Source organism: Anaerolinea thermolimosa, assembly GCF_001050195.2.
In the GTDB taxonomy this organism is placed as follows: domain Bacteria; phylum Chloroflexota; class Anaerolineae; order Anaerolineales; family Anaerolineaceae; genus Anaerolinea; species Anaerolinea thermolimosa.
This window is the reverse complement of sequence record NZ_DF967968.1, coordinates 1-51,614: the sequence shown is the minus strand read 5'-3', so window position 1 is coordinate 51,614 and position 51,614 is coordinate 1. Positions and strand designations below refer to the sequence as shown.

Here is a 51,614-nt window from a genome sequence, read left to right as displayed (position 1 = left end):
TTGTTTGTCCATTCCCTTTCTCGTCCCTCCCATGGGGACATTTTAACTTTGCACAAAGGGGACTTTACTACTTTGCACTAACATTTGCAGGGTTTTCCTTGACATTCGGAGGCGAGTTCGCGTATACTCTGTGAAGAAAAGAACATACCTTCGGGGCAGGGTGAAATTCCCGATCGGTGGTGACAACCCACGAGCAGCCGCCTCAGGCGGGGCATGACCCGGTGTAATTCCGGGGTCGACGGTACAGTCCGGATGAAAGAAGGTATTCTCTGTCAGGATGATTCTACCTGACAGCAGCCCGCCCCGAAACGAAATCGTTTCGGGAGTTTTATTTCAATGCGAGGCTGGTATTCGATATGCCCCGAAGGATGCTCCTTTCGGGGATTTTTTATGAAAGAACTGGCTTTGATTGACACGCTTCCAAAAGGTACGCCGCGTTTCATCCGGCGCAGTCGGCGTTGGTTTGTGCCGATGTCTTTGCTGCTTGGGCTGGCGGGCTGGCACTTCCTGGCCGCCAGTGGATGGTGGGCGCCTTTTATCCTTCCCGGTCCACTGCAGGTAGCGGGGCGCTTCTGGCAGGCACTGATCGATGGCACACTCATCCGTCACACCGCCGCCACCCTGCTGGAAGTCTCGCTTGGCCTGCTGGCCGGCAGTCTGACGGCCACCGTGCTCGGTTACCTCATCGCCCGTTCTCCGGCGCTGGAACGTTTGCTGGCCCCCTACCTGGTGGCCAGCCAGGCGGTGCCGGTGGTGGCCATTGCCCCTCTGCTGGTGATCTGGTTTGGGCCGGGGCTGTTTTCCAAGGTGCTGATCTGCGCGCTGATCGTCTTTTTCCCGGTTCTGGTCAATACCGTGGTTGGTCTGCGGGCGGTGCCGCAAAACCTGCGCGATTTAATGCGCTCATTCCATGCCACGCGCTGGCAAACCCTGCGCTATCTTGAAATTCCCGCCGCCTTGCCTGTCTTCCTGGGCGGGTTGCGCATCGGGGCCACCCTCTCGGTGATCGGCGCGGTGGTGGGCGAGTTCATCGGGGCCGATCGCGGGCTGGGGTTTCTCATCAACGTAGCCCGCGGGCAGTATGACACGGCCCTGGTTTTCGCGGTGGTGCTTACGCTGGTGGGCATGGCGCTGGGGCTTTATGGGCTGGTTTTACTCCTGGAACGGCGCCTGCTGGCCTGGCAATCTCATCCTGAATAGAAAGGTATTTACCGATGCGTCGCTTCTCCCTTCTCTCTTTCCTGCTCATCACGCTTTTTTTGCTGACGGCCTGCGCTCCCAAAGCAACCCCTGGGCTGGTTTCGGTGCGCCTGCCGGTGGGGTACATTCCCAATGTACAATTTGCCCCCCTCTATGTGGCGATCGAGAAAGGCTACTACCGGGCTGAAGGGCTGGATGTTTCCATCGATTACAGCATGGAAAACGACAATGTAGCTTTGCTGGGGGCCAACCAGCTTCAGTTTGCCATGGTCTCGGGAGAGCAGGTGCTGCTGGGGAGAGCGAAAGGCCTGCCCGTGGTGTATGTGATGGCCTGGTATCAGCAATACCCGGTGGGCATCGCCGCGCCGGTGGAGCAGAACATTCAAAAACCGGCGGATCTCAAAGGCAAGCGCATTGGCATCCCCGGCCTCTACGGGGCCAGCTACATCGGGGCGCGGGCGCTCCTGGCCGCCGGTGGGCTGACCGAGCAGGATGTCACCTTCGACGCCATTGGCTTCAACCAGGTAGAAGGGATCACCTCCGGGCGGGAACAGGCCGCGGTGGTGTATGTGGCCAACGAACCCATTCAGCTGGAGGCGCTGGGGCACCCGGTGACTGTGCTGCGGGTTTCCGATTACCTGGAGCTGGTATCGAACGGGCTGGTGACCAATGAACAGACCATTCAACAAAACCCCGACCTGGTGCGCCGTATGGTGCGCGCCACGTGGAAAGGGGTTCAAGAGGCCGCGGCCAACCCCGATGAAGCCTATGCGATCAGCAAGAAATATGTGGAGAACCTCGCTCAGGCCGATGAGAAAGTGCAGAAGAAAGTCCTGGCTACCTCGATTGAGCTGTGGGGAGTCGAAAAGGGCGGGCGTACCAGCCCCCAGGCCTGGGAAAATATGCAGAAAGTTCTCCTGGAGATGGGCCTTCTGGAACAACCCCTGGATCTGAGCAAGGCGTATACCCATGATTACTTACCCTGAAAAGCAGACCCGCTCCGAAAGGGAAGTGCCTGACGTGGCCGATGCTCTGCTGGAGGTGCGGAATCTTTCCATGGTTTATCCCAACGGGAACGGCGGGGTGGAGGCTCTGCGCGATGTGAGCTTTACCCTGGCGCCGCGCGAGTTTGTATGCCTGCTGGGGCCCTCTGGGAGCGGCAAGAGCACCCTGCTTCGCATTCTGGCGGGGCTTCTGCGCCCCACTGCGGGTGAGGTGCGCTTCTGTAGCCCGTCGGAAGAGGCCGAACCTTTCAGGATCAGTCTGGTGTTTCAGGATGCCAATCTGATGCCCTGGCGAACAGTGATCGAAAACATTGCCCTCCCCCTGCTTCTGAAGGGAGTTTCCCGCGAGCAAGCCCTGAACCTGGCGCAGAAGTGGGTGTTTCTGGTGGGGCTGGAGGGTTTTGAAAAGGCCTGGCCGCGCGACCTTTCTGGCGGCATGGCGCAACGGGTGGCCATTGCCCGTGCGCTCATTCAGGAACCGGATTTACTCCTTCTGGATGAACCATTTGGCGCCCTCGATGCCCTGACGCGTGAAAAAATGGCCGCCGAGTTGCTCCGCCTCTGGCAGCAGCAGCGTACCACTGTGCTGATGGTAACACATTCCATCAGCGAAGCCCTGTTGCTCTCCGATCGTGTGCTGGTCTTTTCGGCGCGTCCCGGGCGGGTGGTGCTCGACCAGCCGGTGAACCTGCCCCGCCCGCGTGAAGAAGGGGTGCGCTACACGCCCACCTTTGGAGAGCTGGCGCGCACCATCCGTCAGGCCATTGGCGAGTAGCTAGAGCAGCTGGATGATGTGTTCGATGTGATCCAGCTCATGCCAGATAGCCCGGCGCAGTAATTTCCGCGGGCTCCAGAATTCACCTTCTACCCCTACGACCTTCCGCAAGCCTGCCAGCTGCGGCAGCACGGCTTGCAATTGCTGGCGGGTAGCGGCCAGGCACTCAAAGGCATCGGCGGGTAAGGCCTCGCGGCTCGTGGCCAGCCCCAGACGGTCAAGGTACCACCACTCGGCAGACGCGATGTGCTGGAGGATGCCGCGGATGCTCCAGCGTTGCCCCGGGTAGAGGGCATCGAGTTTTTCGGGTGGAAGCTCACCGGTGATCAGCAGAAGGTCAGAGCGGCTCCAGGTTAACAGCTCCTGCCCAAAGGCCACTTCTTCGGGGCTGAGGGGGCGCCAGTCGTCGCGGAACCAGGCGTTTACCTCGTACCCGTCGGCGGCCGGTTCATACTGGTCGTTGATGGAATATACGTTCCAGGTTTCTACCAGTCGCAGGTCAAAATCTTCGATGTTCAGCCGTTGCTCTCCGGCGTGCTGATTAACCCAGTGCTGGTAACGCAACAGGGCGCGGGGCAGGTTGAGCATGGCTTCACTCTCATCTCTGCCGTAGGCAAATGCCCCCGGGAAGTCCAGCGCCCAGGCCTGCGTACGGTGCTGAGCGGGGTCAACTTCCAGACCGATGCGAATCAACATATTTTCTCCTTTCCATCCCGCGAGCCAGCGGGGCAGTTTTCCTGGCCTCATTCTGGTAAATTTTCGCTAAAATTCCTGTAGTTCATCGCTCTCTCCCGTGGGCATTCCGACCCGGAATGACCTGATGCCTGACCAGGAGGTCTTGAATGTCTTTCCCGGTTTCTCATCGATGGCGGCTGGTTTGCGGCCTGTTGCTCTTTGCGCTGGCTTCGATGGGCTGTCGGCTGGGCCTGCCGCTGGTGCGGGCCCTTGCGCACCGGACCGAGGTGCCCCCCGTGCAGCTGGAGGTGGAAGTGTTCGCCGACCGCCCCTGGACCGATACAGGGGTCTCTGTGCGCCCGGGCGATCATCTCAGCATCGAATATGAGTCGGGCCTCTGGTCGCCCTGGCCGCAGGGTGCTTACGACGCCCTGGGCTTCGGGGGTGACCCGCGGTGCGATTGTAATGTGCTCGCCGGGGCCTCGCATGCGGCGTTAATCGGCAGGATTGACCGTGGCCGGCCCTTCCTGGTCGGGAATGACTTCGCTCAGCCTGTCGGGCAGGCTGGCAGGTTGTACCTGGGCATCAACGATACCCGATTGGAAGACAATGCGGGCAGCCTTACCGTGCGGATTCGGATCACCCGTTAATTTCCCGGCAGGTGCTCCTCACCAGGGCCATTCGTTGCCCAGGTAGTCGCGCATGACCAGCTGGTCTTCGTCGTAAGGAGAAGGCCCGGTGATGCCACTGAGAAAATACTTCAGCGCATAACGGGCGGCCTCTTCGGGCTCTAGGTCGGCTTCCATGTTCTTGGTGCCCGACATGTATGTGCGCATCCAGCCGGGATGATAGACGCGGAAGGAGTAACCATCGCGGCGCAGATCGTTGAAGAGGATTTTGACCGCCATGTTGAGCGCGGCTTTTGACATGCAGTAGCCAAACCAGCTGGTGCGCTGGCAACGGTGGATGCTCCCGGCTTCTGACGAAACATAACACAGGCGTTTGATCTCACTGCGGTCGGTGAGAGGCATAAAGGCGTGGGTCACACGGAGCGGCCCCAGCGCGTTGATGTTGTACATGGCCTGCATTCCGGCAAAATCCTGGGTCTGGCGGATGGGTATGTCGTTGGTCGGGGTGATGATCCCCGCGTTGTTAATCAACAGGTCAACCCGCGCGGTGTGTTGGGCGGTAGCGCGGGCCGCCGCCAGGGTTGATTCTTCTGAACCAACATCGAGAGGGATGATGAAGAGCTGATCTGGAAATTGTTCAGCCAGGTGCGGCAGGTCGGGCCAGTCGGGCAGGTACTGGCCAGCGAAGACTCGCCAGCCACTCTCGAGCAGACCAGCGCACAGAGCCAGCCCAAGGCCGCGGTCGGCGCCGGTGACGAAAGCAACCAGGGGTTCGGGCATGGTGAAATTCTCCTCCAGAAAGACTCAGATAAAGCGCGGCATTACCTCACGGGCGAAGAGCAGAGCCCCCGCCGGATCGGGAAAGTCGGCAAAGCGGAAGATAAAGTGCCTGACTCCCAGTTCCACAAAGGGATGGATTTTTGCCGCCACCTCATCCGGGGTGCCAAAAATGGCGGTTTCATCGAACAGGGGGTGGGCGCGGGCAATCTCCTCGGCTTTTTCGTGCGTCTCGGCCACGGCCACACAGTCGTGGGCCCATGTTTTGACGATATCTTCGTACGGGCGTGAAACCGCGTTGCAATGCTCGCGGAGGGTGTTCAGCAGAGAGGCGTAATTTTCCAGGGTTCCGCCGGGGAAGTTCCACCAGTCGGCATATTTGGCCACCACGCGCAGGGTCAGGCGCCGACCACCCCCACCGATCATGATCGGGATCATGGGATCGGGACGGGGGTTGCAATAAGCCGCCTCAATATGGTAATACGTACCGTGGAAAGAGGGAGACTCCTGTGTCCACATGGCACGAATGACGCGCACGGCCTCTTCCAGCTGGGCAATACGGACACTGGTGGCGGGGAAGTCGTAGCCATAGGCACGGTATTCGTTTTCTTTCCATCCAGCCCCGATGCCCAGGATGAAGCGCCCGCCGGAAAGAGTCTGCAGGGTGGCCGCGCTTTTGGCCAGCAATGCCGGTGAACGATAGGACTGCGAAAGGACGATACTGCCCAGTTTAATCTTGCGGTAGCGTCCCAGCAGGTAGGAAATCGTCGTCCAGGCCTCAAAAACGTCCAGCCGCTGGTTGAGGGTGCTTAACCAGGGGAAAAAGTGGTCAGCGACCCAGGCAGAATCGAAGTGCTCTTCGATGGCGTCCAGGTAGGCGAACCACTGATCGCGTAACTCACGTCCTGAACTGCCGGGGAGAGGCCAATCGGGGGTGCGCCAGCCAAACTGAATTCTAGGGGTCATCGCTTCCTCCGTTCGATCATGATCTCTCTAATTATAGTGAAATTTATAATTTTTTATTCCCGGGGTGTTTGCAGGGATTCAGAGCGGACGTTAAAATCCATGGCGCTTGCATTCTGGAAGGTGCAGGCACGGTCTCTGCCCTGCTGTTTGGCGCGGTAGAGGGCTGAATCGGCGCATTCGATCAGGCGGTCGAGCGTCTCGGCCTGAGAGGTGAAAAGCTCGGCGATCCCTGAGCTGATGGTAACCGGCGCCAGGCCGGGGGGGTTAAAATCGGCTTCCTGCGCGAGACCCATGCGCAGGCGGTCTGCGATGGCATACGCCTCATTTTCATTCGTGTTGGGGAGCAGGAGGATGAATTCTTCGCCGCCGTAGCGTGCCAGAATATCATAGGGGCGCAGGTGCTTATGGCAGTGCCGGGCCAGCGCCTGCAGGGCGCGGTCTCCGGCGGCATGCCCCAGCGTGTCGTTGACCGTTTTAAAATGATCAATGTCCAGGAGGATGATCGAAAGCGGGTGTCTCGTTCGTCGGGTGCGTTCAAACTCGGTTTCAGCCAGGGTGAAGAAATGCCGTCGGTTATAAACCCCGGTGAGGTAATCGGTGAGGGCCATCTCTTTCAGTCGGTCTTCGGCCTGTTTTTGCTCGGTAATGTCGTGAAGCACGATCAGCTTCCCCTGCATGGTTTGTGCGTTATCCTGCAGGGCAATGAAGCGCACTTCAACCCAGCGGCTTTCGCCAGCGGGTGTTAGTTCGAGTTCCTGAACCGAAGAAAAGGCCTGGGGGGCGTTCAGCAATGCGGCAAGCGGCCATTGAATGGCCGAAAGGGGCATTCCCAGGGAGGGAAGGAAGCGGAGCCCAAGCATTTTCTGAGCAGCCAGGTTCATATCGATGATGCGTTCTTCTCCATCCACAACGAGAACACCATCGGCCATGGATTCGACCAGGGTGGCATAAGCCACGGGAATGAGGTCAAAGAGGCCAAAGCGGAACAGCGCCCAACCCACGATGAGGTTGCTGATCCCAAAGGTGAGCGGGGTGATGTCGTGCAGGCGCAGAGGAACAAGATCGAGCCAGGTGATCACAGTGGTAATCCAGGGGATCAAAACACCCACCAGCACGGTGGCGATTTGCAAACGGAAGATGCGCGGGGCGGTGACGTAGTTCACCACAATGCGGTATGTCCCGGCAATGAGCAGGGGATAGCCGATCAGCGGGTAAAGGAAGAAGAGCGGCCCGTTGGTAAAGACCAGTACCGGCAGAGGCTCTGAAGGAACCAGGTGCGGCTGAACCCGGAAAAGGTGATGGAGGGAATCGCTCCAGATCAGCCCCAGAAGCGCCAGCGCGACCAGCATGAGGACACGCCAGCCGGGCAACATTCTGGTTTCGCGGCGCGTATAACACTGACTGAAAAAGAAAAAGGCCAGGGGAGAAGTAACTGCCCCCAGAAACTGAACGTTGTTCCAGAACAGCTGCATGGTGAGCGTGGAGCTGAACCGCTGGAAGATGTATCCGAGCGTCCAGATGGTCTCAGCCAGCGCCAGCCAGCCGAAAGCCTGCCCGCCGGTCACTCCCCGGCGGCGAAACGCCAGTATAGCGATCCACACCGAGGCGAGCGCTGAAAGCAGGTAAGGGAGCGTAAAACGAAAGACGGCTAAATCCATCAGCATGGCCGGATGATCCCGACTATTCCCAAGTATACGCCAGAAAAGGGGCAGATGCCTTACCAAATGTGTAAACTCAGGTTATGCCCTGTGAGGTACAGAAAACCCTGGGAACAGGCCTGAAGGTGTTTTCGTTTTTCCTCCGTGTTGCTGGTACAATTTCAAGGAGGAACAGGTGCCGGGATGATTGAACTGGTTGGCCTCAGAAAAGTTTGCCTGATGGTACACGATCTGGCCGAAGAGCTGGGTTTTTACCGTGATATCCTGGGCCTGAAGGTTGCAGACACGGCAGAAGAGACACCCTGTGCTGAGCTGGAAGCCGGGGCTTTCAGGCTGAGGCTGGAAAGAGGTTCAGCAGCGCCGTTGACTGGCGCGCGCGCCCGCCTGGTGTTTGCCGTGCGAGAAATTGAAACCGCCCGCCAGGAGTTGCTCTCGCGCGGGGTGCCGTTAGGGCCGCTGGTGACGGGTGAGGGTGGGCAGCGCTACTGTGAGGGGAGCGACCCTGAGGGCAACCCCTTCACCCTGGAAGAAGCCGGTTTCCCGGTCACAACCACATACTCTACCGGAAGCAATGTGCCGCGCCCCACCGGCCGCCGGGTGTGGGCCGTTTGAACCCTGCGGGTTTGCCCTGGAAGGGATGGAAGGAACATTATGGATTACGACCCCAATTTTAAATCGGGTTTTGTGGCGGTCATTGGCCGCCCGAATGTGGGTAAATCAACGCTGTTGAATGTTTTCCTGGCGCAAAAGATCGCGGCAGTGTCGCCTCGTCCGCAGACCACCCGCCGCCGCCAGCTTGGCATTCTTACCCTCCCCCAGGCACAGATCATCTTTGTGGATACGCCGGGGATTCATCACCCCGTGCACCGCCTGGGTGAATACATGAATCAGGTGGCGCTGGATGCTCTCCATGATGCGGATGTCATCCTCTGGCTGGTGGATGGCAGCGCCAGGCCCAATGCCGAAGACCAGCTGGCCGCGGACTACCTGAAGGAGGCCGGGAAAGACGAGCCTCTCAAAGTGGTACTGGCGCTCAATAAAATAGATCTGGTGCCCGAAGAACTGCGCTCAGTGCGTCTGCAAGAGTATCTTTCATTGTATCCACAGGCCTTTGCGTTGATGATCTCGGCATCCACGGGGTTGGCAACCGATGCCCTGCTTGAGGCAATCCTCGAAAGGCTGCCCCCCGGCCCGCGTTACTACGACGAGGAGCAGGTTACCGACCTGCAGGAACGGGAGATCGCCGCCGACCTGATCCGTGAGGCGGTGCTGAGGCATCTCAAGGATGAGGTTCCCCATGCTGTGGCGGTGCGGATCGACGAATTTAAAGACCGCAATGAAGAGACCTCCTACATTGCGGCTACCCTGCTGGTGGAGCGCGAATCGCAAAAACCAATTCTCATCGGTAAGGGCGGTGAAATGCTCAAACGCATCGGCACCACGGCCCGCAAGGAGATCGAGGCGATGACCGGGCGCACCATTTTCCTCGACCTGCATGTGAAGGTGATGGAAAACTGGCGGCAGAACCCGGCCATGCTCCGGCAGTTGGGCTACGTGCTCACAAAATAACCGTTCATGTTTTATAAACGGCCAGTGCGTCGGCCAGCATGGGCCGGAAGGTTTCTGGCTGGCAGCGGCCCAGGCATACCTGCGGAGTGGCATGCCAGATGGCGCAGTGTTGCAGGGCGAGGGCCACTGCAGCCGCCAGCTCTTCTCCGGGTTGGATGCCTTCTTCCAGAAAGAACCCCTTAATTTCAAAGACACCTTCCCTGCGGTGAGCCTTGGCATCTGCCCGCCCCACCAGCGCCCCTCGATGGAGCACGGGCAACACGAAGTAGCCGTAGGTGCGTCTGGCAGGTGGCAGGTAGCATTCCAGAGAAAAATCGAATCCGAAAAGCTCCCGGGTGCGTTTGCGGTCCCAGATGAGAGAGTCAAAAGGGGAAAGCAGGGTGGTATGGGTGGCTGGCAGTTGACCCTCAGCCGCGGCCAGTGCCTGTTCCAGGCGCGAAGGATGGATGAGCGCGGGTTCTTCCCACCCTTCCACCGGCACCTCGAGCAGGCGCCCCTCCGCCAGTAGCCAGCGAATGGCCGCCGCGACCTCTTTTCCGGGCAGGCGGAAATAATCGGCCACCCAGGTACGGCGGGCCAGGCCCAGTGCCAGCACGGTGCGCTCCACCAGGGCACGGCAGGCTTCCTCCAGGGTGGGGGTTTGATCATCATGCCATTCGGGTAGTAACCGCTCGCGCAGGTCGTAAACGCGCTGGAATTTTTCCCTCCGGGCAACCATGACCACCCCCGCCGAGAACCAGTATTCCAGGGCGTTTTTCTCCAGCTTCCAGTTCCACCAGCCGCCGGGGTTTTTCTTGCCTTCGAAATCGGCCGACCGCACGGCTCCGTGGGTGCGGATGTGCTCCAGCACGTCATCCGCCGCCTGGCGGTTGGCTTCGTACCACGCGGGGCGGTAATAAGAACGCCTCCCATCGAGCATGAAGCGGCGGTGAAGGGGGTAATCTTCCATGGGAAGGAAACAGGCGGCGTGCGCCCAGTATTCAAAAATTCTCCCCTCAGCCAGGAGTTCATCCAGCCAGGTGGGTGAGTAGGCACCCAGCCGGCTGAAGAGGGCCAGGTACGGACTGCGCGCCACCACATGGATGGTGTCGATCTGCAGCGCGCCGAGGCCGCGGACGACCCGCAGTACATCGTCTCGATGGGCGGGGCGGGCGGGCGGCAGGCGCAGGCCCTGGGCTTCCAGCACCAGAGAGCGGGCGGCGGAGAGAGAAAGGATCGGGTGATTCAGGGGGAGCCTCCAGAACTAGAAAAAATGTTCTCAAATTGTACCACAAAGGTATTGACAAACAGGAAAACTCCGGTATAATCTGAATTGAACATTTGTTCTATTTCGTAAGGAAGACCTTATGACCGAACTCTTTTCCACCCCCCATGCTCCCCACCCGCTGGCTTCTCTCTCGGCCTTTGCGGAAAGGAGACTGCGCATCCCGCGCCTGTTCCAGGCGACAGCCGCCCGCAAGCCAGTGGCGCTCAGCCCGGAGCTGGAGGCTCTGTTAAAACAGCTGGTGGGGCTTCCCCGGGAGACTGCCCTTTTGGGGGTCTGTGAAGATGGCCTGCCCGTGCTGCTCGATCTCAACGACCCTGCCCCGGGCTCTCTGCTGGTGTGTGCGGATAATTACGACCTGCGTATGGGAGTATTGCGCACCCTGCTTCAATCGGCCATGGTGCTCAATTCGCCGCGTCATGTGCAGTTTCTTGTTCTCAGTGCACGCCCGCAGGAATGGCAGGACTGGCTTCCTGAAAGCGAAAACCGTCATTGCCTGGGTGTGGAGGACATTCTGGAAGAGAGCGGCGCCCGCTGGCTGCTTAAGCTCGCCACCTGGGCCGATCAGCGCCGCAGTCTGGGCAGGGATGGGCCATCGGTACTGGTTGTGATTGATGATCTGAGTGCGGCGGCCCGGCTGGAATACGAGGCGCGCGTTAATTTCGACTGGCTGGTCAGAGAAGGCCCGGCAGTGAAGATCTGGCCGGTGGCTTCTGCGGTGGCAGAATCGCTTCCCGGGCTGGGGCGCTGGGCACGCCTGTTCCAGAGTGCCATCCTGGGCACGGCGCTCGACGGTGAGGTGTACCGGAAGTGTTTTCAACTCGGTGAAGAGGAACTGGCGCTCTTCACGGATGCGGAGCGGATGGCCGTCCGCATTCAGGATCAATGGTTAAAATTCCGTCCCCTGGCCTGAGCCTGGTACGGAGCTTGCAATTCTCCGCTCTTGCAGCGGTAACACGGAGGTTTTCATGCGCACTGGAATGCTGTGGTTCGATAATGATCCCCGAACTGACCTGCCCACCAAAGTCATGCGGGCGGCGGCTTATTACCAGAAAAAATACGGGACAGCCCCCAACCTGTGTTTTGTTCACCCGAGCATGATTCAGGATGAGGTGAAACCCGCCAATGGGATCGAGTTACGCCCCAGCCGTCAGGTGCTTCCCAATCACCTCTGGCTGGGAGTCAATGAATTGCCAACGACAACGTAAGATTGTGCCTCCTTCGTTGTGGTGCGGCGGGCGGCGTGTGTCCATGCGTCGCCCGCCAGGGTTTTAAATCCATGAAGGTAGAATCACCATTCGATGATCTGATAACCACAGGTGTTGATTACCCGCGTATCGCCCACCTGGTTCATGCGCGGAATATCCTGCCGGTAGATGTGCACATGACCGTGCAGATGGTAAGTCGGTTTAAAGGTCTGGATCAGCCAGACAAAGGCCTTGATCCCGCGATGGGGCAGATCGTCGGCGTCGTTGATTTTCCATGGGGGAGCATGACTGACGAAAATATCCAGGTAACGCCCGTAGCGGATGCGATTCATGATCAGTCGAGGGATCAGTCCGCGCACCATCCACCACATTTCCTCCTGGGTGTATTGCCGTGGGCCGTTGTTATAGTTAAGCGATCCTTCGATGCCGGCCAGGATCAAACCCGTTGACGGGTCGCGTATCACCCGGCGGTGAAGGTTAATCCCGCCCCAGGGGTGATCTCGCGCTCCGCCTTCGCCGTATTCCACCGGCGGGGCATGATTCCCGTTGACGTAGTAAAGCGGCTTGTTCAGCATGCTGAGAATGTATTCCAGGTAGTAATAGGCCATGTCACCGCAGCCAATGACCAGGTCCACATCTTTAAACCGCTCGGCAATGGAGGCGGTGTAAAGGTTAGGAAGCTCGTGGTCGCTGAGGGCCAGGATTTTCATTGTATTCCATCACCCTCCTCACCAATGGCTACTGCCATGGCCACGGCGTGCTCTCTGCCATGGCTGATACTCACCGTCCAGGTTTGTAACCCCAGGTGACGGGCCACTTCTTGCGCCCGTCCGTGGAGGACGAGGCGGGGTTCACCGGCCAGCCCCCGCTGAATTTCGATCTCACGCCAGCGCACATAGCCAATACCCGTCCCCAGGGCTTTCGAGACCGCCTCTTTGGCGGCAAAGCGTCCTGCCAGGCTGGCCGAAGACCCACCCGCCAGCTCGATCTCGCGCTCGGTGAACACGCGGCGAATAAAGCGTTCGCGGATGGCCGGGTTGACCTCATCCAGCCGCCGAATTTCCACAATATCCACACCACTGCGCAGAATCATGCCGATTCCATTCTAGTAAAAAATGGGACGGGTGAAAAGATTTTTCGCTTCCATGGCCTGAGGTTTGGCAAGGGTTTCACTCCAGCGCTGGCCCCGCGCTGACGATGGCGAAGTGCTCGGGTTGCAGATAGCGCCGGGCCACTTCCAGGATTTGCTCCGGGGTGACGCTCTTCACCATGCCCGGGTATTTGCGGTAGTAGTCCAGCCCCAGCTGAAAGCGCTCCAGTTTGAGCAGGGCATGAGCTACCCCGGCGTTGGATTCGAGGGTGAGGGGGAGCCTGCCGATGTAACTGGCCTGGCTGTCGGCCAGTTCTTCCGGGGTGACCGGTTCAGCAATGAAGCGCCGCACTTCTTTAAGAATCAGATCGATGGCGCGTTCCAGGTGTTCGGGGTGCACTCCGGCAGAAATTTCCCACGAGCCACCGGCAATCCAGCCGTTCAGACTGGCACTGGCGTCGTAGGCCAGGCCTTCCTGCTCGCGCACCACCTCGCCGATGCGTCCCATCATGCCGAATTGCCCCAGAATGTCGTTTCCCAGCGAGGCGGCGAGGTAATCGGGAGAGGTGCGCCCTGGCCCGAGGCAGCCCATGATCAGGTCGGTCTGCACCTTGCCCGGCAGGAAGATGTGGCGGCGCACGGGGTTCTCCAGCGGGCGCAGTTCGGGCAGGGGCGGAGGGGTTGCCTGGGCAGGATGCTTCCAGTCGCCCAGGGCATTGACTACCATGTCCAGCGCCTCTTTCTCTTCAACGGCGCCGACCACCACGATCACCATTCCGTTTGGGCCATAACAGCGGCGGTGAAAGTCTTCGATCTCATCCCGGGTAATGTTCGCCACGCTTTCCTGAGTGCCATCGGTGGGGCGGCCATAGGGGTGACCGGGGAAGATGATTTCCTCAAAGGCCATTTCGGCGCGGTCGGCGGTGTCCTGGTCGCGGATGGCCAGCCCGGTGAGGAGCTGGGCGCGCAGGCGTTCGATCTCCTCTGCCGGGAAGACCGGTGAACGCAGGGTTTCGGCGAGCAGAGAGAGCAACAGGGGCAGGTCTTCGGCCAGAGCCCGCCCGCCAAAACCCACGTGATGCACACTGGCCGCGTATCCCAGCGAAGCCCCCGCCGATTCGAGGGTGTCGTAAATGGCCTGAAAGTCGTGTTGCCAGGTGCCGCGCATCAGCGAAAGCGCCGTAAAGTGCGCCAGCCCCAGCCGGTCGAGTGGGTCGAAAAGGCTGCCTGCGGTAAGGTAACCGCTCACCACCACCGAAAGGCTCTCGGGGTTGTGGCGCGCCAGCACCGTGATGCCATTGGGGAGGGTTTCGCGCAGGGTGTCATCCGGGCCGGGAACCAGCCTGAAGTAGTTGGAATCGTTCATGGTTCTTTCCCCCCTCCATCGGAGCGATCTGGCAGGTAGACCCCCACCACACGGTTTTGCGCCAGGAAGGCCGTCTGGGCCACCCGCATGATCTCGTCCGGGGTCACACGGCTGAGATTTTCCAGATAACCGGTGAACCAGTCGTACGAGGCAAACATTTCTGCATATCCCAGCCAGAAGGCCTGGTTGGTGATGTTTTCGCTCCCGTAGGCAAAGAGGGCACGGGCCTGTTTAATGGCGCGGGCAATTTCGTCACTGCTGACCCATTCTTCCTGAAGACGCCGGATTTGTGCGTCGTAGGCGGCAAGGGTTTCCTGTGGGGTTCGCTGGGGATGGACGGTGATGATGGTATCATAAAGGAAGGGATCGAGCGTGGCCTGAAGGCTTCCCCCAACCGAGACGGCCAGCTCGCGGTCCACCAGGGCGCGGTAAAGGCGGCTGGTCTTATTGGAGATGCCCCCACCTCCAAACATGTTCAGGCTGGAGGGGCCGGTGAGGAGGCTGTCGATAATAGTGAAGGTGGCAAAATCGGGGTGGGCGGCAGCGGGCGAACGGTAAGAAATCTGAATATAGGTGGTCTGGCCGGGGCCGGTCACTTCAAGCTGTTGCTCGCCCTGCGGGGGCGGTTCCACACATGCCGCGGCTACCCGTTCGGGCAGGGGCACCGCTGAGAGCGGCGCGTACAATTCCTGCAGGCGTTGGAGCATGGCTTCGGCCTCAAAGTCGCCCGCCATAGCGATGAGTGCATTGTTGGGGTTGTAGTAGGTGCGGTAGTGCCGGTAAAGATCGTCGCGCGTCATGCGCCGAAGGTCTTCTTTATCGCCGATGATTTCATGGCGATACGGGTGCACCCGAAAAGAGGCCGTCTGCACAGCCTCGCCCAGGCGGAAGAGGGGTTCATTTTCGTGGCCTTCGCGTTCGGCCAGAATGACTGTCCGCTCCGATTCCACCTCTTCCGGGTCGAAGAGACTGTTGACCATGCGGTCGGCCTCCAGTTCCAATGCCAGAGAGATTTTATCGGCGGGGAGAGTCTCGAAATAAGTCGTCCAGTCGAGGTAGGTGAAGGCGTTCCACATGCCGCCTTCCCGGGAGATGGCGCGGTCGAGGACGGTGGCGGGGTAGCGTGGGGTGCCCTTAAACTGCATGTGCTCCACCCAGTGAGAGACGCCCGTCAGACCGGCTGGCTCATCCCGTGACCCCACCCGATACCAGATCCAGTGGCTGATCAAAGGGGCGGTATGAATTTCTTTGAGGTGGACAGTAAGCCCGTTAGAAAGTTGTACTTTCAGGGTGGGATCGCTCATGGGGTGTCATCCGGAGTGTATCGAAATGCCCAGGCGCAAAGCACCGAGGGGTGAGGGCCACATAACGCCTCTCCCCAGGTATCGGGGAGTTCTTTCATCAAGCGGTAGTAGGGGCGCACCACTTCCTGTAACCCAACGAAAGGCTGGTGCAATTCGGTCTGGTTGAGAGGAATATCCACCTCCACGTTGAGTTGCACCGGGATCATTTGATCGACCGGCACGATGAGATCGAGTGCCACCGGCAGGCGGGTTCCGGCGGGTAAAACGATTGTTGCCGGGGCATTTTCGATGGAAAGCCCGCCGGTGGTGAGGCGAGCCACCCGTGCATTGGCCAGGGTGGTATCTTCGGTGAGCACCACCACCGTGTGGGTGTTGAGAGGCAGGTCGAATTGAGCCTTCACCTGGGTGCTGACGGGGATGGTGGTCTTGATGTGAGCCTGATCCATCCAGATAAAATTCTGGTACAGCCCGCCCAGCACCTGTTGTTCCACCACCTTTTTAATGGCAAAGAGTTGCCGCCCAAGTGAAAGCAACACAGCCAGCAGGATGAGGTTCACCGCCAGAGAAATCACGCTTGCGGTTGTCCAGAAGGCAGGGGCAAACTTCCAGCCGCGGCGGGGAGAAATCCGGCGCAGTCGCAGGGGCTCACCGCGCCCCGGCGGGCGCGGAGGGGAGGGGTTTCCCATGGCATGAGTCGCGGGAGGGAGAGGTTCTTCCATGGGGTATTTATAGCATGACTTTATAAAAAAGGAAAAACATAAAAAAGGGTATAATAACCACATTATGTGCCATTTTGCACGATCATCACGCGGAGGTTAACATGGAAGCCAATCAGCCATCAACCCTGCCAGCTGCACCTCAACCTCAGGCCGAGACACCCGTTGTTCCATCTTCTTCTGCGGTTGCCCCCCAGCCCGTGGTTGCCGTCATCGGAGCCGGCCCGGCGGGGCTTTTTGCGGCGCGCGAGCTGGCGCTCCATGGGGTTCATGTGTTCGTGTTCAATCGCGATATCAAGCCCGGCGGGTTGGCCGAATACGGCATTTACCCCGGAAAGACGCGCATGAAAGAGGGGTTGCGTGCCCAGTTCCGACAAATCCTCGATACCCCGGGGGTGGAATATTACGGCAACCTGGTGATCGGGGAACATGGCGACCTCACCCTCGACGATCTCCGGGGGATGGGCTTTCAGGCCTTACTGGTAGCAGTGGGAGCGCAGGCTACCAAGTGGGCGGGTATCCCTGGCGAGGATTTAAAGGGGGTCTACCACGCTAAGGACATTGTGTATCATTACAACCGCCTTCCCCCTTACGTGGATATGGAGTTTGCCATCGGGCGGCGGGTTGCTGTGGTGGGGGTGGGCAATGTGATGATCGATATTGCCCACTGGTTGCTGGAAGAAAAGAAAGTGGATGAAGTGATTGCCATTGCCCGGCGCGGCCCCGGAGAAGTGAAGTTCGACCGGAAGGAGCTGGAGTCGATCATCGGTTACCTCGATGTGGCTGCCGTGCAGATGGAACTTCAACGCGTGACCCCGCAGATGGTTCAGCTGGGGCAAGATCCGAACACCATGCATGAGATGATTGCCTCGCTGTTAGAAAAAAAGCCCCCGGCTGCGGGTTCTCCCGCCTTCCGCATTCAATTTTTAGCCTCTCCCGTGCGCGTTCTGGGCGATGCCCAGGGGCGGGTGTGCGGGCTGGAGTTGGAACAGACCATGCTGGTGCGTACATCCAGCGGCGAAACCGTGGCCCACGGCATGGGGCTTTATCATACGCTGGAAGTAGACACGGTGATTTTCGCCATCGGAGATCGGGTGGATTCGAGCCTGGGACTGCCGGTTGAAGGCAACGAGTTCTATAAGAACCCTCAACCGCGTTTTCCCAAAGATGGGATGAGCTACGAGGTTTACGATCCCGTGGCAGGTAAGGTCATCGAGGATGTGTTTGTGGTGGGATGGGCGCGAAAAGCCAGCACCGGTGTGGTAGGGCTGGCGCGGAAAGACGGCGTCAATGGTGCGCACGCCCTGCTGGATTATCTGGCCACCCTGCCCCCGGGGAAGGCTTCAGTAGATGCCATTCGCGCGCGGTTAAGCGCCCTGGGAAAACCCCTGGTAACCCGCGCCGACCTGCTCCGCCTGGAGCAGGCCGAACGCGAGCGTGCCGCCCGGCTCGGCCTGCCGGAGTTTAAATTTGAACACAATCTGGAGATGCTCCAGGTGATGGGGTTGCTCCAGCCGTTAATCGGGTGAGAGGTTTACCCCAGGGTTTTCATCCATGCCACCATCAGGTCTGCCAGGGCCTGTTCGCGGCCGGTATAGACATGGTCGGCGCCTTCCACCACTTCAACCCGGTACCCGGCCGGGGGCGATGAGCGCAGCCTGGCCACCACCTGGCACCAGTCCAGCTCCAGCGAACCGCAGGCCGCCAGAATGGGCAGGTGCAGGCGGGCGAGGTTTTCGAGGGTATCGTCGCCCTGGAGCGAGAGATGCTCGGCGGCAGTCCCGGCAGACATGAGGTAAGGCCAGTTGCGGTCGGCAAAGAGGGTGTTCCCTTTACCCCTGGCGGCGAGCTTCTGGACGCGTTGCAGCCAGCCCTCGGGGTTGCGTTTGCCGAACTGATGGGCAAAATGGCGGGGAATGTCGTGAATGTTGGTGACTGGCGATAGCACACTCAGGCCAACCACGCGGGGGTCTCCGGTCTGGGCCATGTAATAGGCAACTTTAGCCCCGGCTTTGCTGTGGCCGAAGAGTGCCACCCGCGAGAACCCGCGCGCTTCCATCAGGTCGAGCGCCGCGCGGATATCGGCGATGCAATCGGCGAATTTTTCGGTGGCCGCACCCAGCAGCCCCGTGCCGCGGTTGTTGAAAACCAGGGTGGTGTATCCGGCTTCGGCCAGCAGGGGAGGGAGGGCGCTCTCGATCTCGCCGATGAAGCTGCCGGTCATGCCGTGGACGATGACCACCCCCAGGGTTGAAGGGTGGTCGCCTCTGGCGGGGTAAATGGCACCGAAGTGCTTCAGTCCGTCACTTGTGGTCAATCGTACCAGTTCTGCGAGCATGGTTTTCCTCTCCGAAGAAGATCAGGTTGAATCTCGCCGCCCGGGGGGCAGCATCATGAGAAATCCTACCGCGATAACTCCCATTCCCAGCTCCACCCCCCGCGCCTGCCATTCGCCAAAATAGGGAATGCCCGGCAGGGGGTGGCTGCCCATGCCGAAGATATCGGCCATGCCGGTAAACACGGCGATGACGTAGCCCGTGGCAACCAGACGCTGACCAACATCCGCGGCGATGCTGAGGGGGTGTTCTTTCCATAAAGAGCGCAGGCTGATGTACCCGCCCACGCAGATGATCGCCAGCCCGACCAAAAACACGGCGATCTGCACAAAGCCGATCACCGGACTGCGGTCTACACCGAACAGCCCGGGCCTTGCCCCCAGCAGGAAAATCAGAAACCCCACCAGGGTAACCGCCAGCCCTGTGCGCATCCGCCGCCGCCAGAAGCGTAACGGTCGGGTGGGCGATTCCTGAGGCTGAGAAGTCAATGGCTCTGCGGCCCGGTTGGGCAGGGGGGCGGTCATGTCTCTGCCAGGTTCCTTTCGAGGAAATGAGCCCAGTTCTCTCCCATCACAGCGGCGATATCCTCGGTGGCATACCCTGCCTCTGCAAGGCAGGCGGGAAGTTTTTGCAGGTCGGCAATGGTGTTCATGCCCTGAGGAACGGCAGGCCACCCCCAGCCGCCATCAAAGTCGGTGCCCAGGCCCACGTGGCGGGCGTCACCGGCAATCTGGCAGACGTGGTCGATGTGCGCCACCAGGTGAGAGAAAGTGGTCTGTGCTGGGTCGTCCGAGGGAGACCAGCCCGGGCGCAACCAGCGCGCAAAGGGTGAAACACCCATCACACCGTCACGCTCGATGAGCTGGCGGATGACCCGGTCGCTGAAGTGACGTTCGTTATCAGAAACGCGCAGAAGGGCGCGGCAGTTGGCGTGGGTGGCCGCTACCGGACCTTCGTAGCGGTCCAGCGCCTGAAGGGCGGAACGTTCGTTCATGTGCGAGATGTCCAGAATCAGCCCCAGACCGGCCATGACTTCCAGCAGTTCGTAGCCTTCGCGGGTGAACCCCGCGCGCGACTGACTCCCCCCACAGAAGCGTTCCCCATGGGGTGCCCAGACTGGCCCCACCAGCCGCACCCCCCGTTCACGCCACTCTTCCAGTTCGGCGGGGGTGTGCAGGCCTTCGGCGTTTTCCATGAGCAGGGTCAGCCCTACCGGGTGGGTGCGTCCCCAGCCATCACTGCTGGCGGTGTTCTCATCGGGGAGGGTGGCTGGCTGGGTCTTCCAGCGGGCGAAGTGTTCACGCAGGGTTTGCCGGTCGCAGACCCAGCGGAAGCGGTCGGGAAAATCTCCACAGAGGCGCTGATAGTAGGCGATCTGTTTTTCCCAGAGGAGACGCGCTTCGGCGCTGGAGCGATAAGTCTGGCTTTCCCAGTCGTCGACGGTGCCGTGGGCGGCGATGAAGAGCGTGGCAATGACCAGGGCCACCTGCCCCTGCTGGTATTCGGGCCAGCCGAGCATACAATGCCCGTTGCGCTGAGGGATCGCCGAATCCTGCTCGCGGCGGCGGGTTTCTATCGCCGATTGCAGGTAATCGCGCCCAAAGGTCAGGGCGTTGTAGGCCAGGTCTTCGTGCGCGTCGATCACAGGAAAGGACATGGAGGAAAGATCGGGAGAAAAAAGAGCGCACCGGCGCCGGTGCGCTCATGGGTCGATGAAAAAATCAGGCTGAAGTTTCGTCGTCTTCGCCGAGTTCGTCCATCACTTCTTCCAGCGATTGCCAGTCGAGTTCGGCGTAGGCCTGAGAATCTACCCGTCGCAGGCTGAGGCCAATGCGATGATTGACCGGGTCGATCTTGATGATGCGCAGGGTCACCGTGTCGCCCTCTTTGAGGACTTCCTTGGGGTGCTCAATACGCCGCTCGCTGATTTCGGAGATGTGGATGAGGCCTTCCAGGTCGGGTTCCAGGCGGGCAAATGCCCCGAATTTGGTCAGGCGGGTAATCTGAGCCTGCACCAGCATGCCTTCCTGGTATTTTGCGGTGTGCTGAGTCCACGGGTCATCCTGCAGCTGCCGGATGGAAAGGCCGATGCGCTTTTTCTCGCGGTCAATGCTGATGACCTTGACTTTGACTTCCTGCCCCACCTTGAGTACTTCGCTGGGGTGGTTAATGCGCTCCCAGGAGATTTCGGAGAGGTGTACCAGGCCGTCTGCACCGTTGATGTTGACAAAGGCCCCAAAATCGGCCAGGCTGGTCACGCGCCCGGTGCGCACTTCACCTTCGGTCAGTTCTTCGATGACTCTTTCCTTGAGCGACTCGCGGGTTTCACTGCTGGCGGCGCGTTCGCTGAGGATCAGCCGGCGGCGTTCGCGGTCGACCTCGATCACGCATACATCGATCTCTTCGCCAACCATGCGGCTCCAGCGCTGATCGGGCGTCTCGCCCGACATGCCCGCGCGGCGTGAGAGGCTTACCTGAGAGGCGGGCACAAAACCGCGCAGGCCCTTGACCGGCACGATCAGCCCTCCCTTGTTGTAGCCCACGATTTTGCTGTGAATGACTTCCTTGCTCTGAAGCAGGTGTTCGATCTCCTGCCAGCTGACGGCTTCACGCGCCCGCGTGTAGGAGAGCACCAGGTTGCCATTCTGATCTTCAGGGTTAATGATGTAAACCGGGATTTCCTGGTTGACCTTCAATTCAGCCAGTTCTTCGGGGGGGATGCTTTCCAGTTCCCGCCCGCTGATGACCCCTTCCGATTTGGTGCCCACACTTACCAGAATCTGACCGGGGCTGATGCTTGCAATAACGCCTGTGCGGATTTCCCCTGCTTGGGGGAAGTCCATCCCCAGGCCTTCCTTCTCCAGCAAGGATGCCATACTGTTGTGATTCTCGGCGTTGTTCTCAGGGGTTTCGGCGGCCTTTCCCTGCTCGAGCTGGGTGTCATTCTGATCCATACGACTTCTGAACTCCGGAGGTTTAAGATTAACAACCATTATAAATGCGATTAACCGGATTGGCAACCCCGGTTATTGCCCGATATCGTTCACGGGGAGTTTTTTCTCCTCACAGGATAATTCTGGCGGGCTATTTTCAGGGAGATTCAGACGCGTGGGTTGATGGAGGTGCATGGATTCCCACGGGGCGTCTTTCAGGCTTTTGCCTGAGAGTACGGCTGAAGCCGCTTCAATTCTGCCGGCTCTACCGTGAGCATCGCCTGACGGGCCTGGTCGCGAATGCGGTTGATGCCTGAGAAGAACTCGCGCATCATCACCACCAGCAGGTAGCGCCCGTGCGGGGTGAGGGTGATCGCCTCGGCGGTGTTTTCGGCAAAGGCGCCGCTGGCCTGGAAGAAGGCCATTTCCAGCGGAAGTGATTGCTCAATACTGCGCCCGAAACGCGCCTTCCAGGCCCGCTTGTCGAGCCGCAGACCGAACAGATCCATCATGAAACGATAACGCATCTGATCGATTTTGCTGAAACGGCGCTTCCCGGTGATGGGAGCGTGCCCTGAGGCAACCATCCTTCGATAGGTTTCCAGCGAGAAGGTGTTGACGTAAAGCGCGCCCTGAAGGAAGCTGAACGAACCCGACCCGATCCCTACATATTCATCGCTTTCTACAATGTATTCATCAATGAGATGGTTGCCCTTCCGCGAAAACGTCCAGGCGGTGGAAAGGTCGAACTCGCGGGTTAATTCCTCGACGATCAGATGGTACAACTCGGCTTCGCGCCGGTATTCCACCTGACCAACAGTGGCCGCAAGGGAGCGCTGTACAGAGGGCGAGGTCATTAAGGGGTAAAAGGTGGTCTGGTTGGCGCCAGAGGCGATCACCATGGCAATGTCCCGCCGGATGGCAGCTTCATCCTGCCCGGGAAAATTAAAGATCATGTCTACGTTGAGCGAGTCAAAACATCCGGCCACACTGCGCAGGCGGTTTAAAATCGCTTCTCCTGAGCCGAAACGCTCGTAACGGTTGATTTTTTTGAGCAGTTCATCGTCGAAGCTCTGCACCCCAACCGAAAGGCGTTGCACCCGTCCGTCGAGCACATCGATCAGACGCTGGTCAAGGTGATTGGGGTTGGTTTCGCAGGAGACCTCGCGAATGGGGAAGAGCTCACGCGCCAGATCGATGGTCTGGACGAGTTCATCGAGCATCACCGTGGGGGTGCCCCCGCCGATGTAGAGCGTCTCAAACGAATAACCAGCGCGCGCCACCTGACGCATTTCTTCGCGCAGGCTGACGAAATACGAGCGTGCTGAGGCTTCATCCAGGAGAAAACGGTTGAAAGAGCAATAGGGGCAAAGGCTCTCGCAGAAAGGGATGTGGGTGTAGAGCATATAGGTTTGTCCCGGCTTGGGGGGCGGCAAAGATACCCGGCTGGCCGGTTGAATGTTGAGTAATACCTGGGCGGCAATGCGAAAAGAGGTTGAGAATACCCCATCCACAATCATAAAAAGAGTCCCCTCTTTAAGAAACAGACCTTTGAGGCAGGGTGTATTACCCGCCGGGTGCTCACAGAAAACCTTTGCATGAGGTTTTTGTAAGCCATTCCGGGTATTGTACTCGAAAATCCTCTTCCGGGTAGAAGCGATCTGACTTTTCCTCTTGATCTTCCGGATGGAATGCTGTATACTCCTCCAATGTATGAATGTTCGCTCATATATTCAGATGTTGCACAAAGGAGCCCATGGAACCAAAGGGAACCACAATCGATGAACAGGCGGTGAACAGGGTGCGGGCCGGGTTGATTGACGCACTCACCGCCACCCGCCTGGCAGAAGCTTTCGCCGCCCTCTCAGACCCCACCCGTGTGCTGATCATCTCGGCATTGCTGGAGGGTGAGCTGTGTGTTTTCGACCTGGCGGCTGTGCTGGGCCTTTCTCAGAGCGCCACCTCGCATCAGTTGCGCATTTTACGGCATCTCAACCTGGTGCGTACCCGCAAAGAGGGGCGCCTGGTGTATTACGCCCTGGATGATGAGCATATTCGCGATCTTTTTCAGCGCGGCCTCGAGCACGTGCGCCATCGCTGAGTATTTCAATGCACAGAGGTAACGGCTCATGACCATTTCTCATCAAACCTATTCTGTGGAAGGCATGGATTGCGCCGATTGCGCCCGCCATATCGAAGAGGGTGTGTCGCGCCTGCCAGGGGTGACCGGGGCCAGGGTGCATTTTGCGACCGGCCTGCTTGAAGTGGAAGGTGCCCCTGACGAAAAAGCCCTGCGGGCACGGGTAGAATCCCTCGGTTATCGTTTGAAAGACCCTGCAAACCCGGCTGAAGAAAAACCGGGGGCTGGTGCAGGGGGTTTTATTCGTTTTCTGCTCGCCGCCAGCGAAACGCGCCTGGCGCTCATCGGCGGGGCAATCCTCCTCCTTTCCCTCCTGGTAGAACCATTCCGCCTGCCGGCTGTGCTGGGCTCTGCTCTGCAGATCATTGCTCTGGGAGTGGCGGGGTGGCCGGTGGCGCGGGCGGGGCTGGCCAACCTGTGGATTAATCGGAGCATCAGCATCAACCTTTTGATGACCATTGCCGCACTGGGAGCTGTGGTGATTGGAGATATCGCCGAGGCGGCCACCCTGATCTTTCTGTTCGATCTCGCCGAGGCTCTTGAAGGGTATACCACCGAGCGCGCCCGCCGCACTCTCGGAGAATTGCGCAGTCTGGCTCCGCACCTTGCCCTGCGTGTGAGTGATGCCGGAGAGGCACTGGTGGCGGTAGAAGATCTGCGCCCCGGTGATCGTATCCTCGTCCGGGCCGGGGAGCGCATCCCCATCGATGGGGAGGTACTGCGCGGGAACAGTGAGGTTGACCAGTCGCCGATCACCGGTGAGAGCATCCCTGTTGAAAAAGGCCCCGGCGCAAAGGTGTTCGCCGGTTCGGTGAATGGGCGCGGGGTGCTCGAAGTGAAGGTGACGCATCATGCCGAAGACACCACCCTGGCACGGATTGTGCGGATGGTCACCGAGGCCCAGAACCGGCGCGCCCCCAGCCAGCGTTTCATCGACCGCTTTGCCACCTGGTATACCCCGGTGGTGGTAGGTGTCGCCGTGCTGGTAGCGATCATTCCCCCGCTTTTCTTCGGTCAGCCTTTCCTTAATTCCGGTGGAGAGACGGGCTGGCTCTACCGGGCGCTGGCTCTGCTGGTGATCGCCTGTCCGTGCGCGCTGGTCATCAGTGCCCCGGTGACGATCATCTCTGCCATCACTGCGGCGGCCCGGCAGGGAGTGCTCTTTAAGGGCGGGGTGTACCTTGAGGCCCTGGCGCAGGTGAAGCAGGTAGCTTTCGATAAGACGGGCACACTCACCCGGGGTTCTCCCTCGCTTACCCGTTATCGCGCCGAAGATTGCGCCAACGGCGGCTCTTGCGAGCCTTCTCGCCCTTGTGAGGCCTGCGGCGATGTGCTTGCCCTGGCCGCCGCCCTGGAGAAACACAGCACTCACCCCCTCGCGCAGGCTGTGGTAGGGGCGGCACAGCGGGTGGGCCTCGATACGCGTTACCCCCCGGCCGAAGAATTGACCAGTCTTAACGGGCGGGGGTTGCAGGGGCGGGTGGCCGGTCAGCTTGCGACCATCGGCAACCATGCGCTTTTTGATGCGTATCATCCCCATTCGGATCGACTCTGCGCCGAGGTGAACCAGGCCGAAGCTCAGGGACAGACGGCCATGCTCCTCTGTGATGGCCAGCGGGTGCGGGGGTATCTGGCAGTGGCCGATACCCTTCGTCCGGCCAGTCCGGCTGTGGTGGCCGAACTGAAGCGTCTCGGGCTGCGGACCACCATGCTCACCGGCGATAACCCGGCAGTGGCACAGGAGGTGGGCGCACAACTGGGCATTTCTGAGGTGCGCGCCGGTTTGCTCCCCGAAGATAAAGTAGAAGCGGTGCGTCAGCTGGCCGCCACTGACGGCCGCCTGGCGATGGTGGGCGATGGCATCAACGATGCCCCGGCCCTTTCTGCGGCTGAAGTGGGGGTGGCAGTCGGCGGCGCAGGCAGTGCCGCCGCCATGGAGACCGCCGATGTGGTGCTGATGAGCGGTGACCTGAGCCGTCTGCCCTTTGCGGTGCGGCTGGCGCGCCGCACCCTGGGACTGATCCGGCAAAATGTGGCCGTGAGCCTGGGGATCAAACTGCTTTTCATCCTCCTGGCGCTCAACGGTTGGGCCACGCTATGGATGGCTGTTGCCGCCGATATGGGCGTTTCTTTGCTGGTGACGTTGAACGGTATGCGCCCGTTACGCATGAAAGCCTGAGCCACCTGCCGCAGGCCATGGCCTGCGGCAGGTGGCTCAGGCTTTCATGCGTAACGGGCGCATACCGTTCAACGTCACCAGCAAAGAAACGCCCATATCGGCGGCAACAGCCATCCATAGCGTGGCCCAACCGTTGAGCGCCAGGAGGATGAAAAGCAGTTTGATCCCCAGGCTCACGGCCACATTTTGCCGGATCAGTCCCAGGGTGCGGCGCGCCAGCCGCACCGCAAAGGGCAGACGGCTCAGGTCACCGCTCATCAGCACCACATCGGCGGTCTCCATGGCGGCGGCACTGCCTGCGCCGCCGACTGCCACCCCCACTTCAGCCGCAGAAAGGGCCGGGGCATCGTTGATGCCATCGCCCACCATCGCCAGGCGGCCGTCAGTGGCGGCCAGCTGACGCACCGCTTCTACTTTATCTTCGGGGAGCAAACCGGCGCGCACCTCAGAAATGCCCAGTTGTGCGCCCACCTCCTGTGCCACTGCCGGGTTATCGCCGGTGAGCATGGTGGTCCGCAGCCCGAGACGCTTCAGTTCGGCCACCACAGCCGGACTGGCCGGACGAAGGGTATCGGCCACTGCCAGATACCCCCGCACCCGCTGGCCATCACAGAGGAGCATGGCCGTCTGTCCCTGAGCTTCGGCCTGGTTCACCTCGGCGCAGAGTCGATCCGAATGGGGATGATACGCATCAAAAAGCGCATGGTTGCCGATGGTCGCAAGCTGACCGGCCACCCGCCCCTGCAACCCCCGCCCGTTAAGACTGGTCAATTCTTCGGCCGGGGGGTAACGCGTATCGAGGCCCACCCGCTGTGCCGCCCCTACCACAGCCTGCGCGAGGGGGTGAGTGCTGTGTTTCTCCAGGGCGGCGGCCAGGGCAAGCACATCGCCGCAGGCCTCACAAGGGCGAGAAGGCTCGCAAGAGCCGCCGTTGGCGCAATCTTCGGCGCGATAACGGGTAAGCGAGGGAGAACCCCGGGTGAGTGTGCCCGTCTTATCGAAAGCTACCTGCTTCACCTGCGCCAGGGCCTCAAGGTACACCCCGCCCTTAAAGAGCACTCCCTGCCGGGCCGCCGCAGTGATGGCAGAGATGATCGTCACCGGGGCACTGATGACCAGCGCGCACGGACAGGCGATCACCAGCAGAGCCAGCGCCCGGTAGAGCCAGCCCGTCTCTCCACCGGAATTAAGGAAAGGCTGACCGAAGAAAAGCGGGGGAATGATCGCTACCAGCACGGCGACACCTACCACCACCGGGGTATACCAGGTGGCAAAGCGGTCGATGAAACGCTGGCTGGGGGCGCGCCGGTTCTGGGCCTCGGTGACCATCCGCACAATCCGTGCCAGGGTGGTGTCTTCGGCATGATGCGTCACCTTCACTTCGAGCACCCCGCGCCCATTCACCGAACCGGCGAACACCTTTGCGCCGGGGCCTTTTTCAACAGGGATGCTCTCACCGGTGATCGGCGACTGGTCAACCTCACTGTTCCCGCGCAGTACCTCCCCATCGATGGGGATGCGCTCCCCGGCCCGGACGAGGATACGATCACCGGGGCGCAGATCTTCTACCGCCACCAGTGCCTCTCCGGCATCACTCACACGCAGGGCAAGGTGCGGAGCCAGACTGCGCAATTCTCCGAGAGTGCGGCGGGCGCGCTCGGTGGTATACCCTTCAAGAGCCTCGGCGAGATCGAACAGAAAGATCAGGGTGGCCGCCTCGGCGATATCTCCAATCACCACAGCTCCCAGTGCGGCAATGGTCATCAAAAGGTTGATGCTGATGCTCCGATTAATCCACAGGTTGGCCAGCCCCGCCCGCGCCACCGGCCACCCCGCCACTCCCAGAGCAATGATCTGCAGAGCAGAGCCCAGCACAGCCGGCAGGCGGAATGGTTCTACCAGGAGGGAAAGGAGGAGGATTGCCCCGCCGATGAGCGCCAGGCGCGTTTCGCTGGCGGCGAGCAGAAAACGAATAAAACCCCCTGCACCAGCCCCCGGTTTTTCTTCAGCCGGGTTTGCAGGGTCTTTCAAACGATAACCGAGGGATTCTACCCGTGCCCGCAGGGCTTTTTCGTCAGGGGCACCTTCCACTTCAAGCAGGCCGGTCGCAAAATGCACCCTGGCCCCGGTCACCCCTGGCAGGCGCGACACACCCTCTTCGATATGGCGGGCGCAATCGGCGCAATCCATGCCTTCCACAGAATAGGTTTGATGAGAAATGGTCATGAGCCGTTACCTCTGTGCATTGAAATACTCAGCGATGGCGCACGTGCTCGAGGCCGCGCTGAAAAAGATCGCGAATATGCTCATCATCCAGGGCGTAATACACCAGGCGCCCCTCTTTGCGGGTACGCACCAGGTTGAGATGCCGTAAAATGCGCAACTGATGCGAGGTGGCGCTCTGAGAAAGGCCCAGCACAGCCGCCAGGTCGAAAACACACAGCTCACCCTCCAGCAATGCCGAGATGATCAGCACACGGGTGGGGTCTGAGAGGGCGGCGAAAGCTTCTGCCAGGCGGGTGGCGGTGAGTGCGTCAATCAACCCGGCCCGCACCCTGTTCACCGCCTGTTCATCGATTGTGGTTCCCTTTGGTTCCATGGGCTCCTTTGTGCAACATCTGAATATATGAGCGAACATTCATACATTGGAGGAGTATACAGCATTCCATCCGGAAGATCAAGAGGAAAAGTCAGATCGCTTCTACCCGGAAGAGGATTTTCGAGTACAATACCCGGAATGGCTTACAAAAACCTCATGCAAAGGTTTTCTGTGAGCACCCGGCGGGTAATACACCCTGCCTCAAAGGTCTGTTTCTTAAAGAGGGGACTCTTTTTATGATTGTGGATGGGGTATTCTCAACCTCTTTTCGCATTGCCGCCCAGGTATTACTCAACATTCAACCGGCCAGCCGGGTATCTTTGCCGCCCCCCAAGCCGGGACAAACCTATATGCTCTACACCCACATCCCTTTCTGCGAGAGCCTTTGCCCCTATTGCTCTTTCAACCGTTTTCTCCTGGATGAAGCCTCAGCACGCTCGTATTTCGTCAGCCTGCGCGAAGAAATGCGTCAGGTGGCGCGCGCTGGTTATTCGTTTGAGACGCTCTACATCGGCGGGGGCACCCCCACGGTGATGCTCGATGAACTCGTCCAGACCATCGATCTGGCGCGTGAGCTCTTCCCCATTCGCGAGGTCTCCTGCGAAACCAACCCCAATCACCTTGACCAGCGTCTGATCGATGTGCTCGACGGACGGGTGCAACGCCTTTCGGTTGGGGTGCAGAGCTTCGACGATGAACTGCTCAAAAAAATCAACCGTTACGAGCGTTTCGGCTCAGGAGAAGCGATTTTAAACCGCCTGCGCAGTGTGGCCGGATGTTTTGACTCGCTCAACGTAGACATGATCTTTAATTTTCCCGGGCAGGATGAAGCTGCCATCCGGCGGGACATTGCCATGGTGATCGCCTCTGGCGCCAACCAGACCACCTTTTACCCCTTAATGACCTCGCCCTCTGTACAGCGCTCCCTTGCGGCCACTGTTGGTCAGGTGGAATACCGGCGCGAAGCCGAGTTGTACCATCTGATCGTCGAGGAATTAACCCGCGAGTTCGACCTTTCCACCGCCTGGACGTTTTCGCGGAAGGGCAACCATCTCATTGATGAATACATTGTAGAAAGCGATGAATATGTAGGGATCGGGTCGGGTTCGTTCAGCTTCCTTCAGGGCGCGCTTTACGTCAACACCTTCTCGCTGGAAACCTATCGAAGGATGGTTGCCTCAGGGCACGCTCCCATCACCGGGAAGCGCCGTTTCAGCAAAATCGATCAGATGCGTTATCGTTTCATGATGGATCTGTTCGGTCTGCGGCTCGACAAGCGGGCCTGGAAGGCGCGTTTCGGGCGCAGTATTGAGCAATCACTTCCGCTGGAAATGGCCTTCTTCCAGGCCAGCGGCGCCTTTGCCGAAAACACCGCCGAGGCGATCACCCTCACCCCGCACGGGCGCTACCTGCTGGTGGTGATGATGCGCGAGTTCTTCTCAGGCATCAACCGCATTCGCGACCAGGCCCGTCAGGCGATGCTCACGGTAGAGCCGGCAGAATTGAAGCGGCTTCAGCCGTACTCTCAGGCAAAAGCCTGAAAGACGCCCCGTGGGAATCCATGCACCTCCATCAACCCACGCGTCTGAATCTCCCTGAAAATAGCCCGCCAGAATTATCCTGTGAGGAGAAAAAACTCCCCGTGAACGATATCGGGCAATAACCGGGGTTGCCAATCCGGTTAATCGCATTTATAATGGTTGTTAATCTTAAACCTCCGGAGTTCAGAAGTCGTATGGATCAGAATGACACCCAGCTCGAGCAGGGAAAGGCCGCCGAAACCCCTGAGAACAACGCCGAGAATCACAACAGTATGGCATCCTTGCTGGAGAAGGAAGGCCTGGGGATGGACTTCCCCCAAGCAGGGGAAATCCGCACAGGCGTTATTGCAAGCATCAGCCCCGGTCAGATTCTGGTAAGTGTGGGCACCAAATCGGAAGGGGTCATCAGCGGGCGGGAACTGGAAAGCATCCCCCCCGAAGAACTGGCTGAATTGAAGGTCAACCAGGAAATCCCGGTTTACATCATTAACCCTGAAGATCAGAATGGCAACCTGGTGCTCTCCTACACGCGGGCGCGTGAAGCCGTCAGCTGGCAGGAGATCGAACACCTGCTTCAGAGCAAGGAAGTCATTCACAGCAAAATCGTGGGCTACAACAAGGGAGGGCTGATCGTGCCGGTCAAGGGCCTGCGCGGTTTTGTGCCCGCCTCTCAGGTAAGCCTCTCACGCCGCGCGGGCATGTCGGGCGAGACGCCCGATCAGCGCTGGAGCCGCATGGTTGGCGAAGAGATCGATGTATGCGTGATCGAGGTCGACCGCGAACGCCGCCGGCTGATCCTCAGCGAACGCGCCGCCAGCAGTGAAACCCGCGAGTCGCTCAAGGAAAGAGTCATCGAAGAACTGACCGAAGGTGAAGTGCGCACCGGGCGCGTGACCAGCCTGGCCGATTTTGGGGCCTTTGTCAACATCAACGGTGCAGACGGCCTGGTACACCTCTCCGAAATCTCCTGGGAGCGCATTAACCACCCCAGCGAAGTACTCAAGGTGGGGCAGGAAGTCAAAGTCAAGGTCATCAGCATTGACCGCGAGAAAAAGCGCATCGGCCTTTCCATCCGGCAGCTGCAGGATGACCCGTGGACTCAGCACACCGCAAAATACCAGGAAGGCATGCTGGTGCAGGCTCAGATTACCCGCCTGACCAAATTCGGGGCATTTGCCCGCCTGGAACCCGACCTGGAAGGCCTCATCCACATCTCCGAAATCAGCGAGCGGCGTATTGAGCACCCCAAGGAAGTCCTCAAAGAGGGCGACACGGTGACCCTGCGCATCATCAAGATCGACCCGGTCAATCATCGCATTGGCCTCAGCCTGCGACGGGTAGATTCTCAGGCCTACGCCGAACTCGACTGGCAATCGCTGGAAGAAGTGATGGACGAACTCGGCGAAGACGACGAAACTTCAGCCTGATTTTTTCATCGACCCATGAGCGCACCGGCGCCGGTGCGCTCTTTTTTCTCCCGATCTTTCCTCCATGTCCTTTCCTGTGATCGACGCGCACGAAGACCTGGCCTACAACGCCCTGACCTTTGGGCGCGATTACCTGCAATCGGCGATAGAAACCCGCCGCCGCGAGCAGGATTCGGCGATCCCTCAGCGCAACGGGCATTGTATGCTCGGCTGGCCCGAATACCAGCAGGGGCAGGTGGCCCTGGTCATTGCCACGCTCTTCATCGCCGCCCACGGCACCGTCGACGACTGGGAAAGCCAGACTTATCGCTCCAGCGCCGAAGCGCGTCTCCTCTGGGAAAAACAGATCGCCTACTATCAGCGCCTCTGTGGAGATTTTCCCGACCGCTTCCGCTGGGTCTGCGACCGGCAAACCCTGCGTGAACACTTCGCCCGCTGGAAGACCCAGCCAGCCACCCTCCCCGATGAGAACACCGCCAGCAGTGATGGCTGGGGACGCACCCACCCGGTAGGGCTGACCCTGCTCATGGAAAACGCCGAAGGCCTGCACACCCCCGCCGAACTGGAAGAGTGGCGTGAACGGGGGGTGCGGCTGGTGGGGCCAGTCTGGGCACCCCATGGGGAACGCTTCTGTGGGGGGAGTCAGTCGCGCGCGGGGTTCACCCGCGAAGGCTACGAACTGCTGGAAGTCATGGCCGGTCTGGGGCTGATTCTGGACATCTCGCACATGAACGAACGTTCCGCCCTTCAGGCGCTGGACCGCTACGAAGGTCCGGTAGCGGCCACCCACGCCAACTGCCGCGCCCTTCTGCGCGTTTCTGATAACGAACGTCACTTCAGCGACCGGGTCATCCGCCAGCTCATCGAGCGTGACGGTGTGATGGGTGTTTCACCCTTTGCGCGCTGGTTGCGCCCGGGCTGGTCTCCCTCGGACGACCCAGCACAGACCACTTTCTCTCACCTGGTGGCGCACATCGACCACGTCTGCCAGATTGCCGGTGACGCCCGCCACGTGGGCCTGGGCACCGACTTTGATGGCGGCTGGGGGTGGCCTGCCGTTCCTCAGGGCATGAACACCATTGCCGACCTGCAAAAACTTCCCGCCTGCCTTGCAGAGGCAGGGTATGCCACCGAGGATATCGCCGCTGTGATGGGAGAGAACTGGGCTCATTTCCTCGAAAGGAACCTGGCAGAGACATGACCGCCCCCCTGCCCAACCGGGCCGCAGAGCCATTGACTTCTCAGCCTCAGGAATCGCCCACCCGACCGTTACGCTTCTGGCGGCGGCGGATGCGCACAGGGCTGGCGGTTACCCTGGTGGGGTTTCTGATTTTCCTGCTGGGGGCAAGGCCCGGGCTGTTCGGTGTAGACCGCAGTCCGGTGATCGGCTTTGTGCAGATCGCCGTGTTTTTGGTCGGGCTGGCGATCATCTGCGTGGGCGGGTACATCAGCCTGCGCTCTTTATGGAAAGAACACCCCCTCAGCATCGCCGCGGATGTTGGTCAGCGTCTGGTTGCCACGGGCTACGTCATCGCCGTGTTTACCGGCATGGCCGATATCTTCGGCATGGGCAGCCACCCCCTGCCGGGCATTCCCTATTTTGGCGAATGGCAGGCGCGGGGGGTGGAGCTGGGAATGGGAGTTATCGCGGTAGGATTTCTCATGATGCTGCCCCCCGGGCGGCGAGATTCAACCTGATCTTCTTCGGAGAGGAAAACCATGCTCGCAGAACTGGTACGATTGACCACAAGTGACGGACTGAAGCACTTCGGTGCCATTTACCCCGCCAGAGGCGACCACCCTTCAACCCTGGGGGTGGTCATCGTCCACGGCATGACCGGCAGCTTCATCGGCGAGATCGAGAGCGCCCTCCCTCCCCTGCTGGCCGAAGCCGGATACACCACCCTGGTTTTCAACAACCGCGGCACGGGGCTGCTGGGTGCGGCCACCGAAAAATTCGCCGATTGCATCGCCGATATCCGCGCGGCGCTCGACCTGATGGAAGCGCGCGGGTTCTCGCGGGTGGCACTCTTCGGCCACAGCAAAGCCGGGGCTAAAGTTGCCTATTACATGGCCCAGACCGGAGACCCCCGCGTGGTTGGCCTGAGTGTGCTATCGCCAGTCACCAACATTCACGACATTCCCCGCCATTTTGCCCATCAGTTCGGCAAACGCAACCCCGAGGGCTGGCTGCAACGCGTCCAGAAGCTCGCCGCCAGGGGTAAAGGGAACACCCTCTTTGCCGACCGCAACTGGCCTTACCTCATGTCTGCCGGGACTGCCGCCGAGCATCTCTCGCTCCAGGGCGACGATACCCTCGAAAACCTCGCCCGCCTGCACCTGCCCATTCTGGCGGCCTGCGGTTCGCTGGAGCTGGACTGGTGCCAGGTGGTGGCCAGGCTGCGCTCATCGCCCCCGGCCGGGTACCGGGTTGAAGTGGTGGAAGGCGCCGACCATGTCTATACCGGCCGCGAACAGGCCCTGGCAGACCTGATGGTGGCATGGATGAAAACCCTGGGGTAAACCTCTCACCCGATTAACGGCTGGAGCAACCCCATCACCTGGAGCATCTCCAGATTGTGTTCAAATTTAAACTCCGGCAGGCCGAGCCGGGCGGCACGCTCGCGTTCGGCCTGCTCCAGGCGGAGCAGGTCGGCGCGGGTTACCAGGGGTTTTCCCAGGGCGCTTAACCGCGCGCGAATGGCATCTACTGAAGCCTTCCCCGGGGGCAGGGTGGCCAGATAATCCAGCAGGGCGTGCGCACCATTGACGCCGTCTTTCCGCGCCAGCCCTACCACACCGGTGCTGGCTTTTCGCGCCCATCCCACCACAAACACATCCTCGATGACCTTACCTGCCACGGGATCGTAAACCTCGTAGCTCATCCCATCTTTGGGAAAACGCGGTTGAGGGTTCTTATAGAACTCGTTGCCTTCAACCGGCAGTCCCAGGCTCGAATCCACCCGATCTCCGATGGCGAAAATCACCGTGTCTACTTCCAGCGTATGATAAAGCCCCATGCCGTGGGCCACGGTTTCGCCGCTGGATGTACGCACCAGCATGGTCTGTTCCAACTCCAGCCCGCACACCCGCCCCTGGGCATCGCCCAGAACGCGCACGGGAGAGGCTAAAAATTGAATGCGGAAGGCGGGAGAACCCGCAGCCGGGGGCTTTTTTTCTAACAGCGAGGCAATCATCTCATGCATGGTGTTCGGATCTTGCCCCAGCTGAACCATCTGCGGGGTCACGCGTTGAAGTTCCATCTGCACGGCAGCCACATCGAGGTAACCGATGATCGACTCCAGCTCCTTCCGGTCGAACTTCACTTCTCCGGGGCCGCGCCGGGCAATGGCAATCACTTCATCCACTTTCTTTTCTTCCAGCAACCAGTGGGCAATATCGATCATCACATTGCCCACCCCCACCACAGCAACCCGCCGCCCGATGGCAAACTCCATATCCACGTAAGGGGGAAGGCGGTTGTAATGATACACAATGTCCTTAGCGTGGTAGACCCCCTTTAAATCCTCGCCAGGGATACCCGCCCACTTGGTAGCCTGCGCTCCCACTGCTACCAGTAAGGCCTGAAAGCCCATCCCCCGGAGATCGTCGAGGGTGAGGTCGCCATGTTCCCCGATCACCAGGTTGCCGTAATATTCCACCCCCGGGGTATCGAGGATTTGTCGGAACTGGGCACGCAACCCCTCTTTCATGCGCGTCTTTCCGGGGTAAATGCCGTATTCGGCCAACCCGCCGGGCTTGATATCGCGATTGAACACGAACACATGAACCCCATGGAGCGCCAGCTCGCGCGCCGCAAAAAGCCCCGCCGGGCCGGCTCCGATGACGGCAACCACGGGCTGGGGGGCAACCGCAGAAGAAGATGGAACAACGGGTGTCTCGGCCTGAGGTTGAGGTGCAGCTGGCAGGGTTGATGGCTGATTGGCTTCCATGTTAACCTCCGCGTGATGATCGTGCAAAATGGCACATAATGTGGTTATTATACCCTTTTTTATGTTTTTCCTTTTTTATAAAGTCATGCTATAAATACCCCATGGAAGAACCTCTCCCTCCCGCGACTCATGCCATGGGAAACCCCTCCCCTCCGCGCCCGCCGGGGCGCGGTGAGCCCCTGCGACTGCGCCGGATTTCTCCCCGCCGCGGCTGGAAGTTTGCCCCTGCCTTCTGGACAACCGCAAGCGTGATTTCTCTGGCGGTGAACCTCATCCTGCTGGCTGTGTTGCTTTCACTTGGGCGGCAACTCTTTGCCATTAAAAAGGTGGTGGAACAACAGGTGCTGGGCGGGCTGTACCAGAATTTTATCTGGATGGATCAGGCTCACATCAAGACCACCATCCCCGTCAGCACCCAGGTGAAGGCTCAATTCGACCTGCCTCTCAACACCCACACGGTGGTGGTGCTCACCGAAGATACCACCCTGGCCAATGCACGGGTGGCTCGCCTCACCACCGGCGGGCTTTCCATCGAAAATGCCCCGGCAACAATCGTTTTACCCGCCGGAACCCGCCTGCCGGTGGCACTCGATCTCATCGTGCCGGTCGATCAAATGATCCCGGTGCAACTCAACGTGGAGGTGGATATTCCTCTCAACCAGACCGAATTGCACCAGCCTTTCGTTGGGTTACAGGAAGTGGTGCGCCCCTACTACCGCTTGATGAAAGAACTCCCCGATACCTGGGGAGAGGCGTTATGTGGCCCTCACCCCTCGGTGCTTTGCGCCTGGGCATTTCGATACACTCCGGATGACACCCCATGAGCGATCCCACCCTGAAAGTACAACTTTCTAACGGGCTTACTGTCCACCTCAAAGAAATTCATACCGCCCCTTTGATCAGCCACTGGATCTGGTATCGGGTGGGGTCACGGGATGAGCCAGCCGGTCTGACGGGCGTCTCTCACTGGGTGGAGCACATGCAGTTTAAGGGCACCCCACGCTACCCCGCCACCGTCCTCGACCGCGCCATCTCCCGGGAAGGCGGCATGTGGAACGCCTTCACCTACCTCGACTGGACGACTTATTTCGAGACTCTCCCCGCCGATAAAATCTCTCTGGCATTGGAACTGGAGGCCGACCGCATGGTCAACAGTCTCTTCGACCCGGAAGAGGTGGAATCGGAGCGGACAGTCATTCTGGCCGAACGCGAAGGCCACGAAAATGAACCCCTCTTCCGCCTGGGCGAGGCTGTGCAGACGGCCTCTTTTCGGGTGCACCCGTATCGCCATGAAATCATCGGCGATAAAGAAGACCTTCGGCGCATGACGCGCGACGATCTTTACCGGCACTACCGCACCTACTACAACCCCAACAATGCACTCATCGCTATGGCGGGCGACTTTGAGGCCGAAGCCATGCTCCAACGCCTGCAGGAATTGTACGCGCCGCTCTCAGCGGTGCCCCTGCCCGAACGGGTAGCCGCGGCATGTGTGGAACCGCCCCCGCAGGGCGAGCAACAGCTTGAAGTGACCGGCCCCGGCCAGACCACCTATATTCAGATTTCTTACCGTTCGCCCGCTGCCGCCCACCCCGATTTTGCCACCTTCACTATTATCGACAGCCTCCTCACCGGCCCCTCCAGCCTGAACATGTTTGGAGGTGGGGGCATCTCCAATAAGACCAGCCGCCTTTACCGCGCCCTGGTGGACCGCGAGCTGGCCGTCTCGGTTGGGGGAAGCCTTCAGGCCACGCTCGATCCCTTCCTTTATGATACCATCATCACCGTCCATCCCCAGCGAACCCCACAGGAAACCCTTGCCGCCTACGACGCACAAATCCGGCGTCTTCAGGAAGAATGGGTCAGCAGTGACGAAATTGCCCGCGCCATTAAACAGGCCCGTGCCCTCTTTGCCTACGGGAGCGAAAACATCACCAACCAGGCCTTCTGGCTGGGATATGCAGAAATGTTTGCCTCGTACGACTGGTTCACCGGTTATCTGGAAAATCTCAGCCGTGTGACCCCGGACGAGATCATGCGGGTGGCCCAGACGGCCTTCCTGGCGCAAAACCGTGTGGTGGGGGTCTACCTGCCAGATCGCTCCGATGGAGGGGGGAAAGAACCATGAACGATTCCAACTACTTCAGGCTGGTTCCCGGCCCGGATGACACCCTGCGCGAAACCCTCCCCAATGGCATCACGGTGCTGGCGCGCCACAACCCCGAGAGCCTTTCGGTGGTGGTGAGCGGTTACCTTACCGCAGGCAGCCTTTTCGACCCACTCGACCGGCTGGGGCTGGCGCACTTTACGGCGCTTTCGCTGATGCGCGGCACCTGGCAACACGACTTTCAGGCCATTTACGACACCCTCGAATCGGCGGGGGCTTCGCTGGGATACGCGGCCAGTGTGCATCACGTGGGTTTTGGCGGGCGGGCTCTGGCCGAAGACCTGCCCCTGTTGCTCTCTCTGCTCGCCGAAACCCTGCGTTCACCGGTCTTCCCGGCAGAGGAGATCGAACGCCTGCGCGCCCAGCTCCTCACCGGGCTGGCCATCCGCGACCAGGACACCGCCGACCGCGCCGAAATGGCCTTTGAGGAAATCATCTTCCCCGGTCACCCCTATGGCCGCCCCACCGATGGCACTCAGGAAAGCGTGGCGAACATTACCCGGGATGAGATCGAAGACTTTCACCGCCGCTGTTATGGCCCAAACGGAATGGTGATCGTGGTGGTCGGCGCCGTTGAAGAGAAAGAGGCGCTGGACATGGTAGTCAATGCCCTGGGCGACTGGAAGCATCCTGCCCAGGCAACCCCTCCGCCCCTGCCCGAACTGCGCCCGCTGGAGAACCCCGTGCGCCGCCACATCTTCCTGCCGGGCAAGGTGCAGACCGACCTGATCATGGGCTGCCTCGGGCCAGGGCGCACCTCTCCCGATTACCTCGCCGCCTCGCTGGGAAACGACATTCTGGGGCAATTCGGCATGATGGGACGCATCGGCGAGGTGGTGCGCGAGCAGGAAGGCCTGGCCTACGACGCCAGTGCCAGTCTGAACGGCTGGATTGCCGGTGGCTCGTGGGAAATTTCTGCCGGAGTGCACCCCGAACACCTGGAACGCGCCATCGATCTGATTCTTAAAGAAGTGCGGCGCTTCATTGCTGAACCGGTCACCCCGGAAGAACTGGCCGACAGCCAGGCCAGTTACATCGGCAGGCTCCCCCTCACCCTCGAATCCAACGCCGGGGTAGCTCATGCCCTGCTCAAACTGGAGCGCTTTCAGCTGGGGCTGGACTACTACCGCAAATACCCGGGCATGGTGAAGAGCGTCACCCCGGAGCAAATCCTGGAAGTGGCCCGGCGCTATCTGCAACCCGAGCACTTCGCCATCGTCAGCGCGGGGCCAGCGCTGGAGTGAAACCCTTGCCAAACCTCAGGCCATGGAAGCGAAAAATCTTTTCACCCGTCCCATTTTTTACTAGAATGGAATCGGCATGATTCTGCGCAGTGGTGTGGATATTGTGGAAATTCGGCGGCTGGATGAGGTCAACCCGGCCATCCGCGAACGCTTTATTCGCCGCGTGTTCACCGAGCGCGAGATCGAGCTGGCGGGTGGGTCTTCGGCCAGCCTGGCAGGACGCTTTGCCGCCAAAGAGGCGGTCTCGAAAGCCCTGGGGACGGGTATTGGCTATGTGCGCTGGCGTGAGATCGAAATTCAGCGGGGGCTGGCCGGTGAACCCCGCCTCGTCCTCCACGGACGGGCGCAAGAAGTGGCCCGTCACCTGGGGTTACAAACCTGGACGGTGAGTATCAGCCATGGCAGAGAGCACGCCGTGGCCATGGCAGTAGCCATTGGTGAGGAGGGTGATGGAATACAATGAAAATCCTGGCCCTCAGCGACCACGAGCTTCCTAACCTTTACACCGCCTCCATTGCCGAGCGGTTTAAAGATGTGGACCTGGTCATTGGCTGCGGTGACATGGCCTATTACTACCTGGAATACATTCTCAGCATGCTGAACAAGCCGCTTTACTACGTCAACGGGAATCATGCCCCGCCGGTGGAATACGGCGAAGGCGGAGCGCGAGATCACCCCTGGGGCGGGATTAACCTTCACCGCCGGGTGATACGCGACCCGTCAACGGGTTTGATCCTGGCCGGCATCGAAGGATCGCTTAACTATAACAACGGCCCACGGCAATACACCCAGGAGGAAATGTGGTGGATGGTGCGCGGACTGATCCCTCGACTGATCATGAATCGCATCCGCTACGGGCGTTACCTGGATATTTTCGTCAGTCATGCTCCCCCATGGAAAATCAACGACGCCGACGATCTGCCCCATCGCGGGATCAAGGCCTTTGTCTGGCTGATCCAGACCTTTAAACCGACTTACCATCTGCACGGTCATGTGCACATCTACCGGCAGGATATTCCGCGCATGAACCAGGTGGGCGATACGCGGGTAATCAACACCTGTGGTTATCAGATCATCGAATGGTGATTCTACCTTCATGGATTTAAAACCCTGGCGGGCGACGCATGGACACACGCCGCCCGCCGCACCACAACGAAGGAGGCACAATCTTACGTTGTCGTTGGCAATTCATTGACTCCCAGCCAGAGGTGATTGGGAAGCACCTGACGGCTGGGGCGTAACTCGATCCCATTGGCGGGTTTCACCTCATCCTGAATCATGCTCGGGTGAACAAAACACAGGTTGGGGGCTGTCCCGTATTTTTTCTGGTAATAAGCCGCCGCCCGCATGACTTTGGTGGGCAGGTCAGTTCGGGGATCATTATCGAACCACAGCATTCCAGTGCGCATGAAAACCTCCGTGTTACCGCTGCAAGAGCGGAGAATTGCAAGCTCCGTACCAGGCTCAGGCCAGGGGACGGAATTTTAACCATTGATCCTGAATGCGGACGGCCATCCGCTCCGCATCCGTGAAGAGCGCCAGTTCCTCTTCACCGAGTTGAAAACACTTCCGGTACACCTCACCGTCGAGCGCCGTGCCCAGGATGGCACTCTGGAACAGGCGTGCCCAGCGCCCCAGCCCGGGAAGCGATTCTGCCACCGCAGAAGCCACCGGCCAGATCTTCACTGCCGGGCCTTCTCTGACCAGCCAGTCGAAATTAACGCGCGCCTCGTATTCCAGCCGGGCCGCCGCACTCAGATCATCAATCACAACCAGTACCGATGGCCCATCCCTGCCCAGACTGCGGCGCTGATCGGCCCAGGTGGCGAGCTTAAGCAGCCAGCGGGCGCCGCTCTCTTCCAGAATGTCCTCCACACCCAGGCAATGACGGTTTTCGCTTTCAGGAAGCCAGTCCTGCCATTCCTGCGGGCGTGCACTGAGAACAAGAAACTGCACATGACGCGGCGAATTGAGCACCATGGCCGATTGAAGCAGGGTGCGCAATACTCCCATACGCAGGTCGTAATTATCCGCACACACCAGCAGAGAGCCCGGGGCAGGGTCGTTGAGATCGAGCAGCACGGGCAGGCCATCTTCACAGACCCCCAAAAGGGCAGTCTCCCGGGGAAGCCCCACCAGCTGTTTTAACAGAGCCTCCAGCTCCGGGCTGAGCGCCACTGGCTTGCGGGCGGCTGTCGCCTGGAACAGGCGCGGGATGCGCAGTCTCCTTTCCGCAAAGGCCGAGAGAGAAGCCAGCGGGTGGGGAGCATGGGGGGTGGAAAAGAGTTCGGTCATAAGGTCTTCCTTACGAAATAGAACAAATGTTCAATTCAGATTATACCGGAGTTTTCCTGTTTGTCAATACCTTTGTGGTACAATTTGAGAACATTTTTTCTAGTTCTGGAGGCTCCCCCTGAATCACCCGATCCTTTCTCTCTCCGCCGCCCGCTCTCTGGTGCTGGAAGCCCAGGGCCTGCGCCTGCCGCCCGCCCGCCCCGCCCATCGAGACGATGTACTGCGGGTCGTCCGCGGCCTCGGCGCGCTGCAGATCGACACCATCCATGTGGTGGCGCGCAGTCCGTACCTGGCCCTCTTCAGCCGGCTGGGTGCCTACTCACCCACCTGGCTGGATGAACTCCTGGCTGAGGGGAGAATTTTTGAATACTGGGCGCACGCCGCCTGTTTCCTTCCCATGGAAGATTACCCCCTTCACCGCCGCTTCATGCTCGATGGGAGGCGTTCTTATTACCGCCCCGCGTGGTACGAAGCCAACCGCCAGGCGGCGGATGACGTGCTGGAGCACATCCGCACCCACGGAGCCGTGCGGTCGGCCGATTTCGAAGGCAAGAAAAACCCCGGCGGCTGGTGGAACTGGAAGCTGGAGAAAAACGCCCTGGAATACTGGTTCTCGGCGGGGGTGGTCATGGTTGCCCGGAGGGAAAAATTCCAGCGCGTTTACGACCTGCGCGAGCGGTTACTACCCGAATGGCATGATGATCAAACCCCCACCCTGGAGGAAGCCTGCCGTGCCCTGGTGGAGCGCACCGTGCTGGCACTGGGCCTGGCCCGCCGTACCTGGGTGGCCGATTATTTCCGCCTGCCCGGAAAAGAGGTCGCGGCGGCCATTCGCTGGCTACTGGCGGAGGGGCGCCTGCTCGAGGTGCCGGTGGAAGGGTGGGAAGAACCCGCGCTCATCCATCCTTCGCGCCTGGAACAGGCACTGGCCGCGGCTGAGGGTCAACTGCCAGCCACCCATACCACCCTGCTTTCCCCTTTTGACTCTCTCATCTGGGACCGCAAACGCACCCGGGAGCTTTTCGGATTCGATTTTTCTCTGGAATGCTACCTGCCACCTGCCAGACGCACCTACGGCTACTTCGTGTTGCCCGTGCTCCATCGAGGGGCGCTGGTGGGGCGGGCAGATGCCAAGGCTCACCGCAGGGAAGGTGTCTTTGAAATTAAGGGGTTCTTTCTGGAAGAAGGCATCCAACCCGGAGAAGAGCTGGCGGCTGCAGTGGCCCTCGCCCTGCAACACTGCGCCATCTGGCATGCCACTCCGCAGGTATGCCTGGGCCGCTGCCAGCCAGAAACCTTCCGGCCCATGCTGGCCGACGCACTGGCCGTTTATAAAACATGAACGGTTATTTTGTGAGCACGTAGCCCAACTGCCGGAGCATGGCCGGGTTCTGCCGCCAGTTTTCCATCACCTTCACATGCAGGTCGAGGAAAATGGTGCGCCCGGTCATCGCCTCGATCTCCTTGCGGGCCGTGGTGCCGATGCGTTTGAGCATTTCACCGCCCTTACCGATGAGAATTGGTTTTTGCGATTCGCGCTCCACCAGCAGGGTAGCCGCAATGTAGGAGGTCTCTTCATTGCGGTCTTTAAATTCGTCGATCCGCACCGCCACAGCATGGGGAACCTCATCCTTGAGATGCCTCAGCACCGCCTCACGGATCAGGTCGGCGGCGATCTCCCGTTCCTGCAGGTCGGTAACCTGCTCCTCGTCGTAGTAACGCGGGCCGGGGGGCAGCCTTTCGAGGATTGCCTCAAGCAGGGCATCGGTTGCCAACCCCGTGGATGCCGAGATCATCAACGCAAAGGCCTGTGGATACAATGAAAGATACTCTTGCAGACGCACTGAGCGCAGTTCTTCGGGCACCAGATCTATTTTATTGAGCGCCAGTACCACTTTGAGAGGCTCGTCTTTCCCGGCCTCCTTCAGGTAGTCCGCGGCCAGCTGGTCTTCGGCATTGGGCCTGGCGCTGCCATCCACCAGCCAGAGGATGACATCCGCATCATGGAGAGCATCCAGCGCCACCTGATTCATGTATTCACCCAGGCGGTGCACGGGGTGATGAATCCCCGGCGTATCCACAAAGATGATCTGTGCCTGGGGGAGGGTAAGAATGCCAAGCTGGCGGCGGCGGGTGGTCTGCGGACGAGGCGACACTGCCGCGATCTTTTGCGCCAGGAAAACATTCAACAGCGTTGATTTACCCACATTCGGGCGGCCAATGACCGCCACAAAACCCGATTTAAAATTGGGGTCGTAATCCATAATGTTCCTTCCATCCCTTCCAGGGCAAACCCGCAGGGTTCAAACGGCCCACACCCGGCGGCCGGTGGGGCGCGGCACATTGCTTCCGGTAGAGTATGTGGTTGTGACCGGGAAACCGGCTTCTTCCAGGGTGAAGGGGTTGCCCTCAGGGTCGCTCCCCTCACAGTAGCGCTGCCCACCCTCACCCGTCACCAGCGGCCCTAACGGCACCCCGCGCGAGAGCAACTCCTGGCGGGCGGTTTCAATTTCTCGCACGGCAAACACCAGGCGGGCGCGCGCGCCAGTCAACGGCGCTGCTGAACCTCTTTCCAGCCTCAGCCTGAAAGCCCCGGCTTCCAGCTCAGCACAGGGTGTCTCTTCTGCCGTGTCTGCAACCTTCAGGCCCAGGATATCACGGTAAAAACCCAGCTCTTCGGCCAGATCGTGTACCATCAGGCAAACTTTTCTGAGGCCAACCAGTTCAATCATCCCGGCACCTGTTCCTCCTTGAAATTGTACCAGCAACACGGAGGAAAAACGAAAACACCTTCAGGCCTGTTCCCAGGGTTTTCTGTACCTCACAGGGCATAACCTGAGTTTACACATTTGGTAAGGCATCTGCCCCTTTTCTGGCGTATACTTGGGAATAGTCGGGATCATCCGGCCATGCTGATGGATTTAGCCGTCTTTCGTTTTACGCTCCCTTACCTGCTTTCAGCGCTCGCCTCGGTGTGGATCGCTATACTGGCGTTTCGCCGCCGGGGAGTGACCGGCGGGCAGGCTTTCGGCTGGCTGGCGCTGGCTGAGACCATCTGGACGCTCGGATACATCTTCCAGCGGTTCAGCTCCACGCTCACCATGCAGCTGTTCTGGAACAACGTTCAGTTTCTGGGGGCAGTTACTTCTCCCCTGGCCTTTTTCTTTTTCAGTCAGTGTTATACGCGCCGCGAAACCAGAATGTTGCCCGGCTGGCGTGTCCTCATGCTGGTCGCGCTGGCGCTTCTGGGGCTGATCTGGAGCGATTCCCTCCATCACCTTTTCCGGGTTCAGCCGCACCTGGTTCCTTCAGAGCCTCTGCCGGTACTGGTCTTTACCAACGGGCCGCTCTTCTTCCTTTACCCGCTGATCGGCTATCCCCTGCTCATTGCCGGGACATACCGCATTGTGGTGAACTACGTCACCGCCCCGCGCATCTTCCGTTTGCAAATCGCCACCGTGCTGGTGGGTGTTTTGATCCCCTGGATTACCACTGTGATCACCTGGCTCGATCTTGTTCCTCTGCGCCTGCACGACATCACCCCGCTCACCTTTGGGATCAGCAACCTCATCGTGGGTTGGGCGCTGTTCCGCTTTGGCCTCTTTGACCTCATTCCCGTGGCTTATGCCACCCTGGTCGAATCCATGGCCGATGGTGTTCTCGTTGTGGATGGAGAAGAACGCATCATCGATATGAACCTGGCTGCTCAGAAAATGCTTGGGCTCCGCTTCCTTCCCTCCCTGGGAATGCCCCTTTCGGCCATTCAATGGCCGCTTGCCGCATTGCTGAACGCCCCCCAGGCCTTTTCTTCGGTTCAGGAACTCGAACTAACACCCGCTGGCGAAAGCCGCTGGGTTGAAGTGCGCTTCATTGCCCTGCAGGATAACGCACAAACCATGCAGGGGAAGCTGATCGTGCTTCACGACATTACCGAGCAAAAACAGGCCGAAGACCGACTGAAAGAGATGGCCCTCACCGATTACCTCACCGGGGTTTATAACCGACGGCATTTCTTCACCCTGGCTGAAACCGAGTTTGAACGCACCCGACGAACGAGACACCCGCTTTCGATCATCCTCCTGGACATTGATCATTTTAAAACGGTCAACGACACGCTGGGGCATGCCGCCGGAGACCGCGCCCTGCAGGCGCTGGCCCGGCACTGCCATAAGCACCTGCGCCCCTATGATATTCTGGCACGCTACGGCGGCGAAGAATTCATCCTCCTGCTCCCCAACACGAATGAAAATGAGGCGTATGCCATCGCAGACCGCCTGCGCATGGGTCTCGCGCAGGAAGCCGATTTTAACCCCCCCGGCCTGGCGCCGGTTACCATCAGCTCAGGGATCGCCGAGCTTTTCACCTCTCAGGCCGAGACGCTCGACCGCCTGATCGAATGCGCCGATTCAGCCCTCTACCGCGCCAAACAGCAGGGCAGAGACCGTGCCTGCACCTTCCAGAATGCAAGCGCCATGGATTTTAACGTCCGCTCTGAATCCCTGCAAACACCCCGGGAATAAAAAATTATAAATTTCACTATAATTAGAGAGATCATGATCGAACGGAGGAAGCGATGACCCCTAGAATTCAGTTTGGCTGGCGCACCCCCGATTGGCCTCTCCCCGGCAGTTCAGGACGTGAGTTACGCGATCAGTGGTTCGCCTACCTGGACGCCATCGAAGAGCACTTCGATTCTGCCTGGGTCGCTGACCACTTTTTCCCCTGGTTAAGCACCCTCAACCAGCGGCTGGACGTTTTTGAGGCCTGGACGACGATTTCCTACCTGCTGGGACGCTACCGCAAGATTAAACTGGGCAGTATCGTCCTTTCGCAGTCCTATCGTTCACCGGCATTGCTGGCCAAAAGCGCGGCCACCCTGCAGACTCTTTCCGGCGGGCGCTTCATCCTGGGCATCGGGGCTGGATGGAAAGAAAACGAATACCGTGCCTATGGCTACGACTTCCCCGCCACCAGTGTCCGTATTGCCCAGCTGGAAGAGGCCGTGCGCGTCATTCGTGCCATGTGGACACAGGAGTCTCCCTCTTTCCACGGTACGTATTACCATATTGAGGCGGCTTATTGCAACCCCCGTCCCGATCCCATGATCCCGATCATGATCGGTGGGGGTGGTCGGCGCCTGACCCTGCGCGTGGTGGCCAAATATGCCGACTGGTGGAACTTCCCCGGCGGAACCCTGGAAAATTACGCCTCTCTGCTGAACACCCTCCGCGAGCATTGCAACGCGGTTTCACGCCCGTACGAAGATATCGTCAAAACATGGGCCCACGACTGTGTGGCCGTGGCCGAGACGCACGAAAAAGCCGAGGAGATTGCCCGCGCCCACCCCCTGTTCGATGAAACCGCCATTTTTGGCACCCCGGATGAGGTGGCGGCAAAAATCCATCCCTTTGTGGAACTGGGAGTCAGGCACTTTATCTTCCGCTTTGCCGACTTTCCCGATCCGGCGGGGGCTCTGCTCTTCGCCCGTGAGGTAATGCCGCGCTTTATCTGAGTCTTTCTGGAGGAGAATTTCACCATGCCCGAACCCCTGGTTGCTTTCGTCACCGGCGCCGACCGCGGCCTTGGGCTGGCTCTGTGCGCTGGTCTGCTCGAGAGTGGCTGGCGAGTCTTCGCTGGCCAGTACCTGCCCGACTGGCCCGACCTGCCGCACCTGGCTGAACAATTTCCAGATCAGCTCTTCATCATCCCTCTCGATGTTGGTTCAGAAGAATCAACCCTGGCGGCGGCCCGCGCTACCGCCCAACACACCGCGCGGGTTGACCTGTTGATTAACAACGCGGGGATCATCACCCCGACCAACGACATACCCATCCGCCAGACCCAGGATTTTGCCGGAATGCAGGCCATGTACAACATCAACGCGCTGGGGCCGCTCCGTGTGACCCACGCCTTTATGCCTCTCACCGACCGCAGTGAGATCAAACGCCTGTGTTATGTTTCGTCAGAAGCCGGGAGCATCCACCGTTGCCAGCGCACCAGCTGGTTTGGCTACTGCATGTCAAAAGCCGCGCTCAACATGGCGGTCAAAATCCTCTTCAACGATCTGCGCCGCGATGGTTACTCCTTCCGCGTCTATCATCCCGGCTGGATGCGCACATACATGTCGGGCACCAAGAACATGGAAGCCGACCTAGAGCCCGAAGAGGCCGCCCGTTATGCGCTGAAGTATTTTCTCAGTGGCATCACCGGGCCTTCTCCTTACGACGAAGACCAGCTGGTCATGCGCGACTACCTGGGCAACGAATGGCCCTGGTGAGGAGCACCTGCCGGGAAATTAACGGGTGATCCGAATCCGCACGGTAAGGCTGCCCGCATTGTCTTCCAATCGGGTATCGTTGATGCCCAGGTACAACCTGCCAGCCTGCCCGACAGGCTGAGCGAAGTCATTCCCGACCAGGAAGGGCCGGCCACGGTCAATCCTGCCGATTAACGCCGCATGCGAGGCCCCGGCGAGCACATTACAATCGCACCGCGGGTCACCCCCGAAGCCCAGGGCGTCGTAAGCACCCTGCGGCCAGGGCGACCAGAGGCCCGACTCATATTCGATGCTGAGATGATCGCCCGGGCGCACAGAGACCCCTGTATCGGTCCAGGGGCGGTCGGCGAACACTTCCACCTCCAGCTGCACGGGGGGCACCTCGGTCCGGTGCGCAAGGGCCCGCACCAGCGGCAGGCCCAGCCGACAGCCCATCGAAGCCAGCGCAAAGAGCAACAGGCCGCAAACCAGCCGCCATCGATGAGAAACCGGGAAAGACATTCAAGACCTCCTGGTCAGGCATCAGGTCATTCCGGGTCGGAATGCCCACGGGAGAGAGCGATGAACTACAGGAATTTTAGCGAAAATTTACCAGAATGAGGCCAGGAAAACTGCCCCGCTGGCTCGCGGGATGGAAAGGAGAAAATATGTTGATTCGCATCGGTCTGGAAGTTGACCCCGCTCAGCACCGTACGCAGGCCTGGGCGCTGGACTTCCCGGGGGCATTTGCCTACGGCAGAGATGAGAGTGAAGCCATGCTCAACCTGCCCCGCGCCCTGTTGCGTTACCAGCACTGGGTTAATCAGCACGCCGGAGAGCAACGGCTGAACATCGAAGATTTTGACCTGCGACTGGTAGAAACCTGGAACGTATATTCCATCAACGACCAGTATGAACCGGCCGCCGACGGGTACGAGGTAAACGCCTGGTTCCGCGACGACTGGCGCCCCCTCAGCCCCGAAGAAGTGGCCTTTGGGCAGGAGCTGTTAACCTGGAGCCGCTCTGACCTTCTGCTGATCACCGGTGAGCTTCCACCCGAAAAACTCGATGCCCTCTACCCGGGGCAACGCTGGAGCATCCGCGGCATCCTCCAGCACATCGCGTCTGCCGAGTGGTGGTACCTTGACCGTCTGGGGCTGGCCACGAGCCGCGAGGCCTTACCCGCCGATGCCTTTGAGTGCCTGGCCGCTACCCGCCAGCAATTGCAAGCCGTGCTGCCGCAGCTGGCAGGCTTGCGGAAGGTCGTAGGGGTAGAAGGTGAATTCTGGAGCCCGCGGAAATTACTGCGCCGGGCTATCTGGCATGAGCTGGATCACATCGAACACATCATCCAGCTGCTCTAGCTACTCGCCAATGGCCTGACGGATGGTGCGCGCCAGCTCTCCAAAGGTGGGCGTGTAGCGCACCCCTTCTTCACGCGGGCGGGGCAGGTTCACCGGCTGGTCGAGCACCACCCGCCCGGGACGCGCCGAAAAGACCAGCACACGATCGGAGAGCAACAGGGCTTCGCTGATGGAATGTGTTACCATCAGCACAGTGGTACGCTGCTGCTGCCAGAGGCGGAGCAACTCGGCGGCCATTTTTTCACGCGTCAGGGCATCGAGGGCGCCAAATGGTTCATCCAGAAGGAGTAAATCCGGTTCCTGAATGAGCGCACGGGCAATGGCCACCCGTTGCGCCATGCCGCCAGAAAGGTCGCGCGGCCAGGCCTTTTCAAAACCCTCCAGCCCCACCAGAAACACCCACTTCTGCGCCAGGTTCAGGGCTTGCTCGCGGGAAACTCCCTTCAGAAGCAGGGGGAGGGCAATGTTTTCGATCACTGTTCGCCAGGGCATCAGATTGGCATCCTGAAACACCAGACTGATCCTGAAAGGTTCGGCCTCTTCCGACGGGCTACAGAAGCGCACCTCACCCGCAGTGGGGCGCAGAAGCCCCGCCAGAATGCGAAGCAGGGTGCTCTTGCCGCTCCCAGAGGGCCCCAGCAGGCATACAAACTCGCGCGGCGCCAGGGTAAAGCTCACATCGCGCAGAGCCTCCACCCCGCCGTTCCCGTTGGGATAAACCATGGAAAGATTCCGCACCTCCAGCAGAGCATCGGCCACGTCAGGCACTTCCCTTTCGGAGCGGGTCTGCTTTTCAGGGTAAGTAATCATGGGTATACGCCTTGCTCAGATCCAGGGGTTGTTCCAGAAGGCCCATCTCCAGGAGAACTTTCTGCATATTTTCCCAGGCCTGGGGGCTGGTACGCCCGCCCTTTTCGACTCCCCACAGCTCAATCGAGGTAGCCAGGACTTTCTTCTGCACTTTCTCATCGGCCTGAGCGAGGTTCTCCACATATTTCTTGCTGATCGCATAGGCTTCATCGGGGTTGGCCGCGGCCTCTTGAACCCCTTTCCACGTGGCGCGCACCATACGGCGCACCAGGTCGGGGTTTTGTTGAATGGTCTGTTCATTGGTCACCAGCCCGTTCGATACCAGCTCCAGGTAATCGGAAACCCGCAGCACAGTCACCGGGTGCCCCAGCGCCTCCAGCTGAATGGGTTCGTTGGCCACATACACCACCGCGGCCTGTTCCCGCCCGGAGGTGATCCCTTCTACCTGGTTGAAGCCAATGGCGTCGAAGGTGACATCCTGCTCGGTCAGCCCACCGGCGGCCAGGAGCGCCCGCGCCCCGATGTAGCTGGCCCCGTAGAGGCCGGGGATGCCAATGCGCTTGCCTTTGAGATCCGCCGGTTTTTGAATGTTCTGCTCCACCGGCGCGGCGATGCCCACCGGGTATTGCTGATACCAGGCCATCACATACACCACGGGCAGGCCTTTCGCTCTCCCCAGCAGCACCTGCTCTCCCGAGACCATGGCAAACTGAAGCTGGTTGGCCCCCAGCAAAGCTACATTGTCGTTTTCCATGCTGTAATCGATGGAAACATCCAGCCCTTCAGCCCGGTAGTAGCCTTTCTCGATCGCCACATAGAGGGGGGCAAATTGTACATTGGGAATGTACCCCACCGGCAGGCGCACCGAAACCAGCCCAGGGGTTGCTTTGGGAGCGCAGGCCGTCAGCAAAAAAAGCGTGATGAGCAGGAAAGAGAGAAGGGAGAAGCGACGCATCGGTAAATACCTTTCTATTCAGGATGAGATTGCCAGGCCAGCAGGCGCCGTTCCAGGAGTAAAACCAGCCCATAAAGCCCCAGCGCCATGCCCACCAGCGTAAGCACCACCGCGAAAACCAGGGCCGTGTCATACTGCCCGCGGGCTACGTTGATGAGAAACCCCAGCCCGCGATCGGCCCCGATGAACTCGCCCACCACCGCGCCGATCACCGAGAGGGTGGCCCCGATGCGCAACCCGCCCAGGAAGACAGGCAAGGCGGCGGGAATTTCAAGATAGCGCAGGGTTTGCCAGCGCGTGGCATGGAATGAGCGCATTAAATCGCGCAGGTTTTGCGGCACCGCCCGCAGACCAACCACGGTATTGACCAGAACCGGGAAAAAGACGATCAGCGCGCAGATCAGCACCTTGGAAAACAGCCCCGGCCCAAACCAGATCACCAGCAGAGGGGCAATGGCCACCACCGGCACCGCCTGGCTGGCCACCAGGTAGGGGGCCAGCAAACGTTCCAGCGCCGGAGAACGGGCGATGAGGTAACCGAGCACGGTGGCCGTCAGACTGCCGGCCAGCAGGCCAAGCGAGACTTCCAGCAGGGTGGCGGCGGTGTGACGGATGAGTGTGCCATCGATCAGTGCCTGCCAGAAGCGCCCCGCTACCTGCAGTGGACCGGGAAGGATAAAAGGCGCCCACCATCCACTGGCGGCCAGGAAGTGCCAGCCCGCCAGCCCAAGCAGCAAAGACATCGGCACAAACCAACGCCGACTGCGCCGGATGAAACGCGGCGTACCTTTTGGAAGCGTGTCAATCAAAGCCAGTTCTTTCATAAAAAATCCCCGAAAGGAGCATCCTTCGGGGCATATCGAATACCAGCCTCGCATTGAAATAAAACTCCCGAAACGATTTCGTTTCGGGGCGGGCTGCTGTCAGGTAGAATCATCCTGACAGAGAATACCTTCTTTCATCCGGACTGTACCGTCGACCCCGGAATTACACCGGGTCATGCCCCGCCTGAGGCGGCTGCTCGTGGGTTGTCACCACCGATCGGGAATTTCACCCTGCCCCGAAGGTATGTTCTTTTCTTCACAGAGTATACGCGAACTCGCCTCCGAATGTCAAGGAAAACCCTGCAAATGTTAGTGCAAAGTAGTAAAGTCCCCTTTGTGCAAAGTTAAAATGTCCCCATGGGAGGGACGAGAAAGGGAATGGACGAACTA

General features: G+C 59.8%; 52 protein-coding genes and 2 riboswitches. Of the genes, 26 read left to right on the top strand and 26 right to left on the bottom strand.

The genetic code is table 11. The annotated features are described in order from the left end of the window. Positions 1-142 precede the first annotated feature (142 nt). A riboswitch (FMN riboswitch) is annotated at positions 143-268 on the top strand. 122 nt (positions 269-390) lie between these two features. The 3 genes from ATHL_RS18070 to ATHL_RS18060 are packed head-to-tail and all read left to right on the top strand — an operon-like array spanning position 391 to position 2,979. Then, entirely contained in the window at positions 391-1,200 is an 810-nt protein-coding gene (locus ATHL_RS18070) for an ABC transporter permease (protein WP_062196500.1), read from the top strand. 14 nt (positions 1,201-1,214) lie between these two features. Next, a complete protein-coding gene (locus ATHL_RS18065) occupies positions 1,215-2,186 on the top strand; it encodes an ABC transporter substrate-binding protein (RefSeq protein ID WP_062196502.1) in 972 nt (323 codons plus the stop codon). Beyond that, positions 2,170-2,979 (top strand): ABC transporter ATP-binding protein, encoded by an 810-nt coding sequence (locus ATHL_RS18060; protein ID WP_062196503.1) that lies wholly within the window; start codon positions 2,170-2,172, stop codon positions 2,977-2,979. The genes ATHL_RS18065 and ATHL_RS18060 overlap by 17 nt, the downstream gene beginning before the upstream one ends. Here the strand turns inward: ATHL_RS18060 and ATHL_RS18055 are convergent, their stop codons facing one another. Continuing rightward, positions 2,980-3,675, bottom strand: a complete 696-nt coding sequence (locus ATHL_RS18055; RefSeq protein ID WP_062196505.1) for a DinB family protein — start codon at positions 3,673-3,675, stop codon at positions 2,980-2,982. Positions 3,676-3,821: 146 nt separating this feature from the next. Here ATHL_RS18055 and ATHL_RS18050 point away from each other — a divergent pair, with 146 nt between their 5' ends. Further along, positions 3,822-4,304 carry a hypothetical protein gene (locus ATHL_RS18050; protein WP_062196506.1) on the top strand — a complete coding sequence of 161 codons (483 nt, stop codon included), beginning with the start codon at positions 3,822-3,824 and terminating at the stop codon, positions 4,302-4,304. An 18-nt stretch (positions 4,305-4,322) separates the two neighbouring features. Here the strand turns inward: ATHL_RS18050 and ATHL_RS18045 are convergent, their stop codons facing one another. The 3 genes from ATHL_RS18045 to ATHL_RS18035 are packed head-to-tail and all read right to left on the bottom strand — an operon-like array spanning position 4,323 to position 7,690. After that, positions 4,323-5,063 (bottom strand): SDR family NAD(P)-dependent oxidoreductase, encoded by a 741-nt coding sequence (locus ATHL_RS18045; RefSeq protein WP_062196508.1) that lies wholly within the window; start codon positions 5,061-5,063, stop codon positions 4,323-4,325. A 24-nt stretch (positions 5,064-5,087) separates the two neighbouring features. Then, positions 5,088-6,026, bottom strand: a complete 939-nt coding sequence (locus ATHL_RS18040; protein WP_062196510.1) for an LLM class flavin-dependent oxidoreductase — start codon at positions 6,024-6,026, stop codon at positions 5,088-5,090. Positions 6,027-6,079: 53 nt separating this feature from the next. Next, positions 6,080-7,690: a histidine kinase N-terminal 7TM domain-containing diguanylate cyclase gene (locus ATHL_RS18035; protein WP_062196512.1), complete on the bottom strand. Its 1,611-nt coding sequence runs from the start codon at positions 7,688-7,690 to the stop codon at positions 6,080-6,082. 177 nt (positions 7,691-7,867) lie between these two features. On the opposite strand from ATHL_RS18035, the gene ATHL_RS18030 reads away from it, so the two are divergent. After that, complete coding sequence (locus ATHL_RS18030) at positions 7,868-8,296, top strand: VOC family protein (RefSeq protein WP_062196513.1); 429 nt, start codon at positions 7,868-7,870, stop codon at positions 8,294-8,296. Positions 8,297-8,335: 39 nt separating this feature from the next. Continuing rightward, positions 8,336-9,253: a GTPase Era gene (gene era, locus ATHL_RS18025; RefSeq protein WP_062196515.1), complete on the top strand. Its 918-nt coding sequence runs from the start codon at positions 8,336-8,338 to the stop codon at positions 9,251-9,253. Positions 9,254-9,257: 4 nt separating this feature from the next. Here era (ATHL_RS18025) and ATHL_RS18020 read toward each other — a convergent pair whose 3' ends face one another. Then, a complete protein-coding gene (locus ATHL_RS18020) occupies positions 9,258-10,439 on the bottom strand; it encodes a winged helix-turn-helix domain-containing protein (RefSeq protein WP_201798025.1) in 1,182 nt (393 codons plus the stop codon). Between the two features lie 160 nt (positions 10,440-10,599). Here ATHL_RS18020 and ATHL_RS18015 point away from each other — a divergent pair, with 160 nt between their 5' ends. Together ATHL_RS18015 and ATHL_RS18010 are read left to right on the top strand one after the other, a co-directional pair. After that, complete coding sequence (locus ATHL_RS18015) at positions 10,600-11,430, top strand: hypothetical protein (protein WP_062196518.1); 831 nt, start codon at positions 10,600-10,602, stop codon at positions 11,428-11,430. Positions 11,431-11,485: 55 nt separating this feature from the next. After that, a complete protein-coding gene (locus tag ATHL_RS18010) occupies positions 11,486-11,725 on the top strand; it encodes a hypothetical protein (RefSeq protein WP_062196519.1) in 240 nt (79 codons plus the stop codon). Between the two features lie 83 nt (positions 11,726-11,808). Here the strand turns inward: ATHL_RS18010 and ATHL_RS18005 are convergent, their stop codons facing one another. From ATHL_RS18005 to ATHL_RS17985, 5 genes are all read right to left on the bottom strand, one after another. After that, the gene (locus tag ATHL_RS18005) at positions 11,809-12,435 is read right to left on the bottom strand and encodes a metallophosphoesterase family protein (RefSeq protein ID WP_062196521.1); all 627 of its coding nucleotides are present in this window, start codon (positions 12,433-12,435) and stop codon (positions 11,809-11,811) included. After that, positions 12,432-12,818 carry a holo-ACP synthase gene (acpS, locus tag ATHL_RS18000; protein ID WP_062196522.1) on the bottom strand — a complete coding sequence of 129 codons (387 nt, stop codon included), beginning with the start codon at positions 12,816-12,818 and terminating at the stop codon, positions 12,432-12,434. Before acpS (ATHL_RS18000) ends, ATHL_RS18005 begins: the two co-directional genes overlap by 4 nt. Before the next feature lie 76 nt (positions 12,819-12,894). Further along, positions 12,895-14,181: a M16 family metallopeptidase gene (locus ATHL_RS17995; protein ID WP_062196524.1), complete on the bottom strand. Its 1,287-nt coding sequence runs from the start codon at positions 14,179-14,181 to the stop codon at positions 12,895-12,897. Next, positions 14,178-15,485 carry a M16 family metallopeptidase gene (locus ATHL_RS17990; RefSeq protein WP_062196526.1) on the bottom strand — a complete coding sequence of 436 codons (1,308 nt, stop codon included), beginning with the start codon at positions 15,483-15,485 and terminating at the stop codon, positions 14,178-14,180. Before ATHL_RS17990 ends, ATHL_RS17995 begins: the two co-directional genes overlap by 4 nt. Continuing rightward, entirely contained in the window at positions 15,482-16,204 is a 723-nt protein-coding gene (locus ATHL_RS17985) for a hypothetical protein (protein ID WP_162787806.1), read from the bottom strand. The genes ATHL_RS17990 and ATHL_RS17985 overlap by 4 nt, the downstream gene beginning before the upstream one ends. 101 nt (positions 16,205-16,305) lie before the next feature. Between ATHL_RS17985 and ATHL_RS17980 the strand changes: the two genes are divergently transcribed. Continuing rightward, positions 16,306-17,730: an FAD-dependent oxidoreductase gene (locus ATHL_RS17980; RefSeq protein ID WP_062196529.1), complete on the top strand. Its 1,425-nt coding sequence runs from the start codon at positions 16,306-16,308 to the stop codon at positions 17,728-17,730. A 5-nt stretch (positions 17,731-17,735) separates the two neighbouring features. Here ATHL_RS17980 and ATHL_RS17975 read toward each other — a convergent pair whose 3' ends face one another. The 5 genes from ATHL_RS17975 to ATHL_RS17955 form a co-directional block, all read right to left on the bottom strand. Beyond that, positions 17,736-18,539, bottom strand: a complete 804-nt coding sequence (locus ATHL_RS17975) for an alpha/beta hydrolase (RefSeq protein WP_062196531.1) — start codon at positions 18,537-18,539, stop codon at positions 17,736-17,738. Positions 18,540-18,560: 21 nt separating this feature from the next. Then, the gene (locus tag ATHL_RS17970; RefSeq protein WP_062196533.1) at positions 18,561-19,061 is read right to left on the bottom strand and encodes a hypothetical protein; all 501 of its coding nucleotides are present in this window, start codon (positions 19,059-19,061) and stop codon (positions 18,561-18,563) included. Next, positions 19,058-20,194 carry a dipeptidase gene (locus ATHL_RS17965; RefSeq protein ID WP_062196534.1) on the bottom strand — a complete coding sequence of 379 codons (1,137 nt, stop codon included), beginning with the start codon at positions 20,192-20,194 and terminating at the stop codon, positions 19,058-19,060. The genes ATHL_RS17970 and ATHL_RS17965 overlap by 4 nt, the downstream gene beginning before the upstream one ends. 64 nt (positions 20,195-20,258) lie before the next feature. Beyond that, entirely contained in the window at positions 20,259-21,491 is a 1,233-nt protein-coding gene (locus ATHL_RS17960) for a 30S ribosomal protein S1 (protein WP_062196536.1), read from the bottom strand. 194 nt (positions 21,492-21,685) lie between these two features. Continuing rightward, positions 21,686-22,990 carry a coproporphyrinogen III oxidase family protein gene (locus ATHL_RS17955; RefSeq protein WP_062196537.1) on the bottom strand — a complete coding sequence of 435 codons (1,305 nt, stop codon included), beginning with the start codon at positions 22,988-22,990 and terminating at the stop codon, positions 21,686-21,688. 236 nt (positions 22,991-23,226) lie between these two features. On the opposite strand from ATHL_RS17955, the gene ATHL_RS17950 reads away from it, so the two are divergent. Both ATHL_RS17950 and ATHL_RS17945 read left to right on the top strand, forming a co-directional pair. After that, positions 23,227-23,571 carry an ArsR/SmtB family transcription factor gene (locus tag ATHL_RS17950; protein ID WP_062196539.1) on the top strand — a complete coding sequence of 115 codons (345 nt, stop codon included), beginning with the start codon at positions 23,227-23,229 and terminating at the stop codon, positions 23,569-23,571. A gap of 28 nt (positions 23,572-23,599) precedes the next feature. Continuing rightward, complete coding sequence (locus tag ATHL_RS17945; RefSeq protein WP_062196541.1) at positions 23,600-25,789, top strand: heavy metal translocating P-type ATPase; 2,190 nt, start codon at positions 23,600-23,602, stop codon at positions 25,787-25,789. A 36-nt stretch (positions 25,790-25,825) separates the two neighbouring features. Here the strand turns inward: ATHL_RS17945 and ATHL_RS17940 are convergent, their stop codons facing one another. Both ATHL_RS17940 and ATHL_RS17935 read right to left on the bottom strand, forming a co-directional pair. Next, a complete protein-coding gene (locus tag ATHL_RS17940) occupies positions 25,826-28,015 on the bottom strand; it encodes a heavy metal translocating P-type ATPase (RefSeq protein ID WP_062196541.1) in 2,190 nt (729 codons plus the stop codon). 28 nt (positions 28,016-28,043) lie between these two features. Beyond that, positions 28,044-28,388: an ArsR/SmtB family transcription factor gene (locus ATHL_RS17935; protein WP_062196539.1), complete on the bottom strand. Its 345-nt coding sequence runs from the start codon at positions 28,386-28,388 to the stop codon at positions 28,044-28,046. Positions 28,389-28,624: 236 nt separating this feature from the next. Here ATHL_RS17935 and ATHL_RS17930 point away from each other — a divergent pair, with 236 nt between their 5' ends. The 5 genes from ATHL_RS17930 (at position 28,625) to ATHL_RS17910 (ending at position 33,879) form a co-directional block, all read left to right on the top strand. Then, positions 28,625-29,929, top strand: coding sequence for a coproporphyrinogen III oxidase family protein (locus ATHL_RS17930; RefSeq protein WP_062196537.1), 1,305 nt, complete (start codon positions 28,625-28,627; stop codon positions 29,927-29,929). 194 nt (positions 29,930-30,123) lie between these two features. Beyond that, entirely contained in the window at positions 30,124-31,356 is a 1,233-nt protein-coding gene (locus ATHL_RS17925) for a 30S ribosomal protein S1 (RefSeq protein ID WP_062196536.1), read from the top strand. Between the two features lie 64 nt (positions 31,357-31,420). Next, entirely contained in the window at positions 31,421-32,557 is a 1,137-nt protein-coding gene (locus tag ATHL_RS17920; protein WP_062196534.1) for a dipeptidase, read from the top strand. After that, positions 32,554-33,054 (top strand): hypothetical protein, encoded by a 501-nt coding sequence (locus tag ATHL_RS17915; protein WP_062196533.1) that lies wholly within the window; start codon positions 32,554-32,556, stop codon positions 33,052-33,054. Before ATHL_RS17920 ends, ATHL_RS17915 begins: the two co-directional genes overlap by 4 nt. 21 nt (positions 33,055-33,075) lie before the next feature. Continuing rightward, the gene (locus tag ATHL_RS17910; RefSeq protein WP_062196531.1) at positions 33,076-33,879 is read left to right on the top strand and encodes an alpha/beta hydrolase; all 804 of its coding nucleotides are present in this window, start codon (positions 33,076-33,078) and stop codon (positions 33,877-33,879) included. 5 nt (positions 33,880-33,884) lie between these two features. On the opposite strand, the gene ATHL_RS17905 is transcribed toward ATHL_RS17910, so the two are convergent. Continuing rightward, positions 33,885-35,309: an FAD-dependent oxidoreductase gene (locus tag ATHL_RS17905; protein WP_062196529.1), complete on the bottom strand. Its 1,425-nt coding sequence runs from the start codon at positions 35,307-35,309 to the stop codon at positions 33,885-33,887. 101 nt (positions 35,310-35,410) lie between these two features. On the opposite strand from ATHL_RS17905, the gene ATHL_RS17900 reads away from it, so the two are divergent. The 5 genes from ATHL_RS17900 (at position 35,411) to ATHL_RS17880 (ending at position 39,806) form a co-directional block, all read left to right on the top strand. Next, positions 35,411-36,133, top strand: coding sequence for a hypothetical protein (locus ATHL_RS17900; RefSeq protein ID WP_162787806.1), 723 nt, complete (start codon positions 35,411-35,413; stop codon positions 36,131-36,133). After that, on the top strand, positions 36,130-37,437 hold the full coding sequence (locus ATHL_RS17895; protein ID WP_062196526.1) for a M16 family metallopeptidase: 1,308 nt from the start codon (positions 36,130-36,132) through the stop codon (positions 37,435-37,437). Before ATHL_RS17900 ends, ATHL_RS17895 begins: the two co-directional genes overlap by 4 nt. After that, on the top strand, positions 37,434-38,720 hold the full coding sequence (locus ATHL_RS17890; RefSeq protein WP_062196524.1) for a M16 family metallopeptidase: 1,287 nt from the start codon (positions 37,434-37,436) through the stop codon (positions 38,718-38,720). The genes ATHL_RS17895 and ATHL_RS17890 overlap by 4 nt, the downstream gene beginning before the upstream one ends. Positions 38,721-38,796: 76 nt before the next feature. Beyond that, positions 38,797-39,183, top strand: a complete 387-nt coding sequence (gene acpS / locus ATHL_RS17885; RefSeq protein ID WP_062196522.1) for a holo-ACP synthase — start codon at positions 38,797-38,799, stop codon at positions 39,181-39,183. After that, positions 39,180-39,806, top strand: a complete 627-nt coding sequence (locus ATHL_RS17880) for a metallophosphoesterase family protein (RefSeq protein WP_062196521.1) — start codon at positions 39,180-39,182, stop codon at positions 39,804-39,806. The genes acpS (ATHL_RS17885) and ATHL_RS17880 overlap by 4 nt, the downstream gene beginning before the upstream one ends. Positions 39,807-39,889: 83 nt before the next feature. Here the strand turns inward: ATHL_RS17880 and ATHL_RS17875 are convergent, their stop codons facing one another. Next, positions 39,890-40,129: a hypothetical protein gene (locus tag ATHL_RS17875; protein ID WP_062196519.1), complete on the bottom strand. Its 240-nt coding sequence runs from the start codon at positions 40,127-40,129 to the stop codon at positions 39,890-39,892. Positions 40,130-40,184: 55 nt separating this feature from the next. Further along, positions 40,185-41,015, bottom strand: a complete 831-nt coding sequence (locus ATHL_RS17870) for a hypothetical protein (RefSeq protein WP_062196518.1) — start codon at positions 41,013-41,015, stop codon at positions 40,185-40,187. Between the two features lie 160 nt (positions 41,016-41,175). Between ATHL_RS17870 and ATHL_RS17865 the strand changes: the two genes are divergently transcribed. Continuing rightward, complete coding sequence (locus tag ATHL_RS17865) at positions 41,176-42,357, top strand: winged helix-turn-helix domain-containing protein (RefSeq protein ID WP_201798025.1); 1,182 nt, start codon at positions 41,176-41,178, stop codon at positions 42,355-42,357. Positions 42,358-42,361: 4 nt separating this feature from the next. Here ATHL_RS17865 and era (ATHL_RS17860) read toward each other — a convergent pair whose 3' ends face one another. Further along, entirely contained in the window at positions 42,362-43,279 is a 918-nt protein-coding gene (gene era / locus ATHL_RS17860; RefSeq protein ID WP_062196515.1) for a GTPase Era, read from the bottom strand. Between the two features lie 39 nt (positions 43,280-43,318). Beyond that, positions 43,319-43,747: a VOC family protein gene (locus ATHL_RS17855; RefSeq protein WP_062196513.1), complete on the bottom strand. Its 429-nt coding sequence runs from the start codon at positions 43,745-43,747 to the stop codon at positions 43,319-43,321. A gap of 177 nt (positions 43,748-43,924) precedes the next feature. Between ATHL_RS17855 and ATHL_RS17850 the strand changes: the two genes are divergently transcribed. The 3 genes from ATHL_RS17850 to ATHL_RS17840 are packed head-to-tail and all read left to right on the top strand — an operon-like array spanning position 43,925 to position 47,292. Further along, positions 43,925-45,535: a histidine kinase N-terminal 7TM domain-containing diguanylate cyclase gene (locus ATHL_RS17850; RefSeq protein WP_062196512.1), complete on the top strand. Its 1,611-nt coding sequence runs from the start codon at positions 43,925-43,927 to the stop codon at positions 45,533-45,535. A gap of 53 nt (positions 45,536-45,588) precedes the next feature. Beyond that, entirely contained in the window at positions 45,589-46,527 is a 939-nt protein-coding gene (locus ATHL_RS17845; RefSeq protein WP_062196510.1) for an LLM class flavin-dependent oxidoreductase, read from the top strand. Positions 46,528-46,551: 24 nt separating this feature from the next. Next, complete coding sequence (locus tag ATHL_RS17840) at positions 46,552-47,292, top strand: SDR family NAD(P)-dependent oxidoreductase (RefSeq protein ID WP_062196508.1); 741 nt, start codon at positions 46,552-46,554, stop codon at positions 47,290-47,292. A gap of 18 nt (positions 47,293-47,310) precedes the next feature. Here the strand turns inward: ATHL_RS17840 and ATHL_RS17835 are convergent, their stop codons facing one another. Further along, entirely contained in the window at positions 47,311-47,793 is a 483-nt protein-coding gene (locus ATHL_RS17835; RefSeq protein WP_062196506.1) for a hypothetical protein, read from the bottom strand. Positions 47,794-47,939: 146 nt separating this feature from the next. On the opposite strand from ATHL_RS17835, the gene ATHL_RS17830 reads away from it, so the two are divergent. Continuing rightward, positions 47,940-48,635, top strand: a complete 696-nt coding sequence (locus ATHL_RS17830; protein WP_062196505.1) for a DinB family protein — start codon at positions 47,940-47,942, stop codon at positions 48,633-48,635. On the opposite strand, the gene ATHL_RS17825 is transcribed toward ATHL_RS17830, so the two are convergent. The 3 genes from ATHL_RS17825 to ATHL_RS17815 are packed head-to-tail and all read right to left on the bottom strand — an operon-like array spanning position 48,636 to position 51,224. Further along, positions 48,636-49,445, bottom strand: a complete 810-nt coding sequence (locus ATHL_RS17825) for an ABC transporter ATP-binding protein (RefSeq protein WP_062196503.1) — start codon at positions 49,443-49,445, stop codon at positions 48,636-48,638. Beyond that, on the bottom strand, positions 49,429-50,400 hold the full coding sequence (locus ATHL_RS17820) for an ABC transporter substrate-binding protein (RefSeq protein ID WP_062196502.1): 972 nt from the start codon (positions 50,398-50,400) through the stop codon (positions 49,429-49,431). Before ATHL_RS17820 ends, ATHL_RS17825 begins: the two co-directional genes overlap by 17 nt. A gap of 14 nt (positions 50,401-50,414) precedes the next feature. Beyond that, positions 50,415-51,224, bottom strand: a complete 810-nt coding sequence (locus tag ATHL_RS17815; protein WP_062196500.1) for an ABC transporter permease — start codon at positions 51,222-51,224, stop codon at positions 50,415-50,417. Between the two features lie 122 nt (positions 51,225-51,346). Further along, a riboswitch (FMN riboswitch) is annotated at positions 51,347-51,472 on the bottom strand. Positions 51,473-51,614 lie beyond the last annotated feature (142 nt).

Excerpts from the sequence above, each read along its gene's own strand:
- ATHL_RS18070 (WP_062196500.1), top strand. The coding sequence starts at position 391 with ATGAAAGAACTGGCTTTGATTGACACGCTTCCAAAAGGTACGCCGCGT.
- ATHL_RS18065 (WP_062196502.1), top strand. The coding sequence starts at position 1,215 with ATGCGTCGCTTCTCCCTTCTCTCTTTCCTGCTCATCACGCTTTTTTTG.
- ATHL_RS18060 (WP_062196503.1), top strand. The coding sequence starts at position 2,170 with ATGATTACTTACCCTGAAAAGCAGACCCGCTCCGAAAGGGAAGTGCCT.
- ATHL_RS18055 (WP_062196505.1), bottom strand. The coding sequence starts at position 3,675 with ATGTTGATTCGCATCGGTCTGGAAGTTGACCCCGCTCAGCACCGTACG.
- ATHL_RS18050 (WP_062196506.1), top strand. The coding sequence starts at position 3,822 with ATGTCTTTCCCGGTTTCTCATCGATGGCGGCTGGTTTGCGGCCTGTTG.
- ATHL_RS18045 (WP_062196508.1), bottom strand. The coding sequence starts at position 5,063 with ATGCCCGAACCCCTGGTTGCTTTCGTCACCGGCGCCGACCGCGGCCTT.
- ATHL_RS18040 (WP_062196510.1), bottom strand. The coding sequence starts at position 6,026 with ATGACCCCTAGAATTCAGTTTGGCTGGCGCACCCCCGATTGGCCTCTC.
- ATHL_RS18035 (WP_062196512.1), bottom strand. The coding sequence starts at position 7,690 with ATGCTGATGGATTTAGCCGTCTTTCGTTTTACGCTCCCTTACCTGCTT.
- ATHL_RS18030 (WP_062196513.1), top strand. The coding sequence starts at position 7,868 with ATGATTGAACTGGTTGGCCTCAGAAAAGTTTGCCTGATGGTACACGAT.
- era (WP_062196515.1), top strand. The coding sequence starts at position 8,336 with ATGGATTACGACCCCAATTTTAAATCGGGTTTTGTGGCGGTCATTGGC.
- ATHL_RS18015 (WP_062196518.1), top strand. The coding sequence starts at position 10,600 with ATGACCGAACTCTTTTCCACCCCCCATGCTCCCCACCCGCTGGCTTCT.
- ATHL_RS18010 (WP_062196519.1), top strand. The coding sequence starts at position 11,486 with ATGCGCACTGGAATGCTGTGGTTCGATAATGATCCCCGAACTGACCTG.
- ATHL_RS18005 (WP_062196521.1), bottom strand. The coding sequence starts at position 12,435 with ATGAAAATCCTGGCCCTCAGCGACCACGAGCTTCCTAACCTTTACACC.
- acpS (WP_062196522.1), bottom strand. The coding sequence starts at position 12,818 with ATGATTCTGCGCAGTGGTGTGGATATTGTGGAAATTCGGCGGCTGGAT.
- ATHL_RS17995 (WP_062196524.1), bottom strand. The coding sequence starts at position 14,181 with ATGAACGATTCCAACTACTTCAGGCTGGTTCCCGGCCCGGATGACACC.
- ATHL_RS17990 (WP_062196526.1), bottom strand. The coding sequence starts at position 15,485 with ATGAGCGATCCCACCCTGAAAGTACAACTTTCTAACGGGCTTACTGTC.
- ATHL_RS17985 (WP_162787806.1), bottom strand. The coding sequence starts at position 16,204 with ATGGAAGAACCTCTCCCTCCCGCGACTCATGCCATGGGAAACCCCTCC.
- ATHL_RS17980 (WP_062196529.1), top strand. The coding sequence starts at position 16,306 with ATGGAAGCCAATCAGCCATCAACCCTGCCAGCTGCACCTCAACCTCAG.
- ATHL_RS17975 (WP_062196531.1), bottom strand. The coding sequence starts at position 18,539 with ATGCTCGCAGAACTGGTACGATTGACCACAAGTGACGGACTGAAGCAC.
- ATHL_RS17970 (WP_062196533.1), bottom strand. The coding sequence starts at position 19,061 with ATGACCGCCCCCCTGCCCAACCGGGCCGCAGAGCCATTGACTTCTCAG.
- ATHL_RS17965 (WP_062196534.1), bottom strand. The coding sequence starts at position 20,194 with ATGTCCTTTCCTGTGATCGACGCGCACGAAGACCTGGCCTACAACGCC.
- ATHL_RS17960 (WP_062196536.1), bottom strand. The coding sequence starts at position 21,491 with ATGGATCAGAATGACACCCAGCTCGAGCAGGGAAAGGCCGCCGAAACC.
- ATHL_RS17955 (WP_062196537.1), bottom strand. The coding sequence starts at position 22,990 with ATGATTGTGGATGGGGTATTCTCAACCTCTTTTCGCATTGCCGCCCAG.
- ATHL_RS17950 (WP_062196539.1), top strand. The coding sequence starts at position 23,227 with ATGGAACCAAAGGGAACCACAATCGATGAACAGGCGGTGAACAGGGTG.
- ATHL_RS17945 (WP_062196541.1), top strand. The coding sequence starts at position 23,600 with ATGACCATTTCTCATCAAACCTATTCTGTGGAAGGCATGGATTGCGCC.
- ATHL_RS17940 (WP_062196541.1), bottom strand. The coding sequence starts at position 28,015 with ATGACCATTTCTCATCAAACCTATTCTGTGGAAGGCATGGATTGCGCC.
- ATHL_RS17935 (WP_062196539.1), bottom strand. The coding sequence starts at position 28,388 with ATGGAACCAAAGGGAACCACAATCGATGAACAGGCGGTGAACAGGGTG.
- ATHL_RS17930 (WP_062196537.1), top strand. The coding sequence starts at position 28,625 with ATGATTGTGGATGGGGTATTCTCAACCTCTTTTCGCATTGCCGCCCAG.
- ATHL_RS17925 (WP_062196536.1), top strand. The coding sequence starts at position 30,124 with ATGGATCAGAATGACACCCAGCTCGAGCAGGGAAAGGCCGCCGAAACC.
- ATHL_RS17920 (WP_062196534.1), top strand. The coding sequence starts at position 31,421 with ATGTCCTTTCCTGTGATCGACGCGCACGAAGACCTGGCCTACAACGCC.
- ATHL_RS17915 (WP_062196533.1), top strand. The coding sequence starts at position 32,554 with ATGACCGCCCCCCTGCCCAACCGGGCCGCAGAGCCATTGACTTCTCAG.
- ATHL_RS17910 (WP_062196531.1), top strand. The coding sequence starts at position 33,076 with ATGCTCGCAGAACTGGTACGATTGACCACAAGTGACGGACTGAAGCAC.
- ATHL_RS17905 (WP_062196529.1), bottom strand. The coding sequence starts at position 35,309 with ATGGAAGCCAATCAGCCATCAACCCTGCCAGCTGCACCTCAACCTCAG.
- ATHL_RS17900 (WP_162787806.1), top strand. The coding sequence starts at position 35,411 with ATGGAAGAACCTCTCCCTCCCGCGACTCATGCCATGGGAAACCCCTCC.
- ATHL_RS17895 (WP_062196526.1), top strand. The coding sequence starts at position 36,130 with ATGAGCGATCCCACCCTGAAAGTACAACTTTCTAACGGGCTTACTGTC.
- ATHL_RS17890 (WP_062196524.1), top strand. The coding sequence starts at position 37,434 with ATGAACGATTCCAACTACTTCAGGCTGGTTCCCGGCCCGGATGACACC.
- acpS (WP_062196522.1), top strand. The coding sequence starts at position 38,797 with ATGATTCTGCGCAGTGGTGTGGATATTGTGGAAATTCGGCGGCTGGAT.
- ATHL_RS17880 (WP_062196521.1), top strand. The coding sequence starts at position 39,180 with ATGAAAATCCTGGCCCTCAGCGACCACGAGCTTCCTAACCTTTACACC.
- ATHL_RS17875 (WP_062196519.1), bottom strand. The coding sequence starts at position 40,129 with ATGCGCACTGGAATGCTGTGGTTCGATAATGATCCCCGAACTGACCTG.
- ATHL_RS17870 (WP_062196518.1), bottom strand. The coding sequence starts at position 41,015 with ATGACCGAACTCTTTTCCACCCCCCATGCTCCCCACCCGCTGGCTTCT.
- era (WP_062196515.1), bottom strand. The coding sequence starts at position 43,279 with ATGGATTACGACCCCAATTTTAAATCGGGTTTTGTGGCGGTCATTGGC.
- ATHL_RS17855 (WP_062196513.1), bottom strand. The coding sequence starts at position 43,747 with ATGATTGAACTGGTTGGCCTCAGAAAAGTTTGCCTGATGGTACACGAT.
- ATHL_RS17850 (WP_062196512.1), top strand. The coding sequence starts at position 43,925 with ATGCTGATGGATTTAGCCGTCTTTCGTTTTACGCTCCCTTACCTGCTT.
- ATHL_RS17845 (WP_062196510.1), top strand. The coding sequence starts at position 45,589 with ATGACCCCTAGAATTCAGTTTGGCTGGCGCACCCCCGATTGGCCTCTC.
- ATHL_RS17840 (WP_062196508.1), top strand. The coding sequence starts at position 46,552 with ATGCCCGAACCCCTGGTTGCTTTCGTCACCGGCGCCGACCGCGGCCTT.
- ATHL_RS17835 (WP_062196506.1), bottom strand. The coding sequence starts at position 47,793 with ATGTCTTTCCCGGTTTCTCATCGATGGCGGCTGGTTTGCGGCCTGTTG.
- ATHL_RS17830 (WP_062196505.1), top strand. The coding sequence starts at position 47,940 with ATGTTGATTCGCATCGGTCTGGAAGTTGACCCCGCTCAGCACCGTACG.
- ATHL_RS17825 (WP_062196503.1), bottom strand. The coding sequence starts at position 49,445 with ATGATTACTTACCCTGAAAAGCAGACCCGCTCCGAAAGGGAAGTGCCT.
- ATHL_RS17820 (WP_062196502.1), bottom strand. The coding sequence starts at position 50,400 with ATGCGTCGCTTCTCCCTTCTCTCTTTCCTGCTCATCACGCTTTTTTTG.
- ATHL_RS17815 (WP_062196500.1), bottom strand. The coding sequence starts at position 51,224 with ATGAAAGAACTGGCTTTGATTGACACGCTTCCAAAAGGTACGCCGCGT.